This window comes from Streptomyces sp. NPDC002206, from assembly GCF_053593595.1.
This window is the reverse complement of record NZ_JBSFCW010000009.1, coordinates 115,344-173,014: the sequence shown is the minus strand read 5'-3', so window position 1 is coordinate 173,014 and position 57,671 is coordinate 115,344. Positions and strand designations below refer to the sequence as shown.

At 68.9% G+C, this 57,671-nt stretch carries 47 protein-coding genes and 5 tRNA genes (2 of these 52 cut by a window edge); 33 read left to right on the top strand and 19 right to left on the bottom strand.

Going from position 1 to position 57,671, the window contains the following annotated elements; genetic code table 11:
* The 4 genes from ureA to ACWCP8_RS19285 form a co-directional block, all read left to right on the top strand.
* Positions 1 to 444: the 3' portion of an urease subunit gamma gene (gene ureA, locus ACWCP8_RS19300; protein WP_356003802.1), read on the top strand. 252 nt of this gene lie to the left of the window's left edge; 444 of the gene's 696 nt are visible here — the last part of the coding sequence; its start codon lies beyond the left edge, outside the window; it ends in the stop codon at positions 442 to 444.
* Entirely contained in the window at positions 444 to 2,126 is a 1,683-nt protein-coding gene (locus tag ACWCP8_RS19295; protein ID WP_352263052.1) for an urease subunit alpha, read from the top strand. The genes ureA and ACWCP8_RS19295 overlap by 1 nt, the downstream gene beginning before the upstream one ends.
* Before the next feature lie 19 nt (positions 2,127 to 2,145).
* Positions 2,146 to 3,165: an agmatine deiminase family protein gene (locus ACWCP8_RS19290; RefSeq protein WP_451117079.1), complete on the top strand. Its 1,020-nt coding sequence runs from the start codon at positions 2,146 to 2,148 to the stop codon at positions 3,163 to 3,165.
* A gap of 97 nt (positions 3,166 to 3,262) precedes the next feature.
* Positions 3,263 to 3,862 (top strand): TetR/AcrR family transcriptional regulator, encoded by a 600-nt coding sequence (locus tag ACWCP8_RS19285; protein ID WP_451117077.1) that lies wholly within the window; start codon positions 3,263 to 3,265, stop codon positions 3,860 to 3,862.
* Between the two features lie 12 nt (positions 3,863 to 3,874).
* Here ACWCP8_RS19285 and ACWCP8_RS19280 read toward each other — a convergent pair whose 3' ends face one another.
* A complete protein-coding gene (locus tag ACWCP8_RS19280) occupies positions 3,875 to 4,723 on the bottom strand; it encodes a hypothetical protein (RefSeq protein WP_451117075.1) in 849 nt (282 codons plus the stop codon).
* 170 nt (positions 4,724 to 4,893) lie between these two features.
* Here ACWCP8_RS19280 and ACWCP8_RS19275 point away from each other — a divergent pair, with 170 nt between their 5' ends.
* Positions 4,894 to 6,231, top strand: coding sequence for an MFS transporter (locus ACWCP8_RS19275; protein WP_451117073.1), 1,338 nt, complete (start codon positions 4,894 to 4,896; stop codon positions 6,229 to 6,231).
* A 278-nt stretch (positions 6,232 to 6,509) separates the two neighbouring features.
* A complete protein-coding gene (gene cimA / locus ACWCP8_RS19270) occupies positions 6,510 to 8,117 on the top strand; it encodes a citramalate synthase (RefSeq protein ID WP_352263057.1) in 1,608 nt (535 codons plus the stop codon).
* 73 nt (positions 8,118 to 8,190) lie between these two features.
* On the opposite strand, the gene ACWCP8_RS19265 is transcribed toward cimA, so the two are convergent.
* Positions 8,191 to 10,059, bottom strand: a complete 1,869-nt coding sequence (locus ACWCP8_RS19265; RefSeq protein ID WP_451117071.1) for a lectin — start codon at positions 10,057 to 10,059, stop codon at positions 8,191 to 8,193.
* 279 nt (positions 10,060 to 10,338) lie between these two features.
* Between ACWCP8_RS19265 and ACWCP8_RS19260 the strand changes: the two genes are divergently transcribed.
* The 9 genes from ACWCP8_RS19260 (at position 10,339) to ACWCP8_RS19220 (ending at position 23,391) form a co-directional block, all read left to right on the top strand.
* Positions 10,339 to 11,313: a LacI family DNA-binding transcriptional regulator gene (locus ACWCP8_RS19260; RefSeq protein WP_356003789.1), complete on the top strand. Its 975-nt coding sequence runs from the start codon at positions 10,339 to 10,341 to the stop codon at positions 11,311 to 11,313.
* A gap of 195 nt (positions 11,314 to 11,508) precedes the next feature.
* The gene (locus ACWCP8_RS19255) at positions 11,509 to 13,185 is read left to right on the top strand and encodes an ABC transporter substrate-binding protein (protein ID WP_451117069.1); all 1,677 of its coding nucleotides are present in this window, start codon (positions 11,509 to 11,511) and stop codon (positions 13,183 to 13,185) included.
* A 21-nt stretch (positions 13,186 to 13,206) separates the two neighbouring features.
* Positions 13,207 to 14,253 carry an ABC transporter ATP-binding protein gene (locus ACWCP8_RS19250; protein WP_451117067.1) on the top strand — a complete coding sequence of 349 codons (1,047 nt, stop codon included), beginning with the start codon at positions 13,207 to 13,209 and terminating at the stop codon, positions 14,251 to 14,253.
* Positions 14,250 to 15,230, top strand: coding sequence for an ABC transporter permease (locus ACWCP8_RS19245; RefSeq protein WP_356321127.1), 981 nt, complete (start codon positions 14,250 to 14,252; stop codon positions 15,228 to 15,230). Before ACWCP8_RS19250 ends, ACWCP8_RS19245 begins: the two co-directional genes overlap by 4 nt.
* Positions 15,231 to 15,234: 4 nt before the next feature.
* A complete protein-coding gene (locus ACWCP8_RS19240; protein ID WP_451117064.1) occupies positions 15,235 to 16,233 on the top strand; it encodes an ABC transporter permease in 999 nt (332 codons plus the stop codon).
* Positions 16,230 to 17,243 (top strand): ABC transporter ATP-binding protein, encoded by a 1,014-nt coding sequence (locus ACWCP8_RS19235; RefSeq protein ID WP_352263066.1) that lies wholly within the window; start codon positions 16,230 to 16,232, stop codon positions 17,241 to 17,243. Before ACWCP8_RS19240 ends, ACWCP8_RS19235 begins: the two co-directional genes overlap by 4 nt.
* A 28-nt stretch (positions 17,244 to 17,271) precedes the next feature.
* Entirely contained in the window at positions 17,272 to 18,690 is a 1,419-nt protein-coding gene (locus ACWCP8_RS19230) for a GH1 family beta-glucosidase (protein WP_451117062.1), read from the top strand.
* Positions 18,691 to 18,844: 154 nt separating this feature from the next.
* Positions 18,845 to 21,958, top strand: a complete 3,114-nt coding sequence (locus tag ACWCP8_RS19225; RefSeq protein ID WP_451117060.1) for a glycoside hydrolase family 3 protein — start codon at positions 18,845 to 18,847, stop codon at positions 21,956 to 21,958.
* A gap of 62 nt (positions 21,959 to 22,020) precedes the next feature.
* On the top strand, positions 22,021 to 23,391 hold the full coding sequence (locus tag ACWCP8_RS19220; protein WP_451117058.1) for a hypothetical protein: 1,371 nt from the start codon (positions 22,021 to 22,023) through the stop codon (positions 23,389 to 23,391).
* A gap of 176 nt (positions 23,392 to 23,567) precedes the next feature.
* Here the strand turns inward: ACWCP8_RS19220 and ACWCP8_RS19215 are convergent, their stop codons facing one another.
* The 4 genes from ACWCP8_RS19215 to ACWCP8_RS19200 form a co-directional block, all read right to left on the bottom strand.
* Positions 23,568 to 23,741 carry a hypothetical protein gene (locus ACWCP8_RS19215; RefSeq protein WP_352263072.1) on the bottom strand — a complete coding sequence of 58 codons (174 nt, stop codon included), beginning with the start codon at positions 23,739 to 23,741 and terminating at the stop codon, positions 23,568 to 23,570.
* Between the two features lie 150 nt (positions 23,742 to 23,891).
* Positions 23,892 to 24,791, bottom strand: coding sequence for an oxidoreductase (locus ACWCP8_RS19210; protein ID WP_352263074.1), 900 nt, complete (start codon positions 24,789 to 24,791; stop codon positions 23,892 to 23,894).
* 325 nt (positions 24,792 to 25,116) lie between these two features.
* Positions 25,117 to 26,478 carry an SGNH/GDSL hydrolase family protein gene (locus tag ACWCP8_RS19205; RefSeq protein ID WP_451117055.1) on the bottom strand — a complete coding sequence of 454 codons (1,362 nt, stop codon included), beginning with the start codon at positions 26,476 to 26,478 and terminating at the stop codon, positions 25,117 to 25,119.
* Positions 26,479 to 27,159: 681 nt separating this feature from the next.
* Entirely contained in the window at positions 27,160 to 27,774 is a 615-nt protein-coding gene (locus tag ACWCP8_RS19200; protein WP_352263078.1) for a YceI family protein, read from the bottom strand.
* Between the two features lie 238 nt (positions 27,775 to 28,012).
* Here ACWCP8_RS19200 and ACWCP8_RS19195 point away from each other — a divergent pair, with 238 nt between their 5' ends.
* On the top strand, positions 28,013 to 28,537 hold the full coding sequence (locus ACWCP8_RS19195; protein ID WP_352263080.1) for a hypothetical protein: 525 nt from the start codon (positions 28,013 to 28,015) through the stop codon (positions 28,535 to 28,537).
* Positions 28,538 to 28,606: 69 nt separating this feature from the next.
* Here ACWCP8_RS19195 and ACWCP8_RS19190 read toward each other — a convergent pair whose 3' ends face one another.
* A complete protein-coding gene (locus ACWCP8_RS19190; RefSeq protein ID WP_451117052.1) occupies positions 28,607 to 29,833 on the bottom strand; it encodes a glycoside hydrolase family 64 protein in 1,227 nt (408 codons plus the stop codon).
* 348 nt (positions 29,834 to 30,181) lie between these two features.
* Between ACWCP8_RS19190 and ACWCP8_RS19185 the strand changes: the two genes are divergently transcribed.
* The 3 genes from ACWCP8_RS19185 to ACWCP8_RS19175 all read left to right on the top strand — a co-directional run bounded on the left by ACWCP8_RS19185 (position 30,182) and on the right by ACWCP8_RS19175 (position 36,453).
* Positions 30,182 to 34,054, top strand: coding sequence for an endo-alpha-N-acetylgalactosaminidase family protein (locus ACWCP8_RS19185; RefSeq protein ID WP_451117050.1), 3,873 nt, complete (start codon positions 30,182 to 30,184; stop codon positions 34,052 to 34,054).
* 548 nt (positions 34,055 to 34,602) lie between these two features.
* Positions 34,603 to 36,186: an acyl-CoA carboxylase subunit beta gene (locus ACWCP8_RS19180; protein WP_030928728.1), complete on the top strand. Its 1,584-nt coding sequence runs from the start codon at positions 34,603 to 34,605 to the stop codon at positions 36,184 to 36,186.
* Between the two features lie 63 nt (positions 36,187 to 36,249).
* The gene (locus tag ACWCP8_RS19175; protein ID WP_451117048.1) at positions 36,250 to 36,453 is read left to right on the top strand and encodes an acyl-CoA carboxylase subunit epsilon; all 204 of its coding nucleotides are present in this window, start codon (positions 36,250 to 36,252) and stop codon (positions 36,451 to 36,453) included.
* An 85-nt stretch (positions 36,454 to 36,538) separates the two neighbouring features.
* Here ACWCP8_RS19175 and ACWCP8_RS19170 read toward each other — a convergent pair whose 3' ends face one another.
* The 8 genes from ACWCP8_RS19170 to ACWCP8_RS19135 form a co-directional block, all read right to left on the bottom strand.
* A complete protein-coding gene (locus ACWCP8_RS19170) occupies positions 36,539 to 37,120 on the bottom strand; it encodes a GTP-binding protein (RefSeq protein ID WP_014048542.1) in 582 nt (193 codons plus the stop codon).
* Complete coding sequence (locus tag ACWCP8_RS19165) at positions 37,101 to 37,742, bottom strand: DUF742 domain-containing protein (RefSeq protein WP_326605937.1); 642 nt, start codon at positions 37,740 to 37,742, stop codon at positions 37,101 to 37,103. The genes ACWCP8_RS19170 and ACWCP8_RS19165 overlap by 20 nt, the downstream gene beginning before the upstream one ends.
* 89 nt (positions 37,743 to 37,831) lie before the next feature.
* Positions 37,832 to 38,245 carry a roadblock/LC7 domain-containing protein gene (locus tag ACWCP8_RS19160; RefSeq protein WP_267007938.1) on the bottom strand — a complete coding sequence of 138 codons (414 nt, stop codon included), beginning with the start codon at positions 38,243 to 38,245 and terminating at the stop codon, positions 37,832 to 37,834.
* Between the two features lie 10 nt (positions 38,246 to 38,255).
* The gene (locus ACWCP8_RS19155) at positions 38,256 to 41,441 is read right to left on the bottom strand and encodes a nitrate- and nitrite sensing domain-containing protein (RefSeq protein ID WP_451117045.1); all 3,186 of its coding nucleotides are present in this window, start codon (positions 41,439 to 41,441) and stop codon (positions 38,256 to 38,258) included.
* 359 nt (positions 41,442 to 41,800) lie between these two features.
* Positions 41,801 to 42,382 carry a GTP-binding protein gene (locus tag ACWCP8_RS19150; protein ID WP_326605939.1) on the bottom strand — a complete coding sequence of 194 codons (582 nt, stop codon included), beginning with the start codon at positions 42,380 to 42,382 and terminating at the stop codon, positions 41,801 to 41,803.
* Positions 42,363 to 42,770: a DUF742 domain-containing protein gene (locus ACWCP8_RS19145; RefSeq protein WP_030978706.1), complete on the bottom strand. Its 408-nt coding sequence runs from the start codon at positions 42,768 to 42,770 to the stop codon at positions 42,363 to 42,365. Before ACWCP8_RS19145 ends, ACWCP8_RS19150 begins: the two co-directional genes overlap by 20 nt.
* A 134-nt stretch (positions 42,771 to 42,904) precedes the next feature.
* Positions 42,905 to 43,318 carry a roadblock/LC7 domain-containing protein gene (locus ACWCP8_RS19140; RefSeq protein ID WP_024495006.1) on the bottom strand — a complete coding sequence of 138 codons (414 nt, stop codon included), beginning with the start codon at positions 43,316 to 43,318 and terminating at the stop codon, positions 42,905 to 42,907.
* A 9-nt stretch (positions 43,319 to 43,327) separates the two neighbouring features.
* Entirely contained in the window at positions 43,328 to 47,047 is a 3,720-nt protein-coding gene (locus ACWCP8_RS19135; RefSeq protein ID WP_451117043.1) for a nitrate- and nitrite sensing domain-containing protein, read from the bottom strand.
* A 578-nt stretch (positions 47,048 to 47,625) separates the two neighbouring features.
* Between ACWCP8_RS19135 and ACWCP8_RS19130 the strand changes: the two genes are divergently transcribed.
* The 9 genes from ACWCP8_RS19130 (at position 47,626) to ACWCP8_RS19090 (ending at position 51,528) form a co-directional block, all read left to right on the top strand.
* The gene (locus tag ACWCP8_RS19130; protein WP_267001453.1) at positions 47,626 to 47,814 is read left to right on the top strand and encodes a hypothetical protein; all 189 of its coding nucleotides are present in this window, start codon (positions 47,626 to 47,628) and stop codon (positions 47,812 to 47,814) included.
* A gap of 82 nt (positions 47,815 to 47,896) precedes the next feature.
* Positions 47,897 to 48,682 carry a fumarylacetoacetate hydrolase family protein gene (locus ACWCP8_RS19125; protein WP_451117041.1) on the top strand — a complete coding sequence of 262 codons (786 nt, stop codon included), beginning with the start codon at positions 47,897 to 47,899 and terminating at the stop codon, positions 48,680 to 48,682.
* The gene (gltX, locus tag ACWCP8_RS19120; protein ID WP_352263092.1) at positions 48,675 to 50,147 is read left to right on the top strand and encodes a glutamate--tRNA ligase; all 1,473 of its coding nucleotides are present in this window, start codon (positions 48,675 to 48,677) and stop codon (positions 50,145 to 50,147) included. Before ACWCP8_RS19125 ends, gltX begins: the two co-directional genes overlap by 8 nt.
* A gap of 97 nt (positions 50,148 to 50,244) precedes the next feature.
* Entirely contained in the window at positions 50,245 to 50,964 is a 720-nt protein-coding gene (locus ACWCP8_RS19115; RefSeq protein WP_382835814.1) for an HAD family hydrolase, read from the top strand.
* A gap of 87 nt (positions 50,965 to 51,051) precedes the next feature.
* Positions 51,052 to 51,123, top strand: a tRNA-Gln gene (locus ACWCP8_RS19110).
* Positions 51,124 to 51,147: 24 nt separating this feature from the next.
* Positions 51,148 to 51,220 (top strand) — tRNA-Glu (locus ACWCP8_RS19105).
* A gap of 60 nt (positions 51,221 to 51,280) precedes the next feature.
* Positions 51,281 to 51,353 (top strand) — tRNA-Glu (locus ACWCP8_RS19100).
* 12 nt (positions 51,354 to 51,365) lie between these two features.
* Positions 51,366 to 51,437: transfer RNA gene (locus ACWCP8_RS19095), tRNA-Gln, on the top strand.
* A gap of 18 nt (positions 51,438 to 51,455) precedes the next feature.
* Positions 51,456 to 51,528, top strand: a tRNA-Glu gene (locus ACWCP8_RS19090).
* A 90-nt stretch (positions 51,529 to 51,618) separates the two neighbouring features.
* Here ACWCP8_RS19090 and ACWCP8_RS19085 read toward each other — a convergent pair.
* Positions 51,619 to 52,260, bottom strand: coding sequence for a MerR family transcriptional regulator (locus ACWCP8_RS19085; protein ID WP_352263095.1), 642 nt, complete (start codon positions 52,258 to 52,260; stop codon positions 51,619 to 51,621).
* A 100-nt stretch (positions 52,261 to 52,360) separates the two neighbouring features.
* On the opposite strand from ACWCP8_RS19085, the gene ACWCP8_RS19080 reads away from it, so the two are divergent.
* Positions 52,361 to 52,867 carry a DUF4188 domain-containing protein gene (locus tag ACWCP8_RS19080; RefSeq protein WP_326817818.1) on the top strand — a complete coding sequence of 169 codons (507 nt, stop codon included), beginning with the start codon at positions 52,361 to 52,363 and terminating at the stop codon, positions 52,865 to 52,867.
* Between the two features lie 54 nt (positions 52,868 to 52,921).
* Here ACWCP8_RS19080 and ndgR read toward each other — a convergent pair whose 3' ends face one another.
* A complete protein-coding gene (gene ndgR, locus ACWCP8_RS19075; protein ID WP_030928691.1) occupies positions 52,922 to 53,638 on the bottom strand; it encodes an IclR family transcriptional regulator NdgR in 717 nt (238 codons plus the stop codon).
* A gap of 175 nt (positions 53,639 to 53,813) precedes the next feature.
* Between ndgR and leuC the strand changes: the two genes are divergently transcribed.
* The 4 genes from leuC (at position 53,814) to ACWCP8_RS19055 (ending at position 56,963) form a co-directional block, all read left to right on the top strand.
* Entirely contained in the window at positions 53,814 to 55,238 is a 1,425-nt protein-coding gene (gene leuC, locus ACWCP8_RS19070) for a 3-isopropylmalate dehydratase large subunit (protein ID WP_352263096.1), read from the top strand.
* A gap of 5 nt (positions 55,239 to 55,243) precedes the next feature.
* Positions 55,244 to 55,837, top strand: a complete 594-nt coding sequence (leuD, locus tag ACWCP8_RS19065; RefSeq protein WP_451117037.1) for a 3-isopropylmalate dehydratase small subunit — start codon at positions 55,244 to 55,246, stop codon at positions 55,835 to 55,837.
* A 104-nt stretch (positions 55,838 to 55,941) separates the two neighbouring features.
* On the top strand, positions 55,942 to 56,169 hold the full coding sequence (locus ACWCP8_RS19060; protein WP_030978727.1) for an SCO5555 family protein: 228 nt from the start codon (positions 55,942 to 55,944) through the stop codon (positions 56,167 to 56,169).
* A 143-nt stretch (positions 56,170 to 56,312) separates the two neighbouring features.
* Positions 56,313 to 56,963 (top strand): HU family DNA-binding protein, encoded by a 651-nt coding sequence (locus tag ACWCP8_RS19055; protein WP_352263099.1) that lies wholly within the window; start codon positions 56,313 to 56,315, stop codon positions 56,961 to 56,963.
* Between the two features lie 119 nt (positions 56,964 to 57,082).
* On the opposite strand, the gene ACWCP8_RS19050 is transcribed toward ACWCP8_RS19055, so the two are convergent.
* Positions 57,083 to 57,286 (bottom strand): hypothetical protein, encoded by a 204-nt coding sequence (locus ACWCP8_RS19050; protein ID WP_352263101.1) that lies wholly within the window; start codon positions 57,284 to 57,286, stop codon positions 57,083 to 57,085.
* 10 nt (positions 57,287 to 57,296) lie between these two features.
* On the bottom strand, positions 57,297 to 57,671 hold the 3' portion of the coding sequence (gene cofC, locus ACWCP8_RS19045; RefSeq protein ID WP_352263103.1) for a 2-phospho-L-lactate guanylyltransferase. The gene runs 309 nt beyond the window's last position; the window shows 375 of its 684 coding nt (coding positions 310-684); its start codon lies beyond the right edge, outside the window — the gene reads right to left on this strand; its stop codon occupies positions 57,297 to 57,299.

The following is a 57,671-nucleotide window of genomic DNA, read 5'->3' as shown; positions in this document are numbered from 1 at the left end:
GTCTTCGACGACGGATCCCGGCTCGCCGTCGTCTCCGACCCCATAGGTGCCGGCACCGGAGTCCGGCCGGCGGACGCCGTGCCCGGCGCCGTGCTGCCCGCACCACCGCACGCCGAGCCCCGGCCCGAATTGCGGCTGACCGTGCGCAACACCGCGACCGTCCCGGTCAGCGTCACCTCGCACTTCCACTTCTTCGAGGCCAACCCGCGGCTCGACTTCGACCGGGCCGCGGCGTACGGAATGCGGCTGTGCGTCCCTGCCGGAGCGTCGGTCCGCTTCGATCCGGGCGGCGAGACCGAGGTCGGCCTGCTGCCGATCGGCGGCGCCCGGATCGCGATCGGCTTCGCGGGTCTGGTCGACGGTCCGCTGGACGCGCCCGGAGCGAAGGAAGAGGCCCTGCGACGTGCGGCGGCCTGCGGCTATCTCGGAGCGGAGAACGCCTGATGGACCCCTACGCATACGCATCGGTCCACGGGCCGCGCGCCGGCGACCGGGTCGTCCTAGGCGACTCCGGCCTGGTGGTGCGCGTCGAGTCGGACGCGCAGGCGCCCGGCGACGAGTTCCTGGCCGGCTTCGGCAAGACCGCGCGCGACGGCCTGCATCTCAAGGCCGCCGCCGTACGCGACACCTGTGACGTCGTCATCAGCAATGTGCTGGTCATCGACGCGGCGCTGGGCATCCGGAAGGTCTCCATCGGCATCCGCGAAGGCCGGATCTGCTCGATCGGACGGGCCGGGAACCCGGACACGCTCGACGGCGTGGACGTCGTCGTCGGCACGGGCACCACGATCGTGTCCGGCGAGGGCATGATCGCGACGGCCGGCGCCGTCGACACCCATGTCCATCTGCTGTCGCCGCGCATCATGGAGGCCTCGCTCGCCTCCGGTGTCACCACCGTCATCGGCCAGGAGTTCGGCCCCGTCTGGGGCGTCGGTGTCAACTCGCCGTGGGCGCTGCGCCACGCCTTCAACGCCTTCGACGCCTGGCCGGTCAACATCGGCTTCCTGGCCCGCGGTTCGTCCTCCCACGACGCGCCGCTTGTGGAGGCGCTCGCGGAAGGCGGCGCGTCCGGCTTCAAGGTGCACGAGGACATGGGCGCGCACACCCGGGCGCTCGACACGGCCCTGCGGGTCGCCGAGGAGCACGACGTACAGGTCGCCCTCCACAGCGACGGGCTGAACGAATGCCTTTCCGTCGAGGACACCCTGCGCGTCCTGGACGGCCGGACGATCCACGCCTTCCACATCGAGGGCTGCGGCGGCGGGCACGTACCGAACGTCCTCAAGATGGCGGGCGTCCCGAACGTGATCGGCTCGTCCACCAATCCGACCCTTCCGTTCGGCCGGGACGCGGTCGCCGAGCACTACGGGATGATCGTCTCCGTACACGACCTCAAGACCGACCTGCCCGGGGACGCCGCCATGGCACGGGACCGGATCAGGGCAGGGACGATGGGTGCCGAGGACGTGCTGCACGACCTCGGCGCGATCGGCATCACCTCGTCGGACGCCCAGGGGATGGGGCGCGCGGGCGAGACCGTACGCCGCACCTTCGCCATGGCCGGGAAGATGAAGGCCGAGCTGGGTCCGATGGAGGGCGACGGCGCGCACGACGACAACGCCCGGGTGCTGCGCTACATGGCAAAGCTGACGATCAACCCCGCCATCGCACACGGTCTCTCGCACGAGATCGGATCGATCGAGGTGGGCAAGCTCGCCGACATCGTGCTCTGGAAGCCGCAGTACTTCGGTGCCAAGCCGCAGCTCGTGCTGAAGTCGGGTTTCCCGGCCTACGGAGTGACGGGCGACCCCAACGCCGCGACCGACACCTGTGAACCCCTCGTCCTGGGACCGCAGTTCGGAGCGTACGGAGCGACCCCCGCGGACCTCTCGGTGGCCTTCGTGGCAAAGGCCGCGACCGAGCTGGGCTCCGACCTGATGCCGACGCGACGGCGCAGGGTCGCCGTACGCGGCACCCGCGGGATCGGCCCGGCCGATCTCCGGCTCAACTCCCGTATCGGGGACGTGGCGGTGGACGGGCACAGCGGCCTGGTCACGCTGGACGGTGACCCGGTGCGCTCCGGACCCGCCGAATCGATCTCCCTCAACCGCCTCTATTTCCTGTAAGAACGAGGAGTCCGACGACATGACCTTCCGTATGCCGCCCGAGTGGGCCCCGCACGAGCGCACCTGGATGGCCTGGCCGGGCCCCAACGTCACGTTCACCGGTGACGACCTCGCCGAGTCCCGCAGGGCATGGGCCTCGGTGGCCCGCGCCGTACGCCGCTTCGAGCCGGTCACCATGGTCGTCGGTCCCGGTCAGGCGAAGGGCGCCCGCGCCGCACTCGGACCGGACATCGACCTGGTCGAGCGCGAACTGGACGACGCCTGGATGCGTGACATCGGTCCGACGTTCGTCACCGACGGCAGCCGACTGGCCGCCGTGGACTGGGTCTTCAACGGCTGGGGCGCACAGGACTGGGCGACCTGGGAACACGATGCGAAGATCGCCCGCCATGTCGCGGATCTCGCGGGGGTCCCCGTGCACAGTTCGCCGCTGGTCAACGAGGGCGGCGGCATCCACGTCGACGGCGAGGGCACCGTCCTGCTCACCGAGACCGTCCAGCTCGGCAAGGAACGCAACCCGGGCTGGACCAAGGAAATGGTCGAGGCCGAGATCCACGCCAGGCTGGGCACCACGAAGGCGATCTGGCTGAAGTGCGGTCTGACCGGCGACTACCCGCCGCACGGCTTCGGCACCCTCGGCCATGTCGACATCGTCGCCGCGTTCGCCGGCCCCGGAGTCGTCGTCGTCCACACCCAGCCGGACCCGTCCCACCCCGACCACGAACTCTGCAAGGAGAACGTGGAGATGCTCAGGTCCCGGACCGACGCCCGGGGCCGTCCCCTGGAGGTCGTCGAGGTCCCTGCCCCGACCGTGGTGCGGGACGAGGACGGTCACTGGGTCGACTACTCGTACATCAACCACTACGTCTGCAACGGCGGCGTGGTGCTGTGCGGCTTCGACGACCCCCGTGACGAGATCGCCGCGGGTATCTTCCGCCGCCTGTACCCCGAGCGGACCGTGACCCTGGTCGACGCACGTACGATCTTCGCGGGTGGTGGAGGCATCCACTGCATCACGCAGCAGCAGCCGAGGGTCTGATGGATTCCGTGGAGAGCAACGTCCAGCACGCCGTACAGGGCCAGGCGCTCCGGCGCATCCACCCGGTGCCGGACGGCTGGACCGCGGGAGCCCTCCGATGACCCCCGCCCCGCGCCGCCGCAACACCGCCCCGCCCCGGGAGGAGGTGCTGGCCGCCGCCATGGCGACCATCGCCGAACGCGGTCTGGACGGCCTCACCATGGCCGGTCTCGGCCGTGAGGTCTCCATGAGCAGCGGGCATCTCCTCTACTACTTCCGTACCAAGGACGAGCTGCTGCTGCAGGCCCTGGAGTGGAGCGAGGGAAGGCTCGGCGTACAGCGGAGCGAACTGCTGGCCCGGCAGACCCCGGTCCGCGAGCGGCTCGACGCGTACGTCGATCTCTACATCCCCGACGGTCACCGCGATCCGCACTGGACGCTCTGGCTGGAGGTCTGGAACCGCTCGCAGAACGCCGACGCCGACGCGCGTGCCCGGCAGGCCGCCATCGAGCGGGCCTGGCACCGGGACCTGGTGGCGCTGCTGGCGGAGGGCGCCTCGCGCGGGGAGTTCCGGGCCGTCGACGCCGAACGGTACGCGACCCGGCTGCGCGCCCTGCTCGACGGGTTCAGCATCCATGTGGCGATCGGTCTGCCGGGCACCGACCGGGGCGGAATCCTCGCCCACGTACGGGAGTTCCTGGACGAGTCGCTCGCCTGATGACGCCGCCGGTCACCGCTGGGGCAGCCGGCTGCGCATCCGCGCGAGTGCCTCCTCGGCGCCCTGGTGGATCTGCTGCTCCACCTCGGGCGGGCCGGACAGATAGCTGGTCATTACGGTGGCGCCGGTGCGGCCGGTCAGCAGCACATAGCGGATGTCCGCCGCCGAGCCGTCGTTGTACGTGACCAGCGTGCCCTGCTCGGACACCAGGTCGTCGAAGCCGGGCAGGTCCGGCGGGGCGGTCTCGCGGATGTCCTTCCAGCGGGCCTTGCCGTCCTGTTGGTTCGGGCAGCGGCCGACGGCGTTCTTGCCGTCGGTCAGGAACTTCTTCGCGGTGGCGGTGTCCGCGTACACCCGGATCTGGGAGAGCCCGTTCTCGTAGGGCGCGGCCTTCTGGGACCGCCGTCCGACTGAGGCCGGCGTGCCCGTCCTGCTCGGCTTCGCGACGAGTGTGCAGTTCTCCTGCACCACCGTCTCCGCCAGCGGATCCTGTTCGTACGGAGTGGACTTGACGAACCCGGGGCCCCAGTCCGCGGGGGGCAGCGCGGCGGTCCGCACGACCCTGTGGGCCTGCGGGGTCGTGGTCGCGCCGGTGCCCGCAGGCGTCGAGGAGCCGCCGGCCGGGTTGCCGCCGCCGATGGCGCGCAGCAGCACGATCAGCCCCAGCGCCACCACCACCGCCGCGCCGACGGCGATCAGCACCAGAGTGCGGCGGGAGCGCCGGCCGGCCGGACCCCGGCCCGAACCGTCACCCGGTCCCGGTCCCGGTCCCAGTCCCGGCCGGGGTCCGGGACCGGGCGGGGGCGGGGGCGGTGGCGACAGCGGCCCGGACGGCGGGCCGGTGGGCGGCTGCGAGGTCACCGTGGATCCCTATCACCGGCAATCGCGCCGCCCCGCCGCCGATCGGGTGGACCGGACCGCCGTCGCCGCGGCTGTTCGCCCGGCCGAGAACGCAACGCACGTAAGTACGCATGATCGTTGCCCTATGCACTCTTGTTACGTTCCTGGCCGTTGGGGCACGGTGACGGACCATGGGACGAGAGCAGTGGAAGAAAATCTGGGTCGGCTCGGCCGGCAACATGGTCGAGTGGTTCGACTGGTTCGTGTACGCGACCTTCGCGGTCTACTTCGCGGATTCGTTCTTCCCCGAAGGCAATGAGACCGCGAATCTCATGAACACCATGGGCATCTTCGCCGTCGGCTTCTTCATGCGGCCGGTCGGCGGCTGGCTGCTCGGCCGGATCGGTGACCGCCAGGGACGCAAGGCCGCGCTGACCCTCACCGTCACCCTCATGTCTGCCTCCGCGATCCTCATCGCCATCGCGCCGACCTACGCCGTGGCGGGGTACGGAGGCGTCGCCGTCCTGCTGGTGGCCCGGCTCCTCCAGGGTCTCTCGGTCGGCGGCGAGTACGCAGCCAGCGCCACCTACCTCACCGAGGCGTCGGCACCCCACCGGCGCGGCTTCGCCTCCAGCTTCCAGTACGTGTCCATGACCGCAGGACAGCTCGTCGGCCTCGGCCTGCAGATCGTCCTGCAGCGCAACATGTCCGACGCGGCGCTGCACAGCTGGGGCTGGCGCATCCCGTTCGTCGTCGGTGCGCTCGGCGCGGCCATCGTCTTCTATCTGCGCCGCTCCATGCTGGAGACCGAGGTGTACGCCGAGTCAGGCGCGGCCGCCCAGCAGGACCGGGGCACGCTGAAGGTGCTGTGGAAGCACAAACGCGAGGCGTTCCTGGTGATGGCGCTGACCATGGGCGGAACCGTTGCGTACTACACGTACACGACCTACCTCACCAAGTTCCTCTCCAAGAGCGCCGGCATGGAGAAGTCCACCGCCTCGCTCGTCAGCTTCTGCGCCCTGTTCGTCTTCATGTGCATCCAGCCGCTGGCCGGCATGGTCTCCGACCGGGTCGGCCGCCGCCCGCTGCTGATCACCTTCGCCGTGGGCTCCACCTTCCTGACCGTGCCGATCATGACGATGCTCAAGAACGCGGGGACCTTCTGGCCCGCGTTCGGCCTGGCGCTGCTCGCTCTGGTCGTCGTCACCGGCTACACCTCGATCAACGCCTGCGTGAAGGCCGAGCTCTTCCCGACCGGCATCCGCGCACTCGGTGTCGCCCTCCCGTACGCCCTCGCCAACGCCCTCTTCGGCGGCACCGCCGAATACGTGGCGCTCTGGTTCAAGGACGCGGGCATCGAGTCGGGCTTCTACTGGTACGTGGCGGGCTGCGCCGCGGTCTCCCTCGTCGTCTATCTGACGATGCGCGAGACCCGCGACATCGACCTGGGCCGGGTCGGCGCGGCCGACCGGAGGGCCAGGCAGGCGACGGAGCCGTCCCGGGCGACGAGCGTCACGCCCGCATCCTGAGACGGGCGACGGCACGGAGGCAGTGCTGTGCGAGACTGCCTCCGTGTCCTTGTTCGTCATGATTATTGGCAACAGGCGCGCCGGTCCGCAGTGACCGTCCCGTACCACCAGATGCGGAGCGGCCACCGTGCCCCAGACCCGCGCGCAGACCTCTCGCACCCGCGAGGGGTTTTTTCGTTTTCCGGCCCTCACCTCGGCCGGGCCGATGCGCGCGCGATGATGGGGGCAAGTGGAGCCCGATCGTCCGGATCCACTCATCCGACAGGAGTCAGATCAGCATGACCACCAAGGCCAAGGCCACCGATGACAGCTTCCATGTCTTCGACACCACACTGCGCGACGGTGCACAGCGTGAAGGCATCAACCTGACGGTCGCGGACAAGCTGACCATTGCCCGGCACCTGGACAACTTCGGCGTGGGCTTCATCGAGGGCGGCTGGCCCGGAGCCAACCCCCGCGACACGGAGTTCTTCGCCCGCGCCCAGCAGGAGATCGAGTTCAAGAACGCCGAGCTGGTCGCCTTCGGTGCGACCCGCAGGGCGGGCGGCAAGGCCTCCGAGGACCCGCAGGTCAAGGCGTTGCTGGAGTCGGGCGCCCCGGTGATCACGCTGGTCGCCAAGTCGCACGACCGGCATGTGGAACTCGCCCTGCGCACCACGCTCGACGAGAACCTGGAGATGGTCCGCGACACCGTCTCCTACCTGCGCGAGCAGGGCCGCCGGGTCTTCGTCGACTGCGAGCACTTCTTCGACGGCTACCGCGCCAATCCCGAGTACGCCAAGGACGTCGTCCGGGCTGCCTCCGAGGCCGGTGCCGATGTCGTCATCCTCTGCGACACCAACGGCGGGATGCTCCCCGCCCAGATCCAGGCCGTCGTCTCCACCGTCCTCGCCGACACCGGCGCCCGGCTCGGTATCCACGCCCAGGACGACACCGGCTGCGCGGTCGCCAACACCCTGGCCGCCGTCGACGCGGGCGCGACGCACGTGCAGTGCACCGCGAACGGCTACGGCGAGCGGGTCGGCAACGCCAACCTCTTCCCCGTCGTCGCCGCCCTGGAACTGAAGTACGGCAAGGCCGTCCTCCCCGACGGCGCGCTCGCCGACATGACCCGCGTCTCGCACGCCATCGCCGAGGTCGTCAACCTCACGCCCTCCACGCACCAGCCCTATGTGGGTGTCTCCGCCTTCGCCCACAAGGCCGGGCTGCACGCCTCCGCCATCAAGGTCGACCCGGACCTCTACCAGCACATCGACCCGGCGCTGGTCGGCAACACCATGCGGATGCTCGTCTCCGACATGGCGGGCCGCGCCTCCATCGAGCTCAAGGGCAAGGAGCTCGGCATCGACCTCGGGGGCGACCGCGAGCTCGTCGGGCGCGTCGTCGAGCGGGTCAAGGAGCGTGAGCTCCAGGGCTACACGTACGAGGCCGCCGACGCCTCCTTCGAACTGCTGCTGCGCGCCGAGGCCGAGGGCCGGGTGCGCCGCTACTTCCGTACGGAGTCCTGGCGCGCGATCGTCGAGGACCGCCCCGACGGCACCCACGCCAACGAGGCGACCGTGAAGCTCTGGTCCAAGGGCGAGCGTCTCGTCGCCACGGCCGAGGGCAACGGCCCGGTCAACGCACTCGACCGGGCGCTGCGCGTCGCCCTGGAGCGGATCTACCCGCAGCTCGCCAAGTTGGAGCTGGTCGACTACAAGGTCCGCATCCTGGAGGGCCGCACCGGCACCGAGTCCACCACCCGGGTGCTCATCACCACGGGCGACGGCACCGGCGACTGGGCGACCGTCGGCGTCGCGGAGAACGTCATCGCGGCCTCCTGGCAGGCACTGGAGGACGCGTACACCTACGGCCTGCTGCGGGCCGGGGTCGAGCCCACGGAGTAGCCGGCCCGGCCAGGGGCGGACCCACGGAGCAGTCTCCGCGGGCCCGCCCCTCCCCCCGGACAGATCGGCCCCGTTACTGGAGATGCCACTTCTGGTTGGCGGCTCCGGTGCAGGTCCAGATCTGGGCGCGGGCCCCGTTCGCCGTCGACTGGTCGGTGATGTCCAGACACTTGTCCGCGGCCGTGTTGACGACGTCACCCGTCGAGGAGTTGTACGTCCAGCGCTGCGCCGACGAACCGTTGCAGGTGTACAGCTGCACTTTTGCTCCGTTGGCCGTCGACGCGGACGTCACATCCAGGCAGGAGCCCAACGCCTGGATGGAACCGTCCGCTGCGACCGTCCAGCGCTGCGCCGCCGAGCCGTTGCAGTCATAGAGCTGGACGGCCGTCCCGTCGGCACTGCTGCCGCCCGCGACGTCCAGGCACTTGCCCGCAGGGCCCGAGAAGACGCCCGAGGTGCCGGTGGAGCCGGACGGACTGCCGGACCAGGTGAAGGTCGCCGAGGTGCGCCCCGGCAGCGAGTAGGTGAACTTCTGGCCGCCCCAGTTGACGGTGGCCTGCTGCGCCGACGTACCGCCGTTGTACGCGATCAGCGCCTTCGAACCGTCCGGGTTGCGCCAGGCCACATTGGGCACGGTGGAGCTGGCCGTCGAGGCGATCCGCTGGGCGCCGGGCCGGACGAACTTCGTCAGATGACCCATCGTGTAGTACTCGACGTTGTAGTCGACCTGCCCGCTCCTGCTGTCCCCGTTGTGCACGGTGATCAGCCCGTCGCAGGTGCCGCAACCGCCGTTGTGCGGGCCCCGGTTCTGGTCCACGGCCAGGGACCACTTGGTCACCGACTTCGCCCAGTTGCGGGTGTAGTCGACGATGTTGAGCATGTCCTCGCGCTGCTGGTCGGCGATCCAGGTGCCGCCCGAGTGCTCGGTCTGGAAGGCGTCCATCGTCGGGTACTGGTTGTGCACGGTGGTCTGCTTGGTGACGTCACCGCCGTAGCCGTGCCAGGCGACCCCGCCGAAGTTCGGGTGGTTGCGTACCGCCGGGTCGTCCACCGTGGCCGCCGCGTAGGCGTCGTAGGTGTCCCAGTTCCAGTCGTGGGCGAGGACCTTGGTGGCGAGCCCCGCGGACTGGAGTTTGGGCAGCAGTTCGCTCTTGGTGAAGTAGGCGAGCCCCGAGCCGTTCCAGCTCATCGACGGATAGCCGGAACAGCAGGTCGGCTCGTTCTGCGCGGTGACGTAGTCGACCGGAATGCCCTGGTCCCTGTACGCCTGGAGGTACTTCACGAAGTAGTTGGCGTAGGCGCCGTAGTTCTCCGCCTTCAGCCAGCCGCCGTTCAGCTGGCCGCTGTCCTTCATCCAGGCCGGCGCGGTCCACGGCGACGCGACCGTCGTCAGCGCCGGGTTGAGCTGCTTGGCCTGCTCGGTCAGCGGGAGCACGTCCTCCAGATCATGTGCGATCGAGAATTTCGCCAGCGACGGGTCGGTCTGGCCGGACGGTACGTCGTCGTACGTGTAGCCGGTTCTGGCGAGGTCCGATCCGCCCATCGGATTGCGTACGAACGAGAGCCCGATGCCCTCGGTGGGGGAGAAGAGCTTCTTCATCGTCGCGTCGCGGGTCGCCTGGCTGAGCGCCCCGCTGCTCTTCATCAAGTACGCGGCCGTGTCGGTGAACGAGGCGCCGCCGCCCGTGAACGTCTGGTAGCGGGTGTTCTCGTCGACCGTGATGTTCGTACCGCTGCCACTGTTACCGGAGCCGAAGGCGACCGGGGTCTGTGCCTCCAGGCCGCGGGTGACATGCCGGCCACCGGCGTCGTCCGTCGTGGTCAGCGCGATGTTCACGGTCTCACCGGCGGCCTGCGCCGTACCGGACGAGAGCCCGCTGAGACCCGCGGTCGCGAGCACTGCGGCGACCAGCGCGCGAGCCGCTCTGCTTGATCTGATCATGGGCTGCTGCCTTTCTCGGCAGGGACTGTGGGGGAGTTGCCGTCGATCGAGGCGTGAGTGAACTGCTGTTGCGGACTCGCGTCAAGGGGGCGCGCGTTCACAACTTGAACACACAACACGTCCTGCCTGCCGGGGAGATGGGTACGGACCAATGTCGACGTGAAGTATTGACGGCACTGTTCCAGCGGGGTTAACTCACGCCGCAACGCCGGTACCGGTTCCGGAACCGGTTGCGGTACCGGTTCCGCTCCCTGTTCTGCCTTGTCCCGGAGGCCCCCGATGCGTGTCACCATCGCCGATGTCGCCCGTGAGGCCGGCGTCAGCAAGACGACCGTGTCCCGGGTCATCAACACCAAGGGCGAGGTGGACGGTTCAACGGCAGCCCGTGTTCGCGAAGTGATCGCACAACTCGGTTACGTACCCAGCTCGGGCGCCGTCGGACTGGCCCGCGGCAGCAGCCGTACGGTCGGCATGCTGGTGCCCTCGCTCACCTGGCCGTGGATGGGCGAAGTGCTCCAGGGTGTCGTCGACACCGTCGAGGCCGCCGACTACGGGCTGCTGCTCTTCACCTGCAACCGGGGCGCCGAGTCCGTGGAGCGCTTCACCAGCCAGGTGTCGGCGCGTGCCTTCGACGGGCTCGTCGTCGTCGAACCCGAGAACACCCTCGACCACCTCACCGCACTGCACCGCGGTGGCCTGCCGATCGTGCTCATCGATGACCGCGGCCACCATCCCGAGTTCCCCTCCGTCGTGACCACCAACCACGAAGGAGGCGCGTCCGCCGCCCGCCATCTGCTGGCCGCCGGACGCACCAGGCCCCTGGTCCTCACGGGCCCCCAGCACTTCGGCTGTGTACGCGACCGGCTGGACGGATTCCGTACGGTCCTGCCGACCGATCTCGTCGTCCACGGGGACTTCACCGAACGGTCCGGCCGACAGGCGGTGGAACAACTCCTCGCCGAAGGCGCACAGTTCGACTCGGTCTTCGCGCACAACGACATCAGCGCGGCGGGCGTGCTGCGGGCGTTGCGCGCGGCCGGCCGGTCGGTGCCCGATGACATCGCCGTGGTCGGCTTCGACGACATCCCGATGGCCGAGCACACCGAACCGCCGCTGACCACCGTGCGCCAGCCCACCCGGCAGATGGGTGAGACGGCGGCGCGGCTGCTGCTCTCCCACCTCGGCGGCACGGCCACCCCCGACGGACCGGTCGTACTGCCCACCGAACTGGTCGTGCGCCTCTCGGCGCCGTAGCGGTGCGGCCGGGATCCCTCCCGGCCGCCGCACCCCTTGTCGCCTACGCGCCTCCCCGCGCACCCTCGGCACCACCCGCACCACCCGCACCACCCGCACCACCCGCACCACCCGCACCACCTGTACCCGGCGCGCCGAGCGCCGACCACCCTCCGTCCCGGATCCTCCGGACCCGCAGTCCTTCCTGGAGTCGCCATGTCCGCACGCCGCCGCCCCGCACTGAGAGCGCTCTCAATAGCCACCGTCGTGGTCGCTCTTGCCACCGGTTGCTCGTCCGCCAACTCGGGTGCCAACAAAGGGGGTGGCGGCGCCTCCGGCGTGCTGACCCTGGGCAAGCCGGACGGACCGCAGACCAACAACAGCAACCCGTTCCTCAGCACCTCGGCCGGTGCCACGCTCGGCTACCGCTTCATGATCTACGAGCCGCTGGCGATGACGAACCAGATCAAGCCCGCGGACAAGGCCGAGCCGTGGCTGGCGACCGACTGGACGTGGGAGTCCAACTTCACCAAGGTCACCTTCACCCTCGACCCCAAGGCCAAGTGGGCCGACGGCAAGCCCCTGACCGCCGACGACGTCGCGTACACCTTCGAACTGCTCAAGAAGCACCCGGCGCTGAACGGCAACGGCATTCCGTTCGACGGGGTCTCGGTCGAGGGCAAGAAGGTTGTCCTGACCTTCAAGGACTCCCAGTTCGTCAACCAGAACAAGATCACCCAGCAGTTCATCGTGCCCAAGCACATCTGGGAAGGTGTCAAGAACCCGGAGACCTGGCCCAACCGCACCCCGGTCGGCTCCGGCCCGTACAAGCTGAAGACGTTCACCCCGCAGACCACCACGCTGACGGCCACGCCCACCTACTGGAAGGGCAAGACCAAGGTCAAGGAGCTGCGGTACACCGCGTACAACGACAACAGCGCGGCGACCACGGCGCTCGCGAGCGGCAAGGTCGAGTGGTCGTTCGTCTTCATGCCGAACTACAAGCAGCTGTTCGTCGCCAAGGACCCCAAGAACCACAAGCTGTGGTTCCCGTCCGGGCTCGGCATCCACGGACTGTGGTTCAACACCGCCCGCAAGCCGTTCGACAGCCCGGCGCTGCGCAAGGCCATGGCGATGGTCGTCGACCGCAAGGCGATCTACACCCAGGCCGAGGCGACCCTCTACCCGGAGATCACCAACCCCACCGGCATCCCGCTGCCCGCCGGTGACTCGTTCCTGGCGCCCGAGTACAAGAGCGCGACGACCGCGCCCGATGTGGCCGGCGCCAAGAAGATCCTCGACGACGCCGGGTTCAAGCTCTCCGGCGGTGTGCTGAAGGACCCGAGCGGAAAGCCGGTGAAGCTGACGCTGACCGACCCGGCCGGCTGGAACGACTACATCACCGGGCTCTCCATCATCAAGGACAACATCAAGCAGCTCGGCATCGAGGCGAAGGTCAAGACGCAGACCGCCGAGGCCTGGGGCGCGGACGTCGCCAACGGCAACTTCGACGCCACCCTGCACTGGACCAACAGCGGCGCGACCCCGTACGACATGTACCAGAACATCATGGACGGCGCGCTGCTCCAGCCCATCGGCAAGAGCTCCCAGCTCGGCAACTTCGGCCGCTTCAAGAGCCCCGAGGCGACCCAGGCGCTCAAGGACTACGCCAACGCCACCGAGGAAGCCACCCGCACCACGGCCATGAACAAGCTCCAGAAGATCATGGTCGAGCAGGCGCCGGTGATCCCGACGGCCGCCGCCCCCATCGGGGCCGAGTACTCCACGAAGAACTGGGTGGGCTGGCCCACCGAGGCCGACCCGTACGCCCCGCCGCAGCACACCCAGCCGACCGCGCTGGAGATCGTGCTGAACCTGAAGCCCTCCAAGTAAGTACGGGGAAACGGACCGGCCATGACCACCACCACCGATCGGACCGACGACGTCGTGCTCGAAGCACGCGGAGTCACCAAACACTTCCCCGTTCGCCGCACGGGCCGCGATCTCGTCTCGCGCCGGCGCCGCACCGTCCACGCCGTCGACGACGTCTCGCTGAAGCTCCGGCGGGGCACCGTCACGGCCCTGGTGGGGGAGTCGGGCTCCGGCAAATCCACCGTTGCCCGGCTGCTCGCCCAGCTGTATCCGCTCACCGAGGGTGAGATCCAGCTGGCGGGGAAGGCGGTGAAGGCGGGCCGTGGCCGGTCCTTCCGCTCATACGTACGACAGGTCCAGCTGATCTTCCAGGACCCGTTCGCCTCGCTCAACCCGGTGCACACCGTGTGCTACCACCTCACCCGGTCGTTGAAGATCCACGGCCGGGAGGCTACCGAGACCGAACTCGCCGCGCTGCTGGAGCGGGTGCAGCTCACCCCTGCCGCGCAGTACCTCGACAAGTTCCCGCACGAGCTCTCCGGCGGCCAGCGCCAGCGCGTCGCCATCGCCCGTGCGCTCGGCGCCGACCCGAAGGTCCTCCTCGCCGACGAGCCCGTCTCGATGCTCGACGTCTCCATCCGGCTCGGCGTCCTCAACCTGCTGCGGGATCTCAAGGAACGTCTCCACCTGGCGATCCTCTACATCACCCACGACATCGCCTCCGCCCGCTACTTCGCGGACACCACGCTCGTGATGTACGCGGGCCGGATCGTCGAGGGCGGTGACAGCGAGACCGTCACCCAGCACCCCGCGCACCCGTACACCCAACTGCTGATCGCCTCCGCGCCCGACCCGGACCGGGTGGTCGCCGAGGCGGAACAGGAGGAGACCGGCAGTGGCGAACCGCCGTCGCTGATCGCCCCGCCGGCCGGCTGCCGCTTCCATCCGCGCTGTCCGAAGGCGCTCGAGCGCTGCCGCACCGAACTGCCGCCGCGCTTCGACCTGCCGGACGGCCAGTGGGCGGCCTGCTGGCTGTACGCCGACGCCGCGGAAGCCGCCGATGACCACGAGAAGGAGGCTGCGAAGTGAAGTATCTGCTGCAACGGCTCGCCTTCTACCTGGTCACCGCGTGGGCCGCGATCACCATCAACTTCCTGATCCCGCGCCTGATGCCGGGCGACCCCGTCCAGTCCCTCATCGCCCGCTTCCAGGGCCAGCTCGACACCAGCGCGATCGCCTCGCTCAAGGCGCTCTTCGGCCTCGACAAGCACCAGTCGCTCTGGGAGCAGTACACCGACTACTGGTCGCATCTGCTCGACGGCGACCTCGGGCTCTCCTTCACCTTCTTCCCGACGCCGGTCAGCGAGGTGATCGGCCAGTCGTTGCCGTGGACGCTCGCGCTCGTCGGCGTCACCACCCTGATCAGCTTCGTGCTCGGTACCGGCATCGGTGTCTTCACGGGCTGGCGGCGCGGCTCCTGGATGGACAGCCTGCTGCCCGTCACCACGTTCATCTCCGCCATCCCGTACTTCTGGCTGGGGCTGATCGCCATCGCGCTGTTCGCCGTGAAGTGGCCGCTCTTCCCGGCCGCGGGCGGTTACGACAGTGCACTGGTGCCCGCGTTCGACTGGCCGTTCATCTCCAGCGCGCTCTATCACGCCGCCCTGCCGGGCCTCACGATCGTGCTCAGCGCCGTGGCCGGCTGGATCCTCGGCATGCGGAACATGATGGTGACGGTGTCCAGCGAGGACTACGTCATGGTCGCCCAGGCCAAGGGGCTCTCCGAGCGGCGGGTGATGTTCGGATACGCGGCACGCAACGCGATCCTGCCCAACATCTCCGGCTTCGCCCTCTCCCTGGGCTTCATCGTCGGCGGCACGCTGCTGGTGGAGATGGTCTTCTCCTACCCGGGCATCGGCTACCAGCTCTTCCAGGGCGTGGGTGCCAAGGACTACCCCCTGATGCAGGGCGTCTTCCTCATCATCACGCTCTCGGTCCTCGCGGCGAACCTCCTCGCCGACGTCATCTACATGGTCCTCGACCCCCGTACCCGAAGGGAGGCCTAGGAACATGGCCGTCACCGCTGCAGAGGTCGCCGTACTCGACGCGACCGAGACCCCGGCGCCCAGTCGGCGCAGGTTCCGCTTCCTGCGCGGCCGCAAGACCGTCGTCGGGCTCGGGATCCTGTCCTTCTTCGTCGTGATCGCCGTCATCGGGCCGTGGATCGCTCCGTACGACCCGGACACCATGAGCAACGAGCTGCTCCAACCGCCTTCCGGCGCACACTGGTTCGGCACCACGCAGACCGGTCAGGACGTGCTCTCGCAGATCCTCGTCGGCACCCGCGGGGTCCTGGTCGTCGGCTTCGTCGCCGGGATCTTCGCGACGATCCTGTCCGTACTGATCGGGGTCAGCGCCGGCTTCCTCGGCGGCACCGCCGACGAACTGCTCTCGGTGCTCTCCAATGTCTTCCTGGTCATCCCGGGACTGCCACTGATCATCATCATCGCGAGCTTCGTCTCCGACGCAGGTGACCTGCTGATCGCCACCGTGATCGCCTTCACCTCCTGGGCGTGGGGCGCACGCGTCCTGCGCGCCCAGACGCTGTCGCTGCGCCGCAGGGACTACATCGAAGCGGCCCGCGCCACCGGTGAGTCCACCTGGCGGATCATCTTCTTCGAGGTCCTGCCGAACCTGACGGCCGTCATCGCGTCCGGCTTCGTCGGCACGGTGATCTTCGCGATCCTGTCCGAGATCACCCTCGCCTTCATCGGCGTCGCCGACATCTCCAACTGGAACTGGGGGACCGTCCTGTTCTGGGCGCAGTCCAACCAGGCACTGGCCCAGGGCGCGTGGTGGTGGTTCGTCCCGGCCGGACTCTGCATCGCCCTGCTCGGCATGTCGCTCGCCCTGATCAACTTCGGCATCGACGAGTTCGTCAACCCGCGGCTGCGTACGGAGACGGGCGCGTCCCGGAAGATCCGGATGCGGGTCGGCTTCACCCCCGTGGCGCGCGGTACGCACGATGCCGCGGTGCACGGCACGCACGACAAGGAGACCCGCTCATGAGCGAGCCCGTCCTCACCATCAGCGGCCTGAATGTGGACTACGGGACCGGGGACGCCGCCGTGCACGCGCTGCGCGACATCGACCTCACCCTGCACCGAGGCGAAGTCCTCGGCCTGGCAGGCGAGTCGGGCTCCGGCAAGTCCACCCTGGCATACGCCGTCACCCGCCTCCTCTCCCCGCCCGGAGTGATCACCGGCGGCGAGGTCCACTACCACCAGCGCGACGGGGAAACGCTCGACCTGCTGACGCTGACCGCCCCCGAGCTCCGCGCCTTCCGCTGGCAGGAGTTGTCGATCGTCTTCCAGGGAGCGATGAACTCGCTCAACCCGGTGCACACGGTCCACAGCCAGCTCACCGATGTACTCAAGGCGCACCGCCCCGAGATGAACCGGGCCGAGCGCACCGCACGCGCGAAGGAGCTGCTGTCGCTGGTCGGCATCTCCGCGGACCGGCTCTCCGCCTACCCGCACCAGCTCTCCGGCGGCATGCGCCAGCGCGTGATGATCGCGATGGCACTTGCGCTGGAGCCCGAGATCGTCATCATGGACGAGCCCACGACGGCCCTGGACGTCGTCATGCAGCGCCAGATCCTGCGCCAGCTGGTCAGGCTCCGTGAGGAGCTGGGGTTCTCGGTCGTCTTCATCACGCACGACATCTCGCTGTTGATCGAGTTCTCGGACCGGATCGCGATCATGTACGGCGGACGGATCGTCGAGGAGGCCGGCGCCTCCGACATCTACCAGGACCCCCGTCACCCCTACAGCGACGGCCTGCTGCACTCCTTCCCGGCTCTGCACGGGCCCCGCCGCGAACTCACCGGCATTCCCGGCTCGCCTCCGCATCTGTCCGCGATGCCGGCCGGCTGCGCCTTCCACCCCCGCTGCGGCAAGGCACTCGAACCGTGCGCCACCCAGGTGCCGGTGCTCGACCGGCCGGAAGGGGACGGCTCCCGCACGGTGGCCTGCTGGCTGCATCAGCCGGCCCCGGCCGCCGCCGCCCCCCGCTCGTAGCGATCCCACAGCACACCACAGGAGAACCATGAACCTCGTCATCCCTCAGGGATACGCTCGCGAGATCGTCGCCGAGCCCGTCACCGGTCTGCCCGCCGACTTCCGCTGGGGCGTTGCCACCGCCGCCTACCAGATCGAGGGAGCGGCCGCCGAGGACGGCAGAACCCCGTCCATCTGGGACACGTACTGCAGGGTGCCGGGCATGGTCGTCCGCGGCGAGAACGGCGATGTGGCCTGTGACCACTACCACCGGATGCCCGAGGACGTGCAGCTGATCGCGGACCTGGGCGTCGACACGTACCGCTTCTCGCTCGCCTGGCCGCGCATCCAGCCCGGCGGCCGCGGCCCGGCCAACGCCAAGGGCCTCGACTTCTACAAGCGGCTGATCGACGAGCTGGAGTCCAAGGGCATCACCCCCTGGATCACCCTCTACCACTGGGACCTGCCGCAGGAGCTGGAGGACGCGGGCGGCTGGCCGGCCCGTGACACCGCCTACCGCTTCGCCGAGTACGCGGCCCTCGCCTACGACGCGCTCGGTGACCGGGTCAAGCACTGGACCACGCTCAACGAGCCCTGGTGCTCGGCCATGCTCGGGTACGCGTACGGCAACCAGGCCCCCGGCCGTACGAACTTCGGCGAGGCGATCCACGCGGTCCACCATCTACTGCTCGGCCACGGGCTCGCCTCCCGGTACATCCGCGAGACCGCCGCCGCCCGCGGCAACGACCTGGAACTGGGCATCACGCTCAACCTCGGCACCGCCACCCCCGAGACCGACAGTCACGAGGACGCCGAGGCCTGCCGGCGCGCCGACGGGCTCGGCCGCCGCCTCTATCTGGATCCGGTGGTCAAGGGCGCCTATCCCGAGGACGTCATCGCCGACCTGGCCCTGCAGAACGTCGAACTCCCGTTCCAGGACGGCGACCTGGAGATCATCTCCACCCCGCTCGACGTCCTCGGCGTCAACTTCTACCGCGGCACGCTCTTCTCCGGCGTCACGGAGGAGGGGGCCCCGGTGGACGCCGACGGCCTGCCGGTCACCCGCGGCGTCGAGCGCGACCTGCCGCGTACCGCCATGGACTGGGAGATCACCCCCACCGCCCTCACCGACCTGCTGGTGCGGCTGCAGAAGGACTACGGCATCCCGACCGTCATCACCGAGAACGGCGCCGCGTTCGACGACACCGTCTCCGAGGACGGCGAGATCCATGACGCCGACCGCACCACCTACCTCGCCGACCACATCGCCGCCGTCGCTGCGGCCCGCACCGAAGGAGCCGATGTCCGGGGCTACTTCGCCTGGTCGCTGATGGACAACTTCGAGTGGTCCTACGGCTACGACAAGCGGTTCGGCATCGTCCGCGTCGACTACGACACCCAGGAGCGGACGCTCAAGGACAGCGCCAAGTGGTACCGCGACACGATCCTCCTCACCCGCGGCGCGTAACTGCGGCAACAACCAGGTCTCCCAGCCCTGCTGGGGTCTCCCGCAGTCCAGCGTCGACCGCATCGCGCAGGGCGGCGTGAAGGCGGAGATCCACTGGGTGCGGGTCGAGCAGAAGAAATAGCAGAAGCACTTTTCAGTGTCCGAAGGAGCCGCAATGCCACCACGCACCCGCCTCGCCCGCCACCGGGCCAGACCGGCGACGGCCGCACTGGCTGCCGTCACCGTCCTCGCCGGTCTGCTCGCCGGAGCCGTCCCGAGCGCCAGCGCCGCCACCGCAGCGGCGACGGCGGACGACCCGGCGCCCGTCCTCGTCGACCGCTTCGAGGGCGAGGTCCCGTTCGCCAACCAGCCCGCCGACGGCATCTTCACCTGGGGCGGCGACTCCGACGACCCGCCCACCCTGGCCCTGAAGGACCGCGCCGACGCCCCCGAGGGCGCCAAGGTCCTCGAAGGCACGTACAACATCAGCGGTTACGGCGGCCTCAGCCACGACTTCGCCGCCGACCAGCCCGCCCACGACTGGTCGGCCCACAAGGGCATCCGCTTCTGGTGGTACGGCCAGAACAACGCGCCGCTGCCGCCCGGTTCGGGCAAGAGGATCAACTTCGAGATCAAGGACGGCGGCGCCAACGGCGAGGCGTCCGAGCTGTGGACCACGTCGTTCACCGACGACTGGGAGGGCTGGCACCAGGTCGAGATCCCGTTCACCGACTTCGCGTACCGCACCGACTACCAGCCCGTCGGCGGCATCGACCAGGTCCTCGGCCTCGACGAGATGTGGGGCTACGCCGTCACGCTGCCGACCGGGGCCCCCGGCTCGTTCGCCATGGACGGGGTGGAGCTGTACGGGAAGGCCGACGCGGCCCTGAAGGCGAGCGTCGTCACGGATGCGGCGGTCCATACGGTGAAGGAGGGCGGCACGGCGGACATCGATGTCTCCGTCGCCACCACCGGCTCCGTACCGATCGAGGAACCCGTCACCGTCGCGTACGAGACCAAGGGCGGCAGCGCCGAGCCCGGCAAGGACTACACGCCGGTCACCGGCACGTACACCTTCCCGGCAGGCACCGCGTCCGGGACCTCGCACCGGATCTCGGTGGCCACCAGCAAGGACGGCGCAGCCGAGTCCGCCGAGACGATCCCGCTCGAACTCACCGTCACCGGCGCCAAGCCGCCCAAGGAGAACCCGCAGGTCGTCATCGACGCCCATGGGCTGCCGTACCTCGACCCGAAGCTCCCGGTGAAGAAGCGCGTCGCCGACCTCCTCTCCCGGATGTCGCCGGCCGAGAAGGCCGGCCAGATGACGCAGGCCGAGCGCAATGCACTGAAGTCGCAGGGTGACATCGCCACGTACGATCTCGGCTCGCTGCTCTCCGGCGGCGGCTCCGTCCCGACGCCGAACACACCCGAGGCGTGGGCGAAGATGGTCGACGCCTACCAACTCCGGGCGCAGGCGACCCGCTTCCAGATCCCGCTGATCTACGGCGTGGACGCGGTGCACGGGCACAACAACGTCATCGGCTCGACGATCATGCCGCACAACATCGGCATCGGTGCCGGCCGCGACCCGAAGCTCGCCGAGAGGACCGGCGCGGTCACCGCCGACGAGGTCCGCGCGACGGGCATTCCGTGGGACTTCGCACCCTGCCTCTGCGTCACCCGCGACGAGCGCTGGGGCCGCTCCTACGAGTCGTACGGTGAGGACCCGGCACTCGTCGAGTCCATGGAGACGGTCATCCAGGGCATGCAGGGCAGCGCGTCCGGCAAGGACCTGCACCGCAACGACAAGGTCCTGGCCACCGCCAAGCACTACGTCGGCGACGGCGGTACGGAGTTCGGCTCGTCCACCACCGGTTCGTACACCATCGACCAGGGCGTCACCAAGGTCACCCGGCAGGAGCTCGAAGCCGTGCACCTCGCCCCGTTCGAGGAGGCCGTCAAGCGCGGTGTCGGCACGGTCATGCCGTCGTACTCCTCGCTCGACATCCTCGGCGACGACCAGGGCCCGGTGAAGATGCACGCCGACGCCGAGATGATCAACGGCGTGCTCAAGGACCGGATGGGCTTCGAGGGCTTCGTCATCAGTGACTGGCAGGCCATCGACCAGATCCCCGGCGACTACGCCAGCGACGTCCGTACGTCCATCAACGCCGGACTCGACATGATCATGGTCCCGACGGCGTACCAGGACTTCACGAAGACGCTCCAGGACGAGGTCACCGCCGGCCGGATCAGCCAGGCCCGGATCGACGACGCGGTCACCCGCATCCTGACCCAGAAGTTCCGGCTCGGCCTCTTCGAGAAGCCGTACGCCGACACGACCGACATCGACCAGGTCGGCTCGGCCGGACACCGTGCGGTGGCCCGCGAGGCGGCGGCCAAGTCGCAGGTCCTGCTGAAGAACGACGGCGGAGTGCTGCCGCTCAAGGCGTCGCAGAAGGTGTACGTCGCCGGGTCCAACGCCGACAACATCGGCAACCAGGCCGGCGGCTGGACCGTCAGCTGGCAGGGCTCGTCAGGCAGGATCACCACGGGTACGACGATCCTGGAGGCCATGAAGAAGGACGCCACGGCCGCGGCCGCGGTCACCTACTCCAAGGACGCTTCGGCATCCACGGACGGCTACGACGTGGGTGTGGTCGTGGTCGGCGAGACCCCGTACGCCGAAGGCATCGGTGACGTCGGCAACGGCAACGACCTGGAACTGACCGCCGCCGACAAGGCCGCGATCGACAAGGTCTGCGCCGCGATGAAGTGCGCGGTCCTGGTGGTCTCCGGCCGCCCGCAGCTCATCGGCGACAGGCTCGGTGACATCGACGCACTCGTCGCGTCCTGGCTGCCGGGCACCGAGGGTGACGGAGTGGCCGACGTGCTGTACGGGAAGCGTGCCTTCACCGGACAGCTGCCGGTCACCTGGCCGAAGTCCGAGTCGCAGCTGCCGATCAACGTCGGCGACGCGACGTACGACCCGCAGTTCCCGTACGGCTGGGGCCTGACCACGCTGAAGAAGGCTCCGACGGGCGGCGAACTGACCCTGGGCGCGCTCGCCGTCGCCGCGCAGCTCGCGGAGAAGGCCGGGCTGGGGAAGTCCGAGGCAGGCAAGGCGATCGTCGACCAGGCCCGCTTGCTGGTGCAGCAGAAGACCGGCGGGAAGCCGACCGCGGCGGTGTCCAAGCCGTTCGCCGACGCCGACCATCTGCTGCTCACCGGTGATCTGACCGGGGCGGTGGCCGAGCTGAGGACGGCGTACCGGGCCGTGCAGCGGTAACAGAAACGGGGCTGACCCAGGTGGGCGGAGCATTTGTCGCCCACCTGGGTTAGCGTCGATATATGCGGAACAGACTGTTCCCGACCCTGCTGGCCGGCCTGCTGCTGATGCTCTCGGCAGCCATGCTGGCCATGGCCCCGGCTGCGCCGAGCGCCACGACGATCAACGATGTGGCCAGGGCCCTGCGCCAGGGCCCGGTGTACGTCGATCCGGCAGCGTCGGACCAGCTGTCCGCGAGCCAGGCCGACGCCCTGACCAAGAAGATCAAGGACGCGGACAAGCCGGTCTTCGTGGCTGTGCTGCCGCGGACCTCCGCGTTCCCCGAGGCCACGGTGTTGCGGACGCTGCGCAACGACACCGGGATCACCGGCGTGTACGGAATCCGCCTCGGCGACACGTTCAAGCTGGGCGCGGACCGGTCGGTCATGTCCGTCACGGCCCGCCAGAACCTCTCCGCGGCCCTGCAGGCCCCCGGCACCGCCACGGACGCCACCACCCAGCTCACCACCTTCGTCGACCAGGCCGTCGCCCAGGCGCGCGGTCACGCACCCGCCTCCTGGAGCGGCGCTTCGAACGACACGGGATCCGGCGTGACCGCACTGATCACGGTCGGCGCGCTCGCCGTGATCGGCGGTGGGACCGCGTACGCGATCGTCCGCCGCAACCGCCGCCGCAAGGCGGAGGAGGAACGGGAGGCGCTCGACAAGCTGCGGGTCGTCGTGGACGAGGACATCACCGCATACGGCGAGACCCTCGACCGCCTCGACTTCCACCCGGCGGAGGCCGGCGCCGACGACGCGATGCGCGCCGACTACGAGCGGGCACTCGACTCTTACGAGAGCGCGAAGTCCCGCATGGACAAGGCCCAGCACCCGTCCGACGTGCGCGGGGTCACCCAGGCCCTGGAGGACGGCCGCTTCTCCTTGGCAGTCCTGGAAGCCCGCCGCACAGGCAGCCGCCTCCCTGACCGCCGCCCACCGTGCTTCTTCGACCCCCGCCACGGTCCTTCGGTGGCCGATGCCGTGTGGACGCCGTCCGGCGGCGCACCGCGCGAGGTCCCGGTCTGCGGCGTGGACGAGATCCGGCTGCGCGACGGCGAGGACCCGTTGAGCCGCACGGTCGACACGGGCGACGGCCGTCGCCGCCCGTACTGGGAGGCGGGCCCGGCGTACGGCCCCTGGGCGGGCGGCTACTTCGGCGGCGGCCTGCTCCCCGGCCTGCTGGTGGGCACCCTGCTCGGCTCGATGCTCTCGTCCCCGGCCTACGCGGCGGACTACGGCGGTGGCGACTTCGGCAGCGGCGACTACTCGGGCGGCGACTACTCCGGCTCCGACTTCGACCCGTCCGACTTCGGGGGCGGGGGCGACGGCGGAGGATTCGGCGGAGGTGGCGATTTCGGTGGCGGCGGCGATTTCGGCGGCGGCGGCTTCTGAGAGCCGAAGCTGCGCACCGGCAGGCTCCGCCGGGAAGTCATTGGGCCCAGCGATGAGGGCGCCCGCACGGCCGCTTCACCGCGGGTGCGGACGCCCTCGTACTTTCCCGGGATCAGCGGCCTGCCCGTGACCCGGCGTAGCCGGGTCGGGGCAGCGCATCAGCGGGGGAGTGGTTGTTACAGATCCTGCTCGATCTGCGTTTCCCGGACCTTGTCGTCACGGTGCGTCTTCTCGTTCTTGATGGTGTAGGTGGTCGCCGGTCCGCTGCCGCTGACCTTGGTGATCTCGCCCTGACACCGCTTGTTCTCCTGGTCCAGGTACTCCACGCGCTGACCCTCGTTGTGCGGCATTGACTTCTCCGTTTCTCGGTGTACACGGGCAGGAGCCGTCCCGGCGTTCCAGCACGGGCTGCCCCTGCCGGCGCCCGCTTCTCATCGCGGTGCGCAATGCCAGACCACACCGTGTTCGTACAACCAGCGACTCCAGAGAGCCCAATGGGGTCAACGGTTCCTGGTGAGCCCCGCCAGTTCGTCCCGCGAGAGCCGCAGCGCTCCGGCTGCCACGTTGGCGGTCAGGTGATCGGGATCGCCGGTGCCCGGTATGGCCAGGACGTGCGGTCCCTGGTGCAACGTCCAGGCCAGCCGGACCTGCGCGACGGTGGCTCCGTGTGCGCGGGCGACGGCGAGCAACTCGTCGTCGCCCCCGGCGCTCGCGCCCTGCTCGCGTCCCGCGCCGGCGATCGCGAAGAACGGCACGAAAGCGACGCCCATCTCGCCGCAGGCCCGCAGGAGATCGTCGTCGTCCGCGCTGTGCGCGTCGATGCCGTACCGGTTCTGCACGCAGACCACCGGGGCGATGGCCTGTGCCTCGGCGAGGTGTTCCGGTGTGACACCGGAGACTCCGAGGTGGCGGACCAACCCCGCTTCGCGCAGCTCGGCCAGCGCGCCGAAGTGCTCGGAGACGGACTCCTGGCCCATGACGCGCAGGTTCACGACGTCGAGGTGGTCGCGGCCCAGCTGGCGCAGGTTCTCCTCGACCTGGCCGCGCAGTTCGTCGGGCCTCGCCGGAGTCCGCCACGCGCCTGAAGCGTCCCGCACCGGACCGACCTTGGTGGTGATGACGAGATCTTCGGGATACGGCGCCAGCGCCCGGTTGATCAGCTCGTTGGCGGAGCGCAGCGGCGAGAAGTAGAACGCGGCGGTGTCGATGTGGTTCACACCGAGATCGATCGCGCGGCGCAGCACGGCTATCGACCGGTTGCGATCGCTGGGCGGACTGTCGGCGCTGAAGGCCTTGCCGTTCTGCGTCAGGCGCATCGCGCCGAATCCGAGCCGGTTGACGGTCAGGTCACCGAGCTTCCAGCTGCCCGAGGCTGTCGCGGTAATCGTCTCCGAGGACATGAGGTAACCGTTCAGGTGGTGTTCGGAACGCGCGAAGGGCAACTTCGTCACGTGGCGGAGGAGTTGGCAGATGGTCTCAAGCGAACCGTGTACTGCGGGTCACGATGGCTTGTACTCCTGCTCGATAGCTGATAACTTGGCCACCGAAGATGTATCTTTACTTTCTGATCTTCATGTGTGCAGGGTATCGCTCGGACTGACGGTCCGTCCAGTGGTCGCCCGTGCTTCCGGCTTTTCGCCGCCCGGAATACCCAATGCCGACAGCCGCATCACAGACGTGTGATGCGGCTGTCGGCATTGGGCCGAAACCGGCCCGGGCCGGGGTCTAGTTGAAGCCGAAGCCCCGTGGAAGCGGCTCCTGCCGGAACAGCCGGGACGGAACGGCGTCGGCCAGGGCCTTGTAGCCGGTCGGGTTCAGGTGCAGATGGTCGCCGTCGTCGTAGGTCGGCAGGAGTTGTCCCGGCTTCTGCGGGTCCCGCGCCACGCGATCGAAGTCGATCACGCTGTTGAACCGGCCGCTGGTGCGAATCCACTTGTTGACCGTCTGCCGGGCCTGCTCCCGGTATCCGTCCGGGTCGTCGTACGCGGTGTTGCCGCCGAACGGCGTCAGCGTCGCCCCGTACACCCGGATCCCGTGCGTGTGCGCCCGGACGATGATCTGGTCGTAGGCCGCGATCAGATCGTCCGCCACCTGCTTCTGAGCGGCTTCCGAGGCATCGGCCGTGCCGATGTCATTGACGCCTTCGAAGACGAGCAGCCACTCGACTCCGCTCTGTGCCAGTACGTCACGGTCCACCCGTGACAGGGCGTTGGGGCCCAGACCGTCGTTCAGTACCCGGTTGCCGCCGGCCGCCTGATTGAGGATCGCGGTGCCGGCGGTGTCCCGGTGCGACCGCAGCCTGTCCTGCAGCTGGTCCGGCCAGCGGTTGTTCATATTGGTGGTGGAGCCCCGGCCGTCGGTCAGCGAGTCGCCCAGCATGACAGCCGCCGCAGTGGTGCCTCTGGACCACACCTCGACTCCGCTGAGGAAGTACCAGTGTGCGCTCGATGCCGCCCCCGCCAGGTCCGTGTCCTCGACATGGTTGCCGGCCTGCATGAATGACGTGGTCCGGGAACCGGGGTGCGAGGTGATGGAGTTGGACGCCTGACCCTCGGCCAGGTAGATGGTCACGGAAAGGTTGGATCCGGGCTCCAGCTCGAAGTCCAGCGGATCGGAAACGATCTCCGACCCGACCGGAACGACCGCCGACGACCGACCGTGGAAGGTCACCTTCCGGGAGGTCTCCGGCTGGATCGCACTGTCGCCGGACCGCCCGCCGGCCGGAAGCGCGACCGAGACCGCGGTGATGGGCAGTGCCGCACCCCCGAACGCGTTGGAGAAGCGCAGTCGCATCTGCTGTCCGCCGACCGCCATGTGAACGGTCTGTCGCAGGGTGCTGTCGGCGAGGACCAGATTGTCCTGCGTGAACGGCGCAGGCGGCATATTGGCGGGCTCGGTCAACTGCGGCATCGACGTCCAGGTGTTCACCCAGTGGTTGTTCAATTGCTGCGATTTTGCGTCAACGGACAGACCCGGTGCCTTGTGGGCGCCCTCCGTGCCCACGGCTCCCACAGCGGAGGCCGTCGCCACTGTGGCCGCAAGAGCCACTGTTACGGTCAGGCCGACGATCGAAAACTTTCGGGCCATGGACTGCGTCCCCTTCATCACAATGATCCACGCACGCTGTGGCGGTGACGGTAAACGGGCTGGTTACTGGGTGTCAAGAAACCTTTCGCGATCCGACTTGAGTCGGTGGAATATCGAAACTTTCGAATAGCGAGAAAAGGGGCGGTGTGATGCAAGGTGTCTGCACCGCGAACTGACTGATCGTCAAATATCTGTGACGTGTGCGTCCGGACCGCGGAGTGTGCAGAACCGGGGTCGTCCGAACGTCGTGCGGCGCGACGGCTCCGCGAATTTCCCACCGGCTCTCGGGGGCGTCCAGGAGAGTGCTGGAACACCGAGGAATTGATGCCGTGGCGCGTGACCTGCCCGACTCGTTCCGCTGCCGTTCGACGGTTATGAATTCCTCGGTTTGCGCACCGGAAGGCAGGCTTGCGGAATGCGCGCGCCTTCCGGCTCACGGATCAGCGTGGCGTGCTATCGGCCTCGAATGTGGGGCGTACGAGCTCGGCATGGTCGACGGCGACGGTGTCGTACGACGCCCGGGTTCCGCGTAGGCAGGACGGCTCGGCCACGCCGCAGCCCCTATTACTCCCCGCGTGGGAAAGCGCTGCAACCGCGGCGGAGGGAAATGCCGAGCGCCCGCCTTCCTCCCCGGCGGGGGAGTGGAAGGCGGGCGCGCTCGGGTCGGGGTGCCTCCGAGGATCAGGCCTGCGCGGCGGCGGCCTTGATCGCGGAGATGTCGAAGTTCAGCTTGACCTTGTCGCTGACCATCACACCGCCGGTCTCCAGCGCAGCGTTCCAGGTCAGGCCCCAGTCGGAGCGGAGGATTTCCGCGCCGCCCTCGAAGCCGACGCGCTCGTTGCCGTAGGGGTCGGTGGCGGAGCCGTTGAACTCCAGGTCGATGGCGAGCGGACGGGTGACGTCCTTGATGGTGAGGTCACCGGTGATGCGGTACTTGTCGCCGCCGAGCTGCTCGGCGTGGGTGGAGCGGAACGTCATGAGCGGGAACTTCTCGGCGTCGAAGAAGTCGCCGCTGACCAGGTGACCGTCGCGGTCGGCGATGCCGGTGTCGATGCTGGCGATCTTGACGTCGATGGAGGCGGTGGAGTGGTGCGGGTCGGCGCCGTTCAGCGTCAGCGTGCCCTCGTGGTCGCCGAAGGAGCCGCGGACGTTGGTGACCATGGCGTGACGCACGGTGAAGCCGATGCTGCTGTGCGACGGGTCGATCGTGTACGTGCCGGTCAGCGCGGTCAGGGCCGGGTCCACGGCGGCGGTGGCGGTGGTGGACGGGGCGGACTTGCGGTTGAACAGAGCCATGGCTCCTCCTCGGGGGGCGTGATCGAGCGGGGGGTCGAGGTCGTTGTTTAACCTTCAACGACATCGACTGTAGCCGTACCTTGTTCAAAGTTCAACATCTGGCGCCGACCGATTTCGGTGGTGCGTCCACGGGGGTGACGGCGTTCGCCGCGTCGGCGCCCGATGCCCTCTGGCGGACGCGCGTAGAACTCGGGCACTATCTCCCTGCCCTTGTTGTCATGAGCAGGAGGAGTCCCCCATGGTGTCCCGTATGACACTGCGCCCCGTCCTGACCGCCCTCGCCCTCGTCCTCGGCGCCCTGTTCGCCCCCGGTATCGGCGTTCTCGGCAGCGGCGCCACCGAGGCGCACGCCGTCACCAAGCTCACGCACGCGCAGGCGACGTCCCGGTTCAGCTCGTCCGGTATCACCTGGTCGTCCTCCGGCGGCTGCTCCGACCGGAACAACCCCACCTGCACATCCTTCGAGCAGCTCAACCTGGCCACCGCCCAGGGGGCCCAGACCCTCAAGAGCGCCACCGGCTGCGCGCTCAACATCACGGGCGGCACCGAGACCGGGCACGCCAGCGGTACGTACTCGCACTGGAACGGCTACAAGCTCGACTACGGCAAGTCCACCTGTCTCACCAACTACATCCACAGCGCCTTCAGCTACATAGGGCTCCGTGGTGACGGCGCTCCCCAGTACAAGTCCGGCTCCGGGAACATCTACGCGGACGAGGGCAACCACTGGGACGTCCTCTACTACAACTGCGGCGGCTGCTGAGCCCGCACGCGCAGGTGCCCCCGCCCGGAAGGTCTCGGGCGGGGGCACCTGGCTGTACTTCTTTGTGGCTCAGGAGCCCACGCTCACCGTGAACCGCCGCGGGTTGCCGTCGTTCGCCGCCCCGGAGACGTCCGGCTCGCCGTCGGGACGTACGTCGTCGTACGGGAACGCGTACCCGATCGGGGTGTTCGCGTGCACCACGCGCGACCAGTGGTTCGTCACCGCGCCCCGGTAGTAGTCCGCCACCGTCGTGCCGTTCGGCTGGTCGGGGTGCGAGAGCATGAGGGACCGGTTGAAGCCCGCCGCCAGCCGCGCCAGCAGGGCCTTCTTGTCGTCGGAGTCGCCCGGGTTGTTGGTGAACGGCCCGTGGTTGCAGGTGAAGATGTCCTTCGACACCGGCTTGGTGAAGGTGTGGCCGCCGTCGAAGGTCAGGATGTCGCCGACGACCCGGCCGGTCCGTACGCCCCGACCGCCCTGGAGGTCGATCCGCAGATCCGTACCCCGGTACTTCTCCCAGGCCTGGTCGATCTGTGCGGTGAACAGGTCCCGGAACGGCATCTGGTCCGGCCGGTCGAAGTACGGCGCCATCAGGTTCTGCGGCGAGATCACCCGGAGTACGTTGCCGTCCGTGCCACGGGTCACCAGCTTGTCCCACGGTTGCCCGTCGGCCGCCGCCTGGGCGGTCAGGGCGTCGGCGATCCGCTGCACGGCACCGTTCGGAAGCGGCGCGACCGTGTGCGTCGTGTCGCCCTGCAGCGTCAGGCCGATCGGCAGCGCGGTGACCAGATCGACGTAGCTGATGTTCGCGTACAGCTGCTGCGGGTTGAAGGTGAACTCGCAGAACGACCAGGTCCGCCCGTAGTTCGGGTCGGCGGACGTCGCGAACGCCGGCTCGACCAGCGCGGGGCCGGGGTTCAGGAAGAAGTCCAGCTTGTCGTCGCGTACGAAGTAGACGCGGGCACCGTACATCTGAGGAAGCGTCAGGACTACGGGCCCGGCGCCGGCCGGCTTCAGCGGGATGGCGCAGTCGACCGGCAGCGGGGTCTGCGGTGCGGCGGGGGAGTCGGGGCGGTAGACGCCGCCGTCGGCCCGCAGCAGCATCCAGCGGTCGGTGCCCTGCTCATGGCCGGTGACATAGGCGTGGACCGTGCCGGGCAGCGAGCGGTTCTCCAGGGCCAGTTCACAGGTGGCGGCGGCCGCCGACGCGTGCGGGCTGAGGGCGCTTCCCCATGCGGGGTAGGTGAGCGCGGTCGCGGTGGCGGCGGCGCCCGTCAGGAACAGTCTGCGCGAGATCACGGGGGACTCCTGAGGTGTGGGGGCCGCGGACGGGAACGATCGTGCGGGGAGTCGGAACAAGGGGCGTCCGCGGTGCGCACCACTCTTGCGACGGCCGCCATGAGCGTCAAGGGTTGCGACTGAGAGCGCTCTCAAGAATGAGAACTCTTCACAACTCGTCGAGTGGGAACGGTAATTGGCGGGCGGCTGCGGGACGGGTCCTGACTGCGCGGTCAGGAAGTGAACACCGCACTCGCCTCGGCCCGCCCACCGGCCACTTGGACTTACGCAACGCGGTTGTTGGACTGGCACGCACATAGGGGTCCCGCTTCGTTGACGGTGTCCCGACATGGGGACTACTCAGGGCACATGTCGCGAAGATTCACTTCGGCGGGCGCTGTCGCCGCCGCCTCAGCAGCCGTCCTGGCACTCGTGGGGACCGCACTCCCCGCCGCAGCCGCCACCCCGCCCCCCGCCGCAGCCGGCACGGCCGTCCCCGCGGACGTCGCCGTCATCGGATCCGCGCAGCTCTCGGTCGCTGTCGCCGACGACTTCCCGCGCGTCCTGTCGTACACCGACCGGGCCGACGGCAACCAACTGCTCGGCAGTACGCAGCCGGTGACCGCCGTCACCCTCAACGGTGCCGCACACGCGGTGCAGCCGAAGGGTGCGCCCGAGGTCACGGCCACGACCGCGCGGTACACGCTCACCTTCCCCGACCTGCCCGGCATCGAGATCGACGCCTCGCTCTCGGTCTCCGGACGCACCACCACCTTCAAGGTGACGGCCGTCCGCGACACCGAGGCGTTCCGGGTCGGCACCATCGACATCCCGGGCCACGACCTGGTCTCCGTCGGCTCCACGGACACCGGCGCCGCCACCGCGTTCACCCGCCTCGACCCGGACTCGACGAAGACCGCCGATGTCTTCGCCCGGGTCACCGCGGACACCGCCGCCGACAAGGCGCCGGTCGGCGCCTCGTACGCGATCGTCAACACCGGCTCGCTCGCCGCGGCCGTCGAGTCCAACTCCTCGTACGACAAGCCGTCCGGCGCCACCGGGGGCGATGACGCCCGGTTCTGGCACCAGGCCCGCAAGGCCGACGACGGCACCGTGCGGGTCGGCGTCTGGTCCGGGCAGTGGACCTACCGCGGCGCCGGCGCACCGAAGCCGGAGAGCGGCGCGAACCTGCCCTGGGCCAAGGTCGTCGTCACCCCCGACACCAACGGGGACAAGACCGTCGACTGGCAGGACGGCGCCGTCGCGTTCCGCACCATCGGCGTCACCGCGCCCGGCAGCGACGACACCGCGAACCGGGTGATCACCCACATCCCGTTCAACTTCGCCAGCCAGGCCACCCACCCGTTCCTGCGCACCCTCGACGACGTCAAGCGGGTCTCGCTCGCCACCGACGGCCTCGGTCAGCTGGCGCTGCTCAAGGGATACGCCTCCGAGGGTCACGACTCCGCCCACCCCGACTACGGCGGCAACTACAACAAACGCGCCGGCGGGCTGAAAGACCTCAACACGCTGCTGAAGGACGGCAAGAATTGGGGCGCCACCTTCGGCGTCCACGTCAACGCCACCGAGGCGTACGCGGACGCCCACGCCTTCGACGAGAAGCTCGTCGACAAGACGAAGCCCGGCTGGAACTGGCTCGGCCAGAGCTACTACATCGACCAGCGGAACGACATCAACAGCGGCAGCCTGGCCCGCCGCTTCCAGCAGCTGCGCGACGAGACCGACCCCAACCTCAGCCTGCTCTACATCGACGTCTACTACACGCACGGCTGGATCGCCGACAAGACCCTGCAGTCCGTGCAGAAACAGGGCTGGAACGTCGCCACCGAGTGGGCCGACAAGTTCGAGCGCGGCTCGCTCTGGTCGCACTGGGCCAATGACCTCGACTACGGCGGCGCCACCAACAAGGGCCTCAACTCGCAGATCATCCGGTTCATCCGCAACAGCGAGAAGGACGTCTGGAACAACGACCCGGTCCTCGGCCAGACCGCCATCGACGAGTTCGAGGGCTGGACCGGCGAGACCGACTGGAACGCCTTCTACGACAACATCTGGCAGCGCAACCTGCCCGCCAAGTACCTCCAGCAGCAGAAGATCACCCGCTGGGACGGCAACGACATCACCTTCACCGGTGGTGTCCGGGGCACGGTCGAGGACGGCAGGCGGACCTTCTACGACCACGGCCGCAAGGTGCTCAGCGGCACCGACTACTTGCTGCCGTGGGACGGCGGCAAGAAGCTGTACCACTACAGCAAGTCCGGTGGTACGAGCAGCTGGTCGGTGCCGTCCATGGGCGCGTACACCGTCTACAAGCTCACCGACAACGGCCGGGTCGAGGCCGGCACGGTCCGGCCCGTCGACGGGAGGATCACGCTGACGGCCACCGCCGGACAGCCGTACGTCCTCTACCCGGACCGCGCACCTGCCGCCGCCGACCCGGAGTGGGGCGAGGGCAGCGCGGTCGACGACCCCGGCTTCAACGACAACGGGCTCGACGACTGGTCGAAGACCGGCACCGTCGCCCGTGACACCGACGACGAGGGCCGCAACAGCGCGAAGTTCTCCGGCGAGGGCACAGCCGCCGTCGCACAGCGCATCTCCGGCCTCAAGCCCGGCGCGCGTTACACCGCCTCCGCGCTGATCGAGGTCCAGCCCGGAAAGACCCGGCACACGACGCTCTCGATCGGCGGCAGGTCCGTCGCCGTGGACCGCTCCACGGCCGAGGACTACGTCGCCGCTTCGGACCGGCACGGCACGTACTTCCAGCGGGCCAAGGTGAACTTCACCGCCCCCGCGGACGGCCGCACCACGTTCCGTATCGAAGCGGCCAAGGGCAGCGGCGCGACGGTGCGGGCCGATGACGTACGGATCGTCGCCAATGCCCCGGTGACCAAGAAGAACACCGTCGTGTACGAGGACTTCGAGGACGTCGACCAGGGCTGGGGCCCCTTCCTCAAGGGCGATGCGGGCGGCTCCACCGACCCCCGGACCGTCATCTCCCAGCTGCACGCCCCCTACACCCAGGCCGGCTGGAACGGGAAGCTCGTCGACGACGTGATCGGCGGCAAGGAGTCCCTCAAGGCCCACGAGGAGAACAGCGGACTCGTCTACCGGACCGCGCCCTGGACGGTGCCGATGGCCGACGGCCACCGGTACAAGATCGAGTACGACTACCAGTCAAGCCACGCCGGCGCCTATGAGTGGGTCGCCGGCTACGACCGGATCACGGCCGACGGCAACCCCGACTCGGTCGAGACCCGGACCACCGCGATCGGACAGCAGCGCACCACCGGGCACTTCTCCGAGACCGTCACAGCGGGCTGCGGCGACACCTGGACCGGGCTCCGCAAGCGCGACGACGCACCCGAGGGCGCCGACTTCGTCCTCGACGGGTTCACCGTGACCGACCTCGGTCAGGTCCCCGCCGGTGAGCCGGCAGCCTGCGGCACGCTGAGCGTCGACCCGGCCGCCGAGACCCTGGAGCCGGGCACGGCCAATGTCGTCAAGGCGAGCTTCACCAACTACGAGGCGTCAGCCGCGACCGACGTGTCGGTCGGCCTCACCGTCCCCGACGGCTGGAAGGCGGAGCCCGTGGGCGCCGTCACCTTCGACTCCGTGGCGGCGGGCGCCGAGGTCACCGGCAGCTGGCAGGTCACTCCGCCGGTGGACGCCGAGTACCGGACGTACAGCCTGGGCGCCGAGGCGTCGTACACGGTCGGCGGGGCGGAGCGGACCCTCGGTGCGCAGACGTCCGTACGGACCCTGCCGCCGCCGCCCACCACGGACAGCTGGGCCAGCAACCTGGACTGGACGGCGTCGAGCAACGGCTGGGGACCGGTCGAGCGCGATCTCTCCAACGGTGAGACGGGTGCCGGCGACGGCACTCCGCTGACGATCGGCGGCACCGTCTACACCAAGGGCCTCGGCAGCCACGCCCCGGCGAACATCCGCTACTACCTGGGCGGCAAGTGCACGTCGTTCACCGCCGAAGTGGGCGTGGACGATGTGCAGAAGACCGCGGGCAGCGTGCAGTTCAGCGTCAGGGCCGACGGTGCGGAGAAGGCGAAGTCGCCGGTCCTCAAGGCGGCCGACACCGCCTGGTCGCTCACGGCGGACGTCACCGGCGCGAAGTACGTCGAGCTGGTCGTCGCGGACGGCGGCGACGGCAACGGCAACGACCACGCGGACTGGGGCAACGCACGGTTCCACTGCGGAAGCTGAATGAGCCGGCGGTGAGCAGTGAGCAGTGAGAGGGGTGGGGCCGATCCCGGTCCCACCCCCTTCCCGTTCCCAGGAGCGCGTCCGCGAGGACGTGCGGAAGGGGTGGGGCCGGAAGGCCGGGGTATTCTCACCGGACTCCGCCGTGTCCGCCAAGGACGGTGCGGGTGGGAGAAGTGGATCAGCGGCTGGTTCCACCTCCGTCGGTTCCCGCTCCGTCCGGACGCCCCGGACGTCATGCCCGCGGCCGTGCGGGACGCCTTTCGCGAGGCCGTGCGGCCGGCCATCACCCACTTGGGCGAGCCGGTCGTGGACCGTCCGGAGGACTTCCGGAAGGCGCAGGACGCACAGGCGACGGATGCCCGGGACTCACCGGTGTGTGCAGTACGCCACAGTGAGTCTTTGTGGAGCCTGAACAAACGGGGATGGTCCCGGGCTGGTGGTTCGCCTGCATGGCGCAAGGGTTCTGTCCGGCTCCACCAGGAAACGGGTCGGGAGACTGTGCAGAGTCGACGGCAGGTTTCTCTTGGTCGGCTTCGTAGGGTCGATACATGACCGTTGTGGACGAAACCCCGGGCGAGCCGACAGACACCCGTGGCCGGGTGGCCGAACTGCTGGCACTGCGTGAGCAGGCGCGGCGCGGACCGAGTGACCGGGCGACCGAGGCGCAGCACGCCAAGGGCAAGCTGACGGCCCGTGAGCGCATCGAGCTGCTCCTGGACCCGGATTCGTTCAAGGAGGTCGAGCAGCTGCGCCGGCACCGGGCGACCGGATTCGGGCTGGAGGAGAAGAAGCCGTACACCGACGGTGTCATCACCGGCTGGGGCACGGTCGAGGGCCGCACGGTCTTCGTCTACGCGCACGACTTCCGGATCTTCGGCGGCGCCCTGGGCGAGGCCCACGCCACAAAGATCCACAAGATCATGGACATGGCGATCTCGGCGGGTGCCCCGCTGGTCTCGCTGAACGACGGCGCAGGGGCCCGGATCCAGGAGGGCGTCAGCGCGCTCGCCGGATACGGCGGCATCTTCCAGCGCAACACCCGAGCCTCCGGTGTCATCCCGCAGATCAGCGTGATGCTCGGCCCGTGCGCGGGCGGCGCGGCCTACAGCCCCGCCCTCACCGACTTCGTGTTCATGGTCCGCGAGACCTCCCAGATGTTCATCACCGGACCGGACGTCGTGAAGGCGGTCACCGGCGAGGAGATCTCGCAGAACGGCCTCGGCGGCGCCGATGTGCACGCCGAGACCTCGGGCGTCGCGCACTTCGCGTACGACGACGAGGAGACCTGCATCGCCGAGGTCCGCTACCTGATCGGGATGCTCCCGTCGAACAACCGGGAGAACCCGCCCACCGTGGCGAGCGATGACCCGGCCGACCGGCGCGGCGACGTCCTGCTCGACCTGGTGCCTGCCGACGGCAACCGCCCGTACGACATGCACAAGGTCATCGAGGAGCTCGTCGACGACGGTGACTACCTGGAGATCCACGAGCGCTGGGCCCGCAACATCATCTGCGCCCTGGCCCGGCTCGACGGTCAGGTCGTCGGCATCGTCGCCAACCAGCCGCAGTCCCTGGCGGGCGTCCTGGACATCGAGGCGTCGGAGAAGGCGGCCCGCTTCGTCCAGATGTGTGATGCATTCAACATTCCCATCATCACTCTATTGGACGTACCCGGCTTCCTGCCCGGCGTCGATCAGGAGCACGGTGGAATCATCCGGCACGGGGCGAAGCTGCTCTACGCGTACTGCAACGCCACGGTGCCGAGGATCTCGCTGATCCTGCGCAAGGCGTACGGCGGTGCGTACATCGTGATGGACAGCCAGTCCATCGGTGCCGACCTGACCTACGCCTGGCCCACCAACGAGATCGCCGTCATGGGCGCCGAAGGTGCCGCCAACGTCATCTTCCGTCGGCAGATCGCCGACGCCGAGGACCCGGAGGCCATGCGGATCCGCATGGTCAAGGAGTACAAGGCCGAACTGATGCATCCGTACTACGCCGCAGAGCGCGGACTGGTCGACGACGTCATCGATCCTGCCGAGACGCGCGAGGTGCTGATCGCCTCGCTCGCGATGCTCCGGTCCAAGCACGCCGATCTGCCGTCCCGCAAGCACGGCAACCCCCCGCAGTAGCCGCGGCCGGTGCCCCACCCCGCACAGACCGCCACGCACTGCCGAGAAGACGGAGAGACATTCATGAGCACTACTCCTGCCGAGTCCGTGCTGCGCGTCGAGAAGGGTCTTGCCGACCCCGAGGAGCTGGCCGCGATAACCGCGGTCCTGCTCGCCCGCGCAGCCGCCACCCCCACCGCCCCGGCCCACCGCGGCCGCACCCACGCGGGCTGGCGCCGCCTCGAGCGCACCCCGGGCTTCCGCGCCCCGCACTCCTGGCAGGGCTGACAACGGCCCAGCAGACGGCCCGCAGCACGCGAGAGGCCCCGCACTCCCTCGGGAGTGCGGGGCCTCTTCGTACGGCTGCCGGAGCCTACCGCAGGCGCGCCATCAGCGCGTGCTCCACGAGCGTGATGAGCGCGCTCTTGGCGTCCGCGCGGTGGCGGGCGTCCGTCGTCAGGATCGGGGTGTCGGGGCCGATCTGCAGGGCCTCGCGCACCTCGTCGGGGGTGTACGGCTGGTGTCCGTCGAAGCCGTTGAGGGCGATGACGAACGGCAGTCCGCTGTTCTCGAAGTAGTCGACGGCCGGGAAGCAGTCGGCGAGACGCCGGGTGTCGACGAGGACGACGGCGCCGATCGCGCCGCGGACCAGGTCGTCCCACATGAACCAGAACCGGTCCTGACCGGGCGTACCGAAGAGGTACAGGATCAGGTCCTGGTCCAGGGTGATACGGCCGAAGTCCATGGCCACCGTCGTGGTGGTCTTGTCCCCGGTGTGCGTCAGATCGTCGATGCCGGCCGACGCGGACGTCATCACGGCTTCGGTGCGCAGCGGGTTGATCTCCGAAACAGCACCGACGAACGTGGTCTTACCCACGCCGAAGCCCCCTGCCACCACGATCTTCGCGGAGGTAGTGGAGCGGGCTGCTCCGCCGCTAGAGCTTGCGAAGTCCACTGAGCACCCTTTCGAGCAGTGTCACATCTGGCTGGCCGCCGGCGGACTCGTCGCCGCCGGGCTGATGGATAGCGACGAGTCCGGCCTCGGCCAGGTCGGCTACGAGGATTCGGGCAACGCCGAGGGGGATCGTGAGAAGCGCCGAGATCTCGGCAACCGACTTGATCTCGAAGCACAGCCGGCAGATCCGCTGGTGCTCGGGCAATTGCCCTTGCAGCCGCGACGGATCGGCCGTGGTACTGACCAACGCCTCGATGGCGAGCTGGTATCGCGGTCGGGTCCGGCCGCCGGTCATGGCGTACGGACGGACCAGCGGGTTGTGGGCGGCGGGAGCGGCGGGCTCGGCGGGCCGCCGGGGCTGCACCGTCTGAATGCGGGGCTGCTGGGGCGATTCGATCCGATGCGGGCGCTGAGGGTGCTGCGGCGGCTGCTGCTGCCACCCACCGTCCTGCTGCCACCCGCCGTCCTGCGTCTGCCGGCGCGGGTACGGCTGCTGCGGCTCATAAGGCTGCTGCGAACCCTGTCTGCTGGGTGTGGAGGGGAAGTTGTAACGGTTGTCCCCGTGCTCGCCCGGTACTTGCTGACCACCGTCGTACTGGTGTCCGCCTGGGGGTGTTGCCACAATTCCTCCTCCGACTGCCGGTCCCGATCCCAGTGGGGCCGCGCCACCGCACCTTATGGCGCGGTGGCGCATGACGCACCGTCTGTCTACTAGTTAAGAAGACTTCCCTGCAGTTCGGCACGGAGATCCGGGGTGAGGACCGTGCCTGCACGATCGACCAGAAGGGCCATTTCGTACCCAACCAGACCGATATCGGCGTCCGGGTGGGAGAGAACGGCCAGCGAAGATCCGTCGGAGATGGACATGATGAAGAGGAATCCGCGCTCCATCTCCACAACTGTCTGATTCACCGCGCCGCCCTCGAAGATCCGCGAGGCGCCCGCGGTCAGCGAGGTCAGGCCGGAAGCGACGGCCGCCAGCTGATCGGCACGGTCCCGGGGGAATCCTTCGGACATGGCCAGCAGGAGTCCGTCGGCGGAGACCACCACCGTGTGCGACACCCCGGGGGTGTTGTCCACGAAGTTGGTGATCAACCAGTTGAGATTCTGCGCCGCCTGGCTCATCGGGCTCACACTAACGCTCCTGGTTGTAGGTATTACTTGTGTCCGAACCAGCGTTACGTCCCCGCTGAATGCCCCGTCGCAGGTTGCTCAACCTGCCCCGGACGTCCTCAGGGGCGCGGGAGACCTGAGGGCCGCCCTGCTGGGTCTGCTCCGCCGTGCCCTCGACCAGATTGGCCTTGGGCACTCGCCGGGGAAGTCCGGACGGGGTGACCCCACCCGCCTTCGGCTCCCGGAGCTTCTCGGCCCGCTCCCAGCGCTCGTCGTTCGTCGAGCGCCAGTCGTCGGAGCCGTTCCCGTCCTGCGGCGCGGGCGACGGCCGCTGCGGCAATTCCTGCTGCTGCGGCTGCTGCTGTGCTGCGACGGACTGGTCGTTTCCGCGGCCCGTGGGCTGCCAGTGCTGCTGACCGCCCCGGCGCGGCAGACCGGCATCGGTCATCTCGCGGCCGACGTTCGGGGTGGGACCCGAACGGTCGAAGCCTACGCGCTCCTGCGGCTCGGCGGGAGCGCTCGGGACAGATTCCGGTTCGGCCTGCGATATGGGCTCGTACGCACCCTGGTACGCGCCCTGATCTGCCCACTCTTCCTGGTGGGGCTGGGCGGCGAACTGGTCCTCGTAGCCCCGCTGAGCGCTCTCGGCAGGGGCATATGCCGCTTCCGTATAGCCGCCCTGCGACGGGTACTCGGACTGCTCGGCGTAGCCGCTGTCGCCGCTGTACGTGTCGTAGGAACTGTCGTACGCCGCCTGCGGGTACTGCTCCTGCTGCGGGTCCTGTGCGTACGTGTCCTCGGCGTAGGCGGCGTCCTGGTACGCATTGCCCTGGAACGCGTCTTCCTGGAACTGCGGGCGTTCGCCGCCCGTCTGGGCCTCCAGCGCGGCCCGGCGTTCCTCACGCATCAGCGAACGGCCCACCGGGTCCAGCTGCGCGGGGTCGACCGCCGGGTCCTCGTAACGCGAGTCGTCGAAGCCGAGCTCCGCCGCCGTACGCATCTGGGGCTGGTGCGGAAGCGGTTCGAAGGCCTGCTGCCGCGGGATGATCGAGGAGACCGTGAAGTCGTCCTGCTGGGCGGCGATCGGTTCGAGCTCGCCTCCGCCGCCGTGCGTGATCGCGTCCGGCAGCATGACCAGCGAGGTGGTTCCGGCCTGCTCGCCCGAGGGGCGCAGCTGGACCCGGATGCCGTGCCGGTCGGCGAGCCGGCCGACCACGAAGAGACCCATCCGCTGGGACACCGCGGCGTCCACCGTCGGCGGGTTGGCCAGCTTGTGGTTGATGTCCGCGAAGTCCTCGGCCGTGAGGCCGATGCCCTTGTCGTGGATCTCGACCATCACGCGGCTGTCCGGCAGCCGGGTCGCGGTGACGCGGACCTTGGTCTGCGGCGAGGAGAACGTGGTGGCGTTCTCCAGCAGCTCGGCCAGCAGGTGCACGAGGTCGGTGACGGCCTGGCCGTGGATCTCGGTCTCCGGAACGCCGGAGAGCTCGATGCGCTCGTACGACTCCACCTCGGACGAGGCGGCCCGCAGGACGTCGACCAGCGGAACCGGCTGGTTCCATCGGCGGCCCGGCTCCTCGCCGGCGAGGACGAGGAGGTTCTCGCCGTTGCGGCGCATACGGGTGGCCAGGTGGTCCAGCCGGAAGAGGCTCTCCAGCTGGTCCGGGTCGGCCTCGTTGTTCTCCAGGTCGGTGATGAGGGTCAGCTGGCCCTCGATCAGCGACTGGTTGCGGCGCGACAGGTTGGTGAAGATCGCGTTGACGTTGCCTCGCAGCATGGCTTGCTCGGCAGCCAGCCGAACCGCCTCGCGGTGCACCTGGTCGAAGGCGCGGGCGACCTCGCCGATCTCGTCCCGGGTGGTGATCGGGATCGGCTGGACGCGGGTGTCGACCCGGCCCGGCTCGGTCCGCGACAGCTGGTCGACGAGCATCGGCAGCCGCTGCTCGGCGATCGAGAAGGCGGCGGTACGCAGCTGACGCATCGCGCGACTCATCTGGCGGGCCACGAGGCCGGCCAGGACGAAGGCGGCCAGCAGCGCGATCAGCACGATGGCAGCGTTGACGATGGCGTCGGTCTTGGCGCTGGACGAGATGTTCGCGGCCTCGGTCACCGCCTTGTCGACGAGCTCTTCCTCGACCGTGGTGTAGCCGTCGAACTTGGCGGTGGAGGCAGCCATCCAGGTGTCGGGCGTGATGCCCTTCGCCGCCAGCTCCTCGGGCGACTTGCCGAGGCCGATCTGCTGGGCCATTCCGTCGAAGACCGAGCCGTCGATGCTGGGCGGCGCGACGAACGGCACACCTGCCGCGTCCGCCTGCGCCTTGGCGGCCTTCAGTTTCTTTGCGCCCTCGGCCGCCTTGGCGGTCATGACCTGCTTCAGGCGGACCGAGTCGGCCTCCGTACCACCGGAGACGTACTCGCCAAGTGCGATCTGCTCCAGGTAGTTGTACGAGCCGAAGGCCTTGACCTGGGCACCGAACTTGGCGCCCTCCTGGCTCGGACGCACGAGCAGGTGCATTCCGATGGAGCGCTGAAGCGATTCTGCGGCCTTGGCCAGCTCGATCGCGTAGACCGTGCGGCCGTAGCTGGTGATGTTGCCGGTGCCGAGGCCGAGCTCGTTGCAGAACTCCATCAGGGAGTGCTGGACCCTGACGTAGCCCTCTTCCGTCTTCACCGGGTCCATGGCCTCGGCATAGGCGGCCTTGCGCAGCTCCGGGAGCTTGGGCTCCTCCTGCTTGAACAGCTGGAGACGGCGCTGCAGGCCCTCCTTCTTCGGCATGCCCTGCACGGCCTCGTCGAACTTGGCGGCGGCCGCGTCCGTGGTGGCGTACACCTGGTCGACGGCGGCCGCGTCGCGCTTGTTCGACAGCAGTGGCTGGGCGGAGAGGTCACGCTCGTTGAGCAGTGCCTGTCCGTACTCCGAGGCCGCGCGCACGATCAGCGCGGTCTTCTCGGCGTCCTGTGCCTCTCTCCAGGTGTCGATCGACCCCTTCACCTGGAAGCCGCCCATGATCAGGCCGACCAGGACAGGGATCAGAAGGATCGCGTTCAGCCGGGTGGGCACCCGCCAGTTGCGCGGGGACAGCCGACTCGTGCTGCCGCCGGCCGGTGCCTCTTCGGACACTTCGGCGGTTGGCGCCGCGCTGCGCGGCGGCGGGGTGAAGTTGCCCCGCTCCTGCTGCGCCGCGGAGCCCTCGTTGCTACGCCTCACTCGACCAACAACCTCTCGGCGTCGGCACCTACGCTGTGCCGTTTTTCGTTCAGGGCCGTACTACTCGGGAGTTTCGTCGAATTGCAGCACGGGGACCGGCTGCGTTCCAAACAGTCGGAATCAGCCATTCCGAGTGGTCCAAGCCTCAGATAAAACGGGCATAAAGAGCGAGCCCCGTCAAAAGGCGGGGCTCGTGTGAGCACAGCGACACCAGGCGAATGCATCGGGTGTTGAAGCCGGAGTAATTCTCTGTCGAAACGTTATGAATACGGGGGCGGATCGTGTCGAAGGACACAGTCCACCCCCGTGCGACTACAGCAACTTCCGTATCCCCATACCGACTTGCGGCGAGCCTACGGCTACTTGAGCCGAGCCATCAGCGCATGCTCGACCAGCGTGATCAGGCCGCTCTTCGCATCGCCGCGGTGGCGGGCGTCCGTCGTGATGATGGGGGCGTCGGGGCCGATCTGCAGGGCCTCGCGCACCTCGTCGGGGGTGTACGGCTGGTGTCCGTCGAAGCCGTTGAGGGCGATGACGAACGGCAGTCCGCTGTTCTCGAAGTAGTCGACGGCCGGGAAGCAGTCGGCGAGACGCCGGGTGTCGACGAGGACGACGGCGCCGATCGCGCCGCGGACCAGGTCGTCCCACATGAACCAGAACCGGTCCTGACCGGGCGTACCGAAGAGGTACAGGATCAGGTCCTGGTCCAGGGTGATACGGCCGAAGTCCATGGCCACCGTCGTGGTGGTCTTGCCGCCTGTGTGCGTCAGATCGTCGATGCCCGCCGACGCGGACGTCATCACGGCTTCTGTACGCAGCGGGTTGATCTCCGAAACGGCACCGACGAACGTGGTCTTACCCACGCCGAAGCCACCCGCCACCACGATCTTTGCGGAGGTAGTGGCTCGGGCCGCACCGCCGCTAGAGCTTGCGAAGTCCACTGAGCACCCTTTCGAGCAGTGTCACATCCGGCGCGCCGCCGGCCTCTCCGTTGCCCGGCTGGTGGATGGCCACCATGCCGGCTTCCGCCAGATCCGCGACAAGGATCCGGGCCACACCGAGCGGCATCGACAGCAGCGCCGACACCTCGGCCACCGACTTGACCTCACGGCAGAGGTGGCAGATCCGCTGGTGCTCCGGGAGCAGCGTCCCCAGGTGCGCCGGGTCGGCCGTGGTCGATACCAGCGCCTCTATGGCGAGCTGGTAGCGCGGCCGGGTCCGGCCGCCGGTCATGGCATACGGACGGACCAGCGGCTGATCGCCTTCACCTTCGTACGACGCGTGGTGCAGTGCGCCGTACGGATCGGGTGAGGCGGGTGGCGGGGTCATGAATCCTCCGGGCGTGACAGCTTGGTGTCGGCTTGCCGTCTGAAGGGGCCGGTGGGGGGCTGAAGCGGCCGGACGGTCGAGGGTGGGAGTGCGGTACCTGGGGGGATCGCGTCGGTCACCGGTTCATGGCCGCCTCAGTGGAGCAGGCTGCCCTGGAGCTCGGCGCGGAGATCGGGGGTCAGTACTGTTCCCGCGCGGTCGACCAGCAGGGCCATCTCGTACCCGACCAGACCGATGTCGGCGTCCGGGTGGGCAAGAACGGCCAGCGAGGAGCCGTCCGAGACGGACATCAGGAAGAGGAACCCGCGCTCCATCTCGACCACGGTCTGGCTGACGGCGCCGCCCTCGAAGATCCGGGAGGCGCCCGCGGTCAGCGAGGTCAGCCCGGAAGCGACGGCCGCCAACTGGTCGGCACGGTCCCGCGGGAATCCTTCGGACATGGCCAGCAGGAGTCCGTCGGCAGACACCACCACCGTGTGCGACACCCCAGGGGTGTTGTCCACGAAGTTGGTGATCAACCAGTTCAGATTCTGTGCGGCCTGACTCATCGGGCTCAACTAACGCTCCTGCTGGTGAGTGGGGCCGAGTGGGAAACTGCCGGTCGACGAGCCGTTGTTGGCCTGCCGACCCTGCTGGATACCCCGGCGGAGATTGGTCAGTCGCCCGCGCACATCATCGGGCGCACGCGAAACCTGAGGTCCCGACTGGTGACTCTGCTGCTGGGCGGTGCCCGGCACCAGATTGGCACGCGGCACCCGGCGAGGCAGACCGGAAGTGGTGATTCCGCCTGCTGCGGGCTTCTTGGCCCGCTCCGCCTGCCGGACGAGTTCGTCGTTCGGCGAGGTACGCCAGGTACTTGTGGTGGCGCCCGCGTCACCCGCACCGCGACGCGGCATCGGTGCAGCGGGACGGTCCTGCGGGGTCTGCTGCGGGACGGACGGCGCCTGCGGCCCGGCGGGCGGCTGCTGACCGCCCTGCTGCGGGCCGTGGAACCAGTTCGTCTCCAGGGTGTCGTACAGCGGCGTACGACCGTCCCCGGGGCCCGCCGGAGGCAGCGCCTCGGACTGCGGCTGCGGCGGCAGGACCGGACGGTACTGCGCCTCACCCGTGGGAGCGGTGGCCGGACGCGGGGCACGGAAGTCCTCGTCGTCCCGGCCGCGCGGACGCGGAGCCGGCAGCCCCTGGTCCTGCGACGGCTGCGGACGGCCGAAGTCCGGACGGGCGAACTGCGCGGTGCCCGCCGGGTCCTGGTGCTGCGGGGGGTGGGCCTGCGGGGCCGGTGCCGAGAAGTCCGGGCGGGCGAACTCGGCGGTGGAGCCGGGGCCCTGCCGGTCGTCCAGCGGGGGACGCTGGCCCATGGCCGGGTTCATCGGCCGCTGGAACTGGCCGGTGGACTCGGGCTCCTCGTGACCGCGCGGGGCGTCGAGCGGATTGCGCCGCGGCACCGACGGGTTCTCGGTGCCCCAGCTGGTGGTCTGCGCGCGCTGCGGCTGCGGGTTGCCACCGGGCAGTTCGGCACGGGGACCACCGACGGGCGGCAGCTGACGGCCGGGGATGCCCGGGCCGCCGGACTGCTGGAAGCCGCCCTGGCTGTCGGGGGCGTTGTGCCGGGCCTGCTGCGGCTGCGGCGCCTGCCGTCCGGCCGGACCGTTCTGGTGGCCGGGCTGACCGGGCTGGTCGTACTGCCCCGGCCGGCTCTGACCGAACAGGTTGGACTGACCCTGCTCCGTACGGCCGGGATCGCCCTGGCCGCCCGGTGCGCCGAGCCGTGCGCCGCCGAGGGCGCCGGGGAGCCCACCGCCCTGACGCGGCGGTTCCTGCCGCGCGAAGTCCTGCGGACCGGTGCCGGAGAGCCCAGCACTCTGGAACCCGGCGTTCTGCTGACGCTGCTGGTTCGGCTGCGGCTGGCCCTGCTGATTCGGCTGGCCCTGCTGGTTCTGCGGCTGGCGAGGACCGCCGCCGTCACGCGCCGGCAGTGCGGCCCGCGGACCGGAGCCCGCACCGACCTGTCCACGCTGCGCACCGGCAGCCGCGCCGAGGCCCGGCCGGTTGCCGGTGCCGGCAACGGCGCCGTTGCCACCGGCGCGCTGCTGACCCGCGGCCGGCTTCGGTGCCGGCTGCTTGCCGCCGTGCGCGACATCGACAGGGAGCATGACCAGCGCGGTCGTGCCACCGGAGTCGGACGGCCGCAGCTGGATCCGGATGCCGTGACGCAGGGACAGCCGGCCGACCACGAACAGACCCATGCGGCGCGAGACCGAGACATCCACGGTGGGCGGCGAAGCAAGCCGCTCGTTGATCGCCGCGAGGTCCTCGGGGGAGAGGCCGATACCGGTGTCGTGGATCTCCACGAGCACCCGGCCGTCGGGCAGTGCGTGACCGGTGACCCGGACCTTCGTCTGCGGAGAGGAGAACGACGTGGCGTTCTCCAGCAGCTCGGCGAGCAGGTGCACGAGGTCGTTGACCACTCGGCCGGCGACCTCGGTGGCGGGCACCGCGGCCAGTTCGATGCGCTCGTACTGCTCCACCTCGGAGGCGGCGGCGCGGAGAACGTCGACCAGCGGCACGGGGCGGGTCCAACGGCGGCCCGGCTCCTCGCCCGCGAGGACGAGGAGGTTTTCGCCGTTACGGCGCATACGGGTCGCGAGGTGGTCGAGCTTGAAGAGGGACGACAGCTGGTCCGGGTCGGCCTCGCGCGACTCCAGTTCGGAGATGAGGGAGAGCTGACGCTGGATGAGACCCTGCGAACGCCGCGAGAGGTTGGTGAACATCGCGTTGACGTTGCCTCGCAGCAGCGCCTGTTCGGCGGCGAGGCGGACGGCCTCGCGGTGCACGTCGTCGAAGGCCGCGGCCACCTGGCCGATCTCGTCACGGGAGTGCACACCGACCGACTCGACCGAGGTGTCGACGTCCTGCGGGTCCGCCTCGGAGAGCTGCTTGACGAGCTCCGGCAGACGGTCCTGGGCGACCCGGGTCGCGGTGTCCTGCAGCCGCCGCAGCGAACGGATCATGGACCGGGCGACGACGAAGGCGCCGACCAGCGAGACACCGAGCACCAGCAGGATGAGCGCACCGCTGATGATGGCTTCGCGCTGCGACGCGTCGCGGAGCTCGCGAGCCTTGCTATCCATGTCGCTGAGGAGGATCTCCTCGATGTTCTTCATCGCCTGGATCTTGTTGGAGCTCTGGTCGTACCAGTCCAGGTACGAACGCGGCTCCGTGCCCGCCATGCCGGTGGGGCTGTCCAGCACCTTCTCCGCGTAGCTGTCGGCGGCCTTGATCTCCGGGTTGCCGTTCTCCAGTGTCGCCGTCAGTTCCTCGGCGTTCTGTCCCGTGGCCGTGTAGGTCACGGTGAACGACCTCAGCGCCAGCGTCTCCTTGTGGAGGGCGGCGCGGCCGAACTGCCGGTCGTTCTGGTCGAGGTGCGATCCCTTTTGGCCACCGCCACCCGGTAGCGCCGCGGCGATGATCGCACGCTGGACCGACGCGTACTCCTTGGCGGAGGAGAACGCCGCCAGGGCACGGGTCCGCTTGATCATCTCGGGGTTGCTGGTCGCCTGCGCCATGTCCTGGGAGAGGCTCAGCAGCGAGGTGATCAACTGGCTGTACGCATCGACGGTCTGGAGGCTCGGGCTGCCCTTCGCATACGCCTCCTTGCGTATGTCACGGATCTGTCCGAGCTGGCCGGCGATCTGCTGAACGCTCGCGTAGATGCCTTCGAGGGCCTCGTCGCCGCCGGTGTTGCTGATCCCGGTCGTGGCGTCGAAGAACGAGGCCTTCGCCCGGTCGGTCCTCTTGCGCGGTTCGGCGATCTTGGCTTCGTCGGCCTTGACCCCGTTGGACAGCGGACCGGCCGACCGGTCGCGCTCCTCCTGGAGCGCCTGGGCGAGCGTGGTCGCCTGCTTGGTCATCTGGGTGAGCAGCTGCATGTGATCCAGCTGCTGGATGTCGTTCATGGAGTCGTTGATACGCAGGCCACCCAGGGTGGTCGCGGCGACTACAGGAAGAGCGAGCAGCGAGACCAGGCGCGTACTGATGCGCCAGTTGCGAAGAGCGATTCGCGAGCCCGTGTTGACGGGGCCCCGGGGCTTGAGTGGAGTGATCGGACCGGCGCTGCTGCTCGCCGTGACGGCCGAGCGCGGGGAGCGCTCGCCGGCGTCGCCGGCCGCGGCCGGTCCGGGGTTCTGGGCGTGCTGGGGCGAGGAACCGCGGTCGGTCCCGCCGTGCGGCTCCTGTTCCGCCGCCGCGCTGCCATCCCTCTTGAAACGTCCCTGCACTAGCGTCGCAACCTCTGGACCAGGCGTCCCCCCGCGTAGACGGGCGGGACGGTGTCGGCGTCGTGGGGCGTTTTTCCCGCCCCATGGTGGTCGTGAGTGACCGGCGCTCTTCCCCTTCCCGCCGCCACTCGGCGCTGCGTTGCGCCCCTGCGCGCCGGCCTGAAACCCGCGGCGGTTCGTGGAATTCCAGCACAGTGCCGGATCTCCAACAAGGCCCCCGCGTGACGCTGTGACCGGAGTGACTCGTTGTGATGGAGAGGTGACAAGTCGTAGAGAGTGTTTACGGGCAAACAGGTTCATTGCGGGCGCATGTGGTGGGGGTGAGGGGTGTCCCAGTCGACATGATCAGCAGCGGAATGGTTCATTCAGTGATGCAATGTCCGTTTCTTCGATCAAGATCGAGCGCCCGGAATGGGGTAATTGTCGACTACTTCGTGAGCAAACTCACATGATGATCGTCGCCTCTTCCGGGGATCCGGAGGGAATTGGATGTTTAGCCTGACGCTTTACAGGGATGGCAAATCCGACAACCGGCGCCCCTCCGGGCGGCGCCCATACCGACAGGGTCTTAACGGCAGATGAAGACGACGATGATGTTCCGCAACATTGCCAACCCCCGGCGCACCACGCTGGCGCACCTCAAGGACGCCGAAGCGCTGCAGACGCCGGATCAGCCGGAGCACGCCGTCGACCTGCCGACGCAGACGGCCAACCCGCGTCGCACCATCCTGATGGAAGCCCCTGCCATGGCCGCCACCGCCGAGTAATGCGCGCGATTGTCCCCCTCACCCGCGTTAGCCTGGGGCGTCAGTCTTCAGCCAGCCAGCAAGTGAGGGGCGACAGCATCCCGTGCGCATCGCCAGGTTCTCCATCGACGGCAATGTCGCCTTCGGCGCGGTTGAGGGCGACGGCACCGTCGACTCCGGTGACCTCGTCCTCGACATCATCAAGGGCATCCCGTACGCCGACTTCGAGCTCTCCGGCACCAAGGTCCCGCTGAGCAAGGTCCGACTGCTGCCGCCCGTGCTCCCCAACAAGATCGTGGCCATCGGTCGCAACTACGCGGAACACGCCGCGGAACTCGGCAACGAGGTCCCGGACGTACCGGTGGCCTTCTTCAAGCCCACCACGTCGGTGATCGGCTCCGGGGACGCCATCGAGTACCCCTCCTTCTCCAACGAAGTGCACTACGAGGCCGAGCTGGCCGTGGTCATCGGCCGGATGTGCCGCGAAGTGCCGCGTGAGCGCGTCAAGGACGTCATCCTCGGCTACACCTGCGCCAATGACGTCACCGCCCGCGATGCCCAGAAGCGCGAGAAGCAGTGGGCCCGGGCCAAGGGCTTCGACACGTCCTGCCCGCTCGGCCCCTGGGTGGAGACCGACCTCGACCCCAGCGACCTCGCCATTCAGACCACGGTCAACGGCGAGCAACGTCAACTGGGCCGTACGAGCGAAATGATCCGCTCCATCGAGGATCTGGTCGTCCACATCACGGAGGCCATGACGCTGCTCCCGGGCGATGTGATCCTCACCGGCACTCCGGCAGGGGTCGGACCCCTGCATGTCGGCGACGAGGTCGCCGTCTCCATCGAAGGCATCGGCACTCTCACCAACAAGGTGATCAAGCGTGGCTAACACAAGCGTCCGCGTACGTTTCTGTCCCTCCCCGACCGGCAACCCCCACGTGGGCCTGGTCCGCACCGCCCTCTTCAACTGGGCCTTCGCCCGGCACCACGGCGGCACCCTGGTCTTCCGTATCGAGGACACCGACGTGGCCCGCGACTCCGAGGAGTCGTACGACCAGCTGCTCGACTCGATGCGCTGGCTCGGCTTCGACTGGGACGAGGGACCCGAGGTCGGCGGCCCGCACGCCCCGTACCGGCAGTCGCAGCGCATGGACATCTACAAGGACGTCGCCGCGAAACTTCTCGCCGGCGGGTACGCGTACCACTGCTACTGCACCACCGAGGAGCTCGACACCCGCCGCGACGCCGCCCGCGCCGCCGGCAAGCCGTCCGGCTACGACGGCCACTGCCGCGACCTGTCCGCCGAGCAGACCGCCGCGTACGAGGCCGAGGGCCGGACGTCCATCGTCCGCTTCCGGATGCCCGACGAGGCGCTCACCTTCACGGACCTGGTCCGCGGCGAGCTGACCTTCCAGCCGGAGAACGTGCCGGACTACGGCATCGTCCGGGCCAACGGAGCCCCGCTCTACACGCTGGTCAACCCGGTCGACGACGCGCTGATGGAGATCACCCACGTCCTGCGCGGCGAGGACCTGCTGTCCTCCACCCCGCGCCAGCTCGCCCTCTACAAGGCGCTCATCGAGCTGGGCATCGCCAAGGGGACCCCCGCCTTCGGTCACCTCCCGTACGTCATGGGCGAGGGCAACAAGAAGCTCTCCAAGCGTGACCCGCAGGCCTCGCTCAACCTCTACCGCGAGCGCGGTTTCCTGCCCGAGGGGCTGCTCAACTACCTCTCCCTGCTGGGCTGGTCGATCGCCGAGGACCGCGACATCTTCTCGATCGAGGAGATGGTGGCCGCGTTCGACATCAAGGACGTCAACGCCAACCCGGCGCGCTTCGACCTGAAGAAGTGCGAGCACATCAACGCCGAGCACATCCGCATGCTCGACGTGAAGACCTTCACCGAGGCGTGCGGCCCCTGGCTGAAGGCTCCGTTCGCCCCCTGGGCCCCGGAGGCCTTCGACGCCGCCCGGTTCGAGGCCATCGCCCCCTACGCCCAGACCCGCGTCACCGTCCTCTCGGACATCACGGCCAACGTCGACTTCCTCTTCCTCGACGAGCCGGTCGAGGACGAGGCGTCCTGGGCCAAGGCGATGAAGGAGGGCTCCGACGCCCTGCTCGTCACCGCCCGGGCCAAGCTGATCGAGTCCGAGTGGAACGCCGAGGCGCTCAAGAACGCGATCCTTGCCGCCGGTGAGGAGCACGGCCTGAAGCTCGGCAAGGCCCAGGCCCCGGTGCGCGTCGCCGTCACCGGCCGCACGATCGGTCTGCCGCTCTTCGAGTCCCTTGAGATCCTGGGCCGCGAGAAGACCGTGGCCCGGATCGACGCGGCACTGGCGAAGCTGGCTGCGTAAGCGTCTCCTGCACGCCCGAAGGGGGCGGCCACCGGTTCTTTCCGGTGGCCGCCCCCTTCCATGTGGCTGAGCCCCGGCTGAGCGGTAGCGTGGCCTCATGCCGATCCGAGCCGTGATCTGGGACATCGACGACACGATCTTCGACTACACGGGCGCCGACCGTGTCGGTATGCGCAAACATCTGGCGAGCGAGGGTCTGCCCGGCGGATACGCGTCCGTCGAGCAGGCCCTCGAGGCATGGCGGGCCATCACCGACGTCCAGTGGGCGCGTCTCGCCGCGGGGGAGACCGACTTCCAGGGGCAGCGCCGGGACCGGGTCCGCGCGTTCCTCGGGCGGTCGCTGACGGACGCGGAGGCCGACGACTGGTTCGGCCGGCACGTCGTCCACTACGAGGCCGCCTGGGCGCTCTTCCCGGATGCGGTGCCGGCTCTGGACCTGCTGGCCGGCCGCTACCGGCATGCCGTCCTGTCGAACTCCAGCATCCACAACCAGGACCGCAAACTGCGCACCCTAGGCGTGCGGGACCGCTTCGAGGCCGTGGTGTGCGCGGTGGAGCTCGGCATCTCCAAGCCCGAGGCCGGGGCGTTCCACGCCGCCTGCGACGCGCTCGGGCTGGCGCCGCAGGACGTCGTGTACGTCGGCGACCACCCGGACATCGATGCCGGTGGGGCGGTGGCGGCCGGACTGGAAGGGGTCTGGCTGGACCGGGACGGGCGTGGCGGACGGCCCGAGCTGGTCCGGATCACCGGCCTTGATCAGCTCCCCGGACTGTTGGCGGGCAATACCCGTTTTGGAGCGTCGGACACCTTCAGGTAATGTTCTTCCTGCGCCGCCCGAGCGGGCCGAAAGATCCGGCCGGGAAGCGCAAGCCGAACAAAATCCCTTCTGGGGGTTGAGTTTTGGTGGGCTATGGTGTAATTGGCAACACTACGGTTTCTGGTACCGTCATTCTAGGTTCGAGTCCTGGTAGCCCAGCGCAGAGCTTCATCTGTAAAACACGCCCCCGTTGTGTAGCGGCCTAGCACGCTGCCCTCTCACGGCAGTAGCGCCGGTTCGAATCCGGTCGGGGGTACAGATCCTTCCCGCGAGATCATCTGGGTCGCACCCACGATCTCGATGCAGGATCGCTAGGGCCCCCGTTGTGTAGCGGCCTAGCACGCTGCCCTCTCACGGCAGTAGCGCCGGTTCGAATCCGGTCGGGGGTACTTGTAACACCATGGGCTATGGTGTAATTGGCAACACTACGGTTTCTGGTACCGTCATTCTAGGTTCGAGTCCTGGTAGCCCAGCGCAAGATGCAGTATCGCGCCCCCGTTGTGTAGCGGCCTAGCACGCTGCCCTCTCACGGCAGTAGCGCCGGTTCGAATCCGGTCGGGGGTACAACAGAGCAGAAAACCAAGGGCCCTTCACTTCGGTGAAGGGCCTTTAGTCGTATGTCCAGGGCCCGTTGTGCGCGGGGACCCGCTCTGGTCAGAGGCCGTACCGCCGGGCCGACTCCTCCTCCTGGGCCAGTCTGCGCAGCGCCAGCAGCAGCGGCTCGTAGAGCACCACCGAGGCGACCGCCATCTCCACCTGCTCCGCGCCCGCCGGATAGGACTCCATCATGTCCAGGTCGTGGACGGCCACTTGCTCCATGAGGCGGGCCTGCTCCGCCAAGTACTCGATGTCACAGGGGTAGCCGAGCCTGATGAGAGTGGCCATCGACGCGACAAGTGCGCGATGTACGGGGTCCAGTGAGCCGAGTTCCTGTACGAACGCCCAGCCGAGCCGGTCGAGAAGCCGGTCGACCTCGTGGCGTGCCACGGCCGTCTCCGGGGCGTCCTCGTCCGGCTCCGGGCCGTGCGGCAGGGACCACAGCGCCGCGCCGAGGCGGATCGTCCGGCCGAGGGACTCGTCATCGACATGTGCCAGTACTTCGCGGGCCGTTGCCACCGGAAGGCGGCCGACCTGGATCAGTGCCCGCACCAGACGGAGCCGGCGCAGATGGCTCTCGTCGTACTCGGCCTGGGTCGCGCTGACGCGTTCACCGGGCGGCAGCAGCCCCTCACGCAGGTAGTACTTGATCGTCGCGGTCGTGACGCCGCTCCGCTTGCTCAGTTCCGACAGTCGCATGTCCGGTGCCTTCCCTTGCGCCGCCCCTTGGGCAGTGTCACTATCCAATCATTGGATAGTGACGCTCTCCAACGATTGGCCACGAGACAGGGGGCACTGCATGTTTGCGAAGCCGATACCTGGGCGGACGACCGCGGCCGCCGAGGGAGAGGTGGTCGTGCTGCTCATCGGGATGCGCATCAACCACTTCTGGGGCGTGCACCACTGGCTGCCGGTCCTCGCCGCAATGCCGCGCATGCTGCGGGAGTTGAGCCGGGACAGGAGTCGCGGACTGCTCGGCTACACACTGCTCACCGGGTCGCCGAGGACGTACTACGTCGTCCAGTACTGGGAGTCGAAGGAGAAGCTGTACGCGTACGCGAGCGCTCCCGACATGTTCCACCGCAAGGCCTGGGCGATGATGAACCGCAAGGAGAAGAAGTCCAGGCAGCACGTGGGGCTGTGGCACGAGACGTACATCGCACCCGAGGGGGCGTACGAATCGATCTACGCCGACATGCCGCCGTACGGACTGGCTGCGGTGACCGGTGTGCTGCCCGTCGAGGGGCGGGGCCGTCGCGCGGCGGATCGTCTCGCGCATCGCTCGGTCACGGAGCGAAAGGGCTGAGCAGGGCCGCCACGACGCTGGGGCGGCCTTTCGGATCAGGGGAAAACGAGTACGTCAGCCGTTGCGGCGCAGGGCCTCGCTCAGCCGCGCGGCCGAGTCGATGACCGCCTGGGCGTGCATCCGGCCCGGGTGGCGGGTCAGCCGCTCGATCGGTCCGGAGACCGAGACGGCGGCGACCACCCGGTTCGACGGGCCGCGCACCGGCGCCGAGACCGAGGCGACGCCCGGCTCCCGCTCGCCGATCGACTGGGCCCAGCCTCGCCGCCGGACGCCGGAGAGTGCCGTCGCCGTGAAGCGGGCGCCCTGGAGGCCGCGGTGCAGGCGCTCCGGCTCCTCCCAGGCCATCAGGATCTGGGCCGACGAGCCGGCCTTCATGGTGAGCGTGGAGCCGACCGGCACGGTGTCCCGCAGTCCGGACAGCCGCTCCGCGGCCGCCACGCAGATCCGCATGTCGCCCTGCCTGCGGTAGAGCTGCGCGCTCTCGCCGGTGATGTCACGCAGGTGTGTGAGCACCGGGCCGGCCGTCGCCAGCAGGCGGTCCTCGCCGGCCGCGGCCGCGAGCTCCGCCAGCCGCGGGCCGAGGATGAAACGGCCCTGCATGTCCCTCGCCACCATCCGGTGGTGTTCCAGTGCCACGGCCAGTCGATGGGCCGTGGGTCGTGCGAGCCCGGTCGCCGCGACCAGCCCGGCGAGGGTGGCCGGACCGGACTCCAGGGCGCTCAATACCAGAGCTGCCTTGTCGAGAACGCCGACGCCGCTAGAGTTGTCCATACGACGATACTCGCGTCTCACTCTGTGAAACGCAAGTTCAATTTTCCGCAGAAGTTGCGAACCTGTAGGGGCGGCCACACAACGGCCCGAAGCCACCGCCCCGCACGGGGGTCCGGACGGCGGCGCACCGAAATCTCTAGTTGGGCCGGCGAAGATGCCGGCCGGAGGGAAAGCGATGGGTAGGACACTCGCGGAGAAGGTCTGGGACGACCATGTCGTCCGGCGCGCCGAAGGTGAGCCCGACCTCCTCTTCATCGATCTGCACCTGCTGCACGAGGTGACCAGCCCCCAGGCCTTCGACGGCCTCCGTCAGGCCGGACGCCGGGTGCGGCGCCTCGACCTCACCATCGCCACCGAGGATCACAACACCCCGACCCTCGACATCGACAAGCCCATCGCCGACCCGGTCTCCCGCGTCCAGTTGGAGACGCTGCGCAAGAACTGCGCGGAGTTCGGCGTACGGCTGCACCCGCTGGGCGACGTCGAGCAGGGCGTCGTGCACGTGGTCGGCCCGCAGCTGGGGCTGACCCAGCCCGGCACCACTGTCGTCTGCGGCGACTCCCACACCTCCACGCACGGCGCGTTCGGCGCGCTGGCATTCGGCATCGGCACCAGCCAGGTCGAGCACGTGCTGGCCACCCAGACGCTGCCGCTGGCCCGTCCGAAGACGATGGCGATCACCATCGACGGCGAACTGCCCGACGACGTGACGGCCAAGGACCTGATCCTCGCGATCATCGCCCGGATCGGCACCGGCGGCGGCCAGGGCTACATCCTCGAATACCGCGGCTCCGCCATCGAGAAGCTCTCGATGGAAGCCCGGATGACCATCTGCAACATGTCGATCGAGGCGGGCGCCCGGGCCGGCATGATCGCCCCGGACGAGACCACGTTCGACTACCTGAAGGGTCGCGACCACGCCCCGCAGGGCGAGGACTGGGACGCCGCCGTCGCGTACTGGAAGACGCTGCGCACGGACGAGGACGCGGTCTTCGACGCCGAGGTCGTCATCGACGCCGCAGAACTGGCCCCGTTCGTCACCTGGGGCACCAACCCCGGCCAGGGTGCGCCCCTGTCGGCGAACGTCCCCGACCCCGCTTCCTACGAGGACGCCTCGGAGCGGAACGCCGCCGAAAAGGCCCTGGAATACATGGGGTTGACTGCCGGGCAGCCGCTGCGCGAGATCGACGTCGACACCGTCTTCGTAGGCTCCTGCACCAACGGCCGCATCGAGGACCTGCGTAACGCGGCCTCGATCCTGGACGGCCGCAAAGTCGCCGACGGCGTACGGATGCTGGTCGTCCCCGGCTCGGTCCGGGTCGCCCTGCAGGCCGTCGAGGAGGGCCTGGACAAGGTCTTCACCGCGGCCGGCGCCGAATGGCGGCACGCGGGTTGCTCGATGTGCCTCGGTATGAACCCCGACCAGCTGGCCCCCGGCGAGCGCTCCGCCTCGACCTCGAACCGTAACTTCGAGGGCCGGCAGGGCAAGGGCGGCCGTACTCACCTGGTCTCCCCGCAGGTCGCCGCCGCCACCGCCGTGCTGGGCCACCTGGCCTCGCCGGCCGACCTGTCCGACGCCCGTACGTCCGCCGGAGTCTGAGAATCATGGAAGCTTTCACCGCACACACCGGCCGGGCCGTCCCGCTGCGCCGCAGCAACGTCGACACCGACCAGATCATCCCCGCCCACTGGCTGAAGAAGGTCACCCGCGACGGCTTCGAGGACGGACTCTTCGAGGCCTGGCGCAAGGACGAGAACTTCGTCCTCAACCGCCCCGAGCGGGACGGCGCCACGGTCCTGGTGGCGGGTCCCGACTTCGGTACCGGTTCGTCCCGCGAACACGCCGTCTGGGCCCTGCAGAACTACGGTTTCAAGGCCGTCATCTCCTCCCGGTTCGCCGACATCTTCCGCGGCAACTCGCTGAAGAACGGCCTGCTGACCGTCGTGCTCGACCAGAAGGTGGTCGACGCGCTCTGGGGGCTGACCGAGGCCGACCCGAAGGCCGAGATCAGCGTCGACCTGGAGGCGCGCCAGGTCCGCGCCGAGGGCATCACCGCCGACTTCGAGCTCGACGAGAACGCCCGCTGGCGACTGCTGAACGGGCTGGACGACATCAGCCTCACCCTTCAGAACGAAGCGGACATCGCGACTTATGAGGCGGCAAGGCCGACCTTCAAGCCGCGTACAATTGACGCCTGAGCAGCGCGTTTCCAGTACTGCGCCCTCTGCCTTCTGGTAGAGGGCGCAGTCGCTTGTTGAGACCCCGTCGGGCGACAACTCGCCCCAGATGGCACAATCGGTGCATGGAACGCGACAGCCAACTCAAGCTTTACGGCCAAGTCGCCGACCAATTGAAGGAAGCGCACGCAAGAGTGCGCGCACTGCAAGTCCCGGAGGGCGTAAGGATGGCGCTGTCCCGGAAGCTGTTGGTCGTCACGGCCGCGGCGAAGCACGATCTACCGGATGCGGCAAGGCGTCTGGACCGGTTGATGAAGGACCTCGATGAGGGCCGATTCCCCGAAGGTGACTGACTCTGCGGAACTGCGCAGCGGTCGACTTCGTTGCGGCACTAGGGTGATTAGCCCGTTTCGTGTTTGATTTGCGGTATATATCTGCCTAACGTGCGAAAACGCTTGAACACTTTCGTTCTGGCAATGTCTCCGAAGGGGAAGACGTGAACAAGGCGCAGCTCGTAGAAGCGATTGCCGACAAGGTCGGCGGCCGCCAGCAGGCCGCAGACGCTGTCGACGCGGTACTCGACGCGATCGTCCGTGCCGTTGTCGCCGGGGACCGTGTCTCGGTCACCGGCTTCGGCTCGTTCGAGAAGGTCGACCGTCCGGCTCGCTACGCCCGCAACCCGCAGACGGGTGAGCGCGTACGGGTCAAGAAGACCTCGGTGCCCCGCTTCCGCGCGGGACAGGGCTTCAAGGACCTGGTGAGCGGCTCGAAGAAGCTCCCCAAGCACGATGTGGCCGTGAAGAAGGCGCCCAAGGGCAGCCTCTCGGGCGGTCCTTCCACCCGTACGACCACGAAGGCCGCCGCCAAGAAGGCCGCCGCCAAGAAGGCCACGGCGAAGAAGGTCACCGCCAAGAAGGCCGTGACCGCGGCGAAGACCACCGCGGCGGTCAAGAAGACCGCCGCGAAGAAGACCACCGCGGCGGCCAAGAAGGCCACGGCGGCCAAGAAGACCACGGCTGCGGCGGCGAAGAAGACCACGGCCGTCAAGACCGCGCCCGCCAAGAAGGCCACGGCGAAGAAGGCGCCCGCGAAGAAGACCACGGCGCGCAAGACCACGGCCAAGAAGGCCGTCGCGCGGAAGAAGTGAGACCGAGCAGCGCAGGGCTACTCACACGCGCCGGGCCGGGCTCCCCATGGGGAGCCCGGCCCGCGGGCTGTTCGGGGCCCGGCCCGCTGCCGGAGGGGCCCGATGGTCCCAGGCGTCCTTCAGAACGTCTGCAGCGTCACGAGGGTGATCCGCCGGCCGGCACCCTCGCCCGCGACCTCGATCCGCACCCGCTGCCCGGGGCGCAGCAGCCGCAGGCCGCCCGCGTCGAAGGCCGGGGCGTCGAATTCCATCGGGGTGCCGTCGTCGAGGAGCACACTGCCGGTGCGGGTCTCGGGGTCGTACGTGTACGAGGTCGCCTGCATGAACGGCAGCCTATCGGTCCCGCGCGGGCGCGCCCGCGGCCCAGCGGTCCGCGGTGTACGGGCCCACCCCGAGTCGCACGGCGGCCCGCAGATCGTCGCCGGTGTCCACGTCCTGGCGGACCGAATCGATACCGTCCGACGTGATTTCCACCGCGCCGGAAGAAAGATGTCGGGCCCGGGACGGGCCACCGAAAGCCGGACGCAATTCCACCCCGGATGAAGCCGAAAGAAATGTCGTGCCGATTCCCGTCGCATCCGTAACAAATGCGCGGGGAAATTCGGCGGCGAAATCGAGGACCTGGGCCAATTCCGTGGGGCGCAATGCGGGCAGGTCCGCGTTGAGCGCCGCGACCGACGCGGCGGGCCGCCGGTCGCGCACCGCCCG

Excerpts from the sequence above, each read along its gene's own strand:
- ACWCP8_RS19295 (WP_352263052.1), top strand. The coding sequence starts at position 444 with ATGGACCCCTACGCATACGCATCGGTCCACGGGCCGCGCGCCGGCGAC.
- ACWCP8_RS19290 (WP_451117079.1), top strand. The coding sequence starts at position 2,146 with ATGACCTTCCGTATGCCGCCCGAGTGGGCCCCGCACGAGCGCACCTGG.
- ACWCP8_RS19285 (WP_451117077.1), top strand. The coding sequence starts at position 3,263 with ATGACCCCCGCCCCGCGCCGCCGCAACACCGCCCCGCCCCGGGAGGAG.
- ACWCP8_RS19275 (WP_451117073.1), top strand. The coding sequence starts at position 4,894 with ATGGGACGAGAGCAGTGGAAGAAAATCTGGGTCGGCTCGGCCGGCAAC.
- cimA (WP_352263057.1), top strand. The coding sequence starts at position 6,510 with ATGACCACCAAGGCCAAGGCCACCGATGACAGCTTCCATGTCTTCGAC.
- ACWCP8_RS19265 (WP_451117071.1), bottom strand. The coding sequence starts at position 10,059 with ATGATCAGATCAAGCAGAGCGGCTCGCGCGCTGGTCGCCGCAGTGCTC.
- ACWCP8_RS19260 (WP_356003789.1), top strand. The coding sequence starts at position 10,339 with ATGCGTGTCACCATCGCCGATGTCGCCCGTGAGGCCGGCGTCAGCAAG.
- ACWCP8_RS19255 (WP_451117069.1), top strand. The coding sequence starts at position 11,509 with ATGTCCGCACGCCGCCGCCCCGCACTGAGAGCGCTCTCAATAGCCACC.
- ACWCP8_RS19250 (WP_451117067.1), top strand. The coding sequence starts at position 13,207 with ATGACCACCACCACCGATCGGACCGACGACGTCGTGCTCGAAGCACGC.
- ACWCP8_RS19240 (WP_451117064.1), top strand. The coding sequence starts at position 15,235 with ATGGCCGTCACCGCTGCAGAGGTCGCCGTACTCGACGCGACCGAGACC.
- ACWCP8_RS19235 (WP_352263066.1), top strand. The coding sequence starts at position 16,230 with ATGAGCGAGCCCGTCCTCACCATCAGCGGCCTGAATGTGGACTACGGG.
- ACWCP8_RS19230 (WP_451117062.1), top strand. The coding sequence starts at position 17,272 with ATGAACCTCGTCATCCCTCAGGGATACGCTCGCGAGATCGTCGCCGAG.
- ACWCP8_RS19225 (WP_451117060.1), top strand. The coding sequence starts at position 18,845 with ATGCCACCACGCACCCGCCTCGCCCGCCACCGGGCCAGACCGGCGACG.
- ACWCP8_RS19220 (WP_451117058.1), top strand. The coding sequence starts at position 22,021 with ATGCGGAACAGACTGTTCCCGACCCTGCTGGCCGGCCTGCTGCTGATG.
- ACWCP8_RS19215 (WP_352263072.1), bottom strand. The coding sequence starts at position 23,741 with ATGCCGCACAACGAGGGTCAGCGCGTGGAGTACCTGGACCAGGAGAAC.
- ACWCP8_RS19210 (WP_352263074.1), bottom strand. The coding sequence starts at position 24,791 with ATGTCCTCGGAGACGATTACCGCGACAGCCTCGGGCAGCTGGAAGCTC.
- ACWCP8_RS19205 (WP_451117055.1), bottom strand. The coding sequence starts at position 26,478 with ATGGCCCGAAAGTTTTCGATCGTCGGCCTGACCGTAACAGTGGCTCTT.
- ACWCP8_RS19200 (WP_352263078.1), bottom strand. The coding sequence starts at position 27,774 with ATGGCTCTGTTCAACCGCAAGTCCGCCCCGTCCACCACCGCCACCGCC.
- ACWCP8_RS19195 (WP_352263080.1), top strand. The coding sequence starts at position 28,013 with ATGGTGTCCCGTATGACACTGCGCCCCGTCCTGACCGCCCTCGCCCTC.
- ACWCP8_RS19185 (WP_451117050.1), top strand. The coding sequence starts at position 30,182 with ATGTCGCGAAGATTCACTTCGGCGGGCGCTGTCGCCGCCGCCTCAGCA.
- ACWCP8_RS19180 (WP_030928728.1), top strand. The coding sequence starts at position 34,603 with ATGACCGTTGTGGACGAAACCCCGGGCGAGCCGACAGACACCCGTGGC.
- ACWCP8_RS19175 (WP_451117048.1), top strand. The coding sequence starts at position 36,250 with ATGAGCACTACTCCTGCCGAGTCCGTGCTGCGCGTCGAGAAGGGTCTT.
- ACWCP8_RS19160 (WP_267007938.1), bottom strand. The coding sequence starts at position 38,245 with ATGAGCCAGGCGGCGCAGAATCTCAACTGGTTGATCACCAACTTCGTG.
- ACWCP8_RS19145 (WP_030978706.1), bottom strand. The coding sequence starts at position 42,770 with ATGACCCCGCCACCCGCCTCACCCGATCCGTACGGCGCACTGCACCAC.
- ACWCP8_RS19140 (WP_024495006.1), bottom strand. The coding sequence starts at position 43,318 with ATGAGTCAGGCCGCACAGAATCTGAACTGGTTGATCACCAACTTCGTG.
- ACWCP8_RS19130 (WP_267001453.1), top strand. The coding sequence starts at position 47,626 with ATGAAGACGACGATGATGTTCCGCAACATTGCCAACCCCCGGCGCACC.
- ACWCP8_RS19115 (WP_382835814.1), top strand. The coding sequence starts at position 50,245 with ATGCCGATCCGAGCCGTGATCTGGGACATCGACGACACGATCTTCGAC.
- ACWCP8_RS19085 (WP_352263095.1), bottom strand. The coding sequence starts at position 52,260 with ATGCGACTGTCGGAACTGAGCAAGCGGAGCGGCGTCACGACCGCGACG.
- ACWCP8_RS19080 (WP_326817818.1), top strand. The coding sequence starts at position 52,361 with ATGTTTGCGAAGCCGATACCTGGGCGGACGACCGCGGCCGCCGAGGGA.
- ndgR (WP_030928691.1), bottom strand. The coding sequence starts at position 53,638 with ATGGACAACTCTAGCGGCGTCGGCGTTCTCGACAAGGCAGCTCTGGTA.
- leuC (WP_352263096.1), top strand. The coding sequence starts at position 53,814 with ATGGGTAGGACACTCGCGGAGAAGGTCTGGGACGACCATGTCGTCCGG.
- leuD (WP_451117037.1), top strand. The coding sequence starts at position 55,244 with ATGGAAGCTTTCACCGCACACACCGGCCGGGCCGTCCCGCTGCGCCGC.
- ACWCP8_RS19060 (WP_030978727.1), top strand. The coding sequence starts at position 55,942 with ATGGAACGCGACAGCCAACTCAAGCTTTACGGCCAAGTCGCCGACCAA.
- ACWCP8_RS19050 (WP_352263101.1), bottom strand. The coding sequence starts at position 57,286 with ATGCAGGCGACCTCGTACACGTACGACCCCGAGACCCGCACCGGCAGT.